General features: G+C 69.2%; 63 protein-coding genes (2 of these 63 only partly in view). 33 read left to right on the top strand and 30 right to left on the bottom strand.

The features are described from left to right. Together ACTWQO_RS16975 and ACTWQO_RS16970 are read right to left on the bottom strand one after the other, a co-directional pair. Nucleotides 1–106, bottom strand: partial view of an ABC transporter permease/substrate binding protein gene (locus ACTWQO_RS16975; protein WP_443238154.1) — the start only. Its footprint begins 2507 nt before the window's first position; only the first 106 of its 2613 coding nucleotides appear in the window; the start codon lies at nt 104–106; the stop codon falls past the left edge of the window. Next, nucleotides 99–1187 carry a quaternary amine ABC transporter ATP-binding protein gene (locus ACTWQO_RS16970; RefSeq protein ID WP_443238153.1) on the bottom strand — a complete coding sequence of 363 codons (1089 nt, stop codon included), beginning with the start codon at nt 1185–1187 and terminating at the stop codon, nt 99–101. Before ACTWQO_RS16970 ends, ACTWQO_RS16975 begins: the two co-directional genes overlap by 8 nt. Before the next feature lie 226 nt (nt 1188–1413). Between ACTWQO_RS16970 and ACTWQO_RS16965 the strand changes: the two genes are divergently transcribed. After that, nucleotides 1414–2331 (top strand): 5'-3' exonuclease, encoded by a 918-nt coding sequence (locus ACTWQO_RS16965; RefSeq protein WP_443238208.1) that lies wholly within the window; start codon nt 1414–1416, stop codon nt 2329–2331. Nucleotides 2332–2457: 126 nt separating this feature from the next. After that, complete coding sequence (locus ACTWQO_RS16960; protein ID WP_443238152.1) at nt 2458–3303, top strand: siderophore-interacting protein; 846 nt, start codon at nt 2458–2460, stop codon at nt 3301–3303. A gap of 52 nt (nt 3304–3355) precedes the next feature. Here the strand turns inward: ACTWQO_RS16960 and ACTWQO_RS16955 are convergent, their stop codons facing one another. The 3 genes from ACTWQO_RS16955 to ACTWQO_RS16945 form a co-directional block, all read right to left on the bottom strand. Continuing rightward, nucleotides 3356–4132: an ABC transporter permease gene (locus tag ACTWQO_RS16955; protein WP_443238151.1), complete on the bottom strand. Its 777-nt coding sequence runs from the start codon at nt 4130–4132 to the stop codon at nt 3356–3358. Next, nucleotides 4129–5142 (bottom strand): ATP-binding cassette domain-containing protein, encoded by a 1014-nt coding sequence (locus tag ACTWQO_RS16950; protein WP_443238150.1) that lies wholly within the window; start codon nt 5140–5142, stop codon nt 4129–4131. Before ACTWQO_RS16950 ends, ACTWQO_RS16955 begins: the two co-directional genes overlap by 4 nt. 217 nt (nt 5143–5359) lie before the next feature. Further along, nucleotides 5360–5980: a PadR family transcriptional regulator gene (locus tag ACTWQO_RS16945; RefSeq protein WP_443238149.1), complete on the bottom strand. Its 621-nt coding sequence runs from the start codon at nt 5978–5980 to the stop codon at nt 5360–5362. A 217-nt stretch (nt 5981–6197) separates the two neighbouring features. Here ACTWQO_RS16945 and ACTWQO_RS16940 point away from each other — a divergent pair, with 217 nt between their 5' ends. Next, on the top strand, nt 6198–7769 hold the full coding sequence (locus ACTWQO_RS16940; RefSeq protein WP_443238148.1) for an amino acid permease: 1572 nt from the start codon (nt 6198–6200) through the stop codon (nt 7767–7769). On the opposite strand, the gene ACTWQO_RS16935 is transcribed toward ACTWQO_RS16940, so the two are convergent. Both ACTWQO_RS16935 and ACTWQO_RS16930 read right to left on the bottom strand, forming a co-directional pair. Further along, nucleotides 7684–9030, bottom strand: coding sequence for a tyrosine-type recombinase/integrase (locus ACTWQO_RS16935; protein ID WP_443238147.1), 1347 nt, complete (start codon nt 9028–9030; stop codon nt 7684–7686). The genes ACTWQO_RS16940 and ACTWQO_RS16935 overlap by 86 nt on opposite strands. 4 nt (nt 9031–9034) lie before the next feature. Beyond that, nucleotides 9035–9460: a helix-turn-helix domain-containing protein gene (locus tag ACTWQO_RS16930; protein WP_443238146.1), complete on the bottom strand. Its 426-nt coding sequence runs from the start codon at nt 9458–9460 to the stop codon at nt 9035–9037. A gap of 118 nt (nt 9461–9578) precedes the next feature. Here ACTWQO_RS16930 and ACTWQO_RS16925 point away from each other — a divergent pair, with 118 nt between their 5' ends. The 12 genes from ACTWQO_RS16925 (at nt 9579) to ACTWQO_RS16870 (ending at nt 17238) form a co-directional block, all read left to right on the top strand. Continuing rightward, nucleotides 9579–9779: a helix-turn-helix domain-containing protein gene (locus tag ACTWQO_RS16925; protein ID WP_443238145.1), complete on the top strand. Its 201-nt coding sequence runs from the start codon at nt 9579–9581 to the stop codon at nt 9777–9779. A gap of 131 nt (nt 9780–9910) precedes the next feature. Further along, nucleotides 9911–10333: a hypothetical protein gene (locus tag ACTWQO_RS16920; RefSeq protein WP_443238144.1), complete on the top strand. Its 423-nt coding sequence runs from the start codon at nt 9911–9913 to the stop codon at nt 10331–10333. 469 nt (nt 10334–10802) lie between these two features. After that, a complete protein-coding gene (locus tag ACTWQO_RS16915; RefSeq protein ID WP_443238143.1) occupies nt 10803–12356 on the top strand; it encodes a hypothetical protein in 1554 nt (517 codons plus the stop codon). Continuing rightward, complete coding sequence (locus ACTWQO_RS16910; RefSeq protein WP_443238142.1) at nt 12353–12625, top strand: hypothetical protein; 273 nt, start codon at nt 12353–12355, stop codon at nt 12623–12625. Before ACTWQO_RS16915 ends, ACTWQO_RS16910 begins: the two co-directional genes overlap by 4 nt. After that, nucleotides 12603–13229: a hypothetical protein gene (locus ACTWQO_RS16905; RefSeq protein ID WP_443238141.1), complete on the top strand. Its 627-nt coding sequence runs from the start codon at nt 12603–12605 to the stop codon at nt 13227–13229. The genes ACTWQO_RS16910 and ACTWQO_RS16905 overlap by 23 nt, the downstream gene beginning before the upstream one ends. Continuing rightward, nucleotides 13226–13411 (top strand): hypothetical protein, encoded by a 186-nt coding sequence (locus ACTWQO_RS16900; RefSeq protein ID WP_443238140.1) that lies wholly within the window; start codon nt 13226–13228, stop codon nt 13409–13411. The genes ACTWQO_RS16905 and ACTWQO_RS16900 overlap by 4 nt, the downstream gene beginning before the upstream one ends. A 15-nt stretch (nt 13412–13426) precedes the next feature. Then, complete coding sequence (locus ACTWQO_RS16895) at nt 13427–13942, top strand: hypothetical protein (protein WP_443238139.1); 516 nt, start codon at nt 13427–13429, stop codon at nt 13940–13942. A gap of 53 nt (nt 13943–13995) precedes the next feature. Further along, the gene (locus ACTWQO_RS16890) at nt 13996–14514 is read left to right on the top strand and encodes a hypothetical protein (RefSeq protein ID WP_443238138.1); all 519 of its coding nucleotides are present in this window, start codon (nt 13996–13998) and stop codon (nt 14512–14514) included. A 55-nt stretch (nt 14515–14569) separates the two neighbouring features. Then, complete coding sequence (locus tag ACTWQO_RS16885; RefSeq protein WP_443238137.1) at nt 14570–15040, top strand: sigma factor-like helix-turn-helix DNA-binding protein; 471 nt, start codon at nt 14570–14572, stop codon at nt 15038–15040. Further along, nucleotides 15037–15312 (top strand): hypothetical protein, encoded by a 276-nt coding sequence (locus ACTWQO_RS16880; protein ID WP_443238136.1) that lies wholly within the window; start codon nt 15037–15039, stop codon nt 15310–15312. The genes ACTWQO_RS16885 and ACTWQO_RS16880 overlap by 4 nt, the downstream gene beginning before the upstream one ends. Beyond that, nucleotides 15305–15490, top strand: coding sequence for a hypothetical protein (locus ACTWQO_RS16875; RefSeq protein ID WP_443238135.1), 186 nt, complete (start codon nt 15305–15307; stop codon nt 15488–15490). The genes ACTWQO_RS16880 and ACTWQO_RS16875 overlap by 8 nt, the downstream gene beginning before the upstream one ends. A 428-nt stretch (nt 15491–15918) precedes the next feature. Continuing rightward, complete coding sequence (locus ACTWQO_RS16870; protein WP_443238134.1) at nt 15919–17238, top strand: AlbA family DNA-binding domain-containing protein; 1320 nt, start codon at nt 15919–15921, stop codon at nt 17236–17238. Nucleotides 17239–17330: 92 nt separating this feature from the next. Here the strand turns inward: ACTWQO_RS16870 and ACTWQO_RS16865 are convergent, their stop codons facing one another. Beyond that, the gene (locus ACTWQO_RS16865) at nt 17331–17681 is read right to left on the bottom strand and encodes a hypothetical protein (RefSeq protein ID WP_443238133.1); all 351 of its coding nucleotides are present in this window, start codon (nt 17679–17681) and stop codon (nt 17331–17333) included. Nucleotides 17682–17816: 135 nt separating this feature from the next. On the opposite strand from ACTWQO_RS16865, the gene ACTWQO_RS16860 reads away from it, so the two are divergent. Further along, a complete protein-coding gene (locus ACTWQO_RS16860) occupies nt 17817–18905 on the top strand; it encodes a tyrosine-type recombinase/integrase (RefSeq protein ID WP_443238132.1) in 1089 nt (362 codons plus the stop codon). A 28-nt stretch (nt 18906–18933) separates the two neighbouring features. On the opposite strand, the gene ACTWQO_RS16855 is transcribed toward ACTWQO_RS16860, so the two are convergent. Then, nucleotides 18934–19212 (bottom strand): helix-turn-helix domain-containing protein, encoded by a 279-nt coding sequence (locus ACTWQO_RS16855; RefSeq protein WP_443238131.1) that lies wholly within the window; start codon nt 19210–19212, stop codon nt 18934–18936. Between the two features lie 286 nt (nt 19213–19498). Between ACTWQO_RS16855 and ACTWQO_RS16850 the strand changes: the two genes are divergently transcribed. From ACTWQO_RS16850 to ACTWQO_RS16840, 3 genes are all read left to right on the top strand, one after another. Further along, a complete protein-coding gene (locus tag ACTWQO_RS16850; protein ID WP_443238130.1) occupies nt 19499–19720 on the top strand; it encodes a helix-turn-helix transcriptional regulator in 222 nt (73 codons plus the stop codon). Between the two features lie 239 nt (nt 19721–19959). Further along, complete coding sequence (locus ACTWQO_RS16845; protein ID WP_443238129.1) at nt 19960–24024, top strand: hypothetical protein; 4065 nt, start codon at nt 19960–19962, stop codon at nt 24022–24024. After that, complete coding sequence (locus ACTWQO_RS16840; protein ID WP_443238128.1) at nt 24024–24533, top strand: hypothetical protein; 510 nt, start codon at nt 24024–24026, stop codon at nt 24531–24533. Before ACTWQO_RS16845 ends, ACTWQO_RS16840 begins: the two co-directional genes overlap by 1 nt. A 3-nt stretch (nt 24534–24536) precedes the next feature. Here the strand turns inward: ACTWQO_RS16840 and ACTWQO_RS16835 are convergent, their stop codons facing one another. The 4 genes from ACTWQO_RS16835 to ACTWQO_RS16820 form a co-directional block, all read right to left on the bottom strand. After that, a complete protein-coding gene (locus ACTWQO_RS16835) occupies nt 24537–25001 on the bottom strand; it encodes a DUF4352 domain-containing protein (RefSeq protein ID WP_443238127.1) in 465 nt (154 codons plus the stop codon). Between the two features lie 189 nt (nt 25002–25190). Continuing rightward, a complete protein-coding gene (locus ACTWQO_RS16830; RefSeq protein WP_443238126.1) occupies nt 25191–25559 on the bottom strand; it encodes an NUDIX hydrolase in 369 nt (122 codons plus the stop codon). 44 nt (nt 25560–25603) lie between these two features. After that, nucleotides 25604–25957 carry a hypothetical protein gene (locus ACTWQO_RS16825; protein WP_443238125.1) on the bottom strand — a complete coding sequence of 118 codons (354 nt, stop codon included), beginning with the start codon at nt 25955–25957 and terminating at the stop codon, nt 25604–25606. Next, nucleotides 25954–26442 (bottom strand): hypothetical protein, encoded by a 489-nt coding sequence (locus ACTWQO_RS16820; RefSeq protein WP_443238124.1) that lies wholly within the window; start codon nt 26440–26442, stop codon nt 25954–25956. The genes ACTWQO_RS16825 and ACTWQO_RS16820 overlap by 4 nt, the downstream gene beginning before the upstream one ends. 202 nt (nt 26443–26644) lie before the next feature. Here ACTWQO_RS16820 and ACTWQO_RS16815 point away from each other — a divergent pair, with 202 nt between their 5' ends. The 4 genes from ACTWQO_RS16815 to ACTWQO_RS16800 all read left to right on the top strand — a co-directional run bounded on the left by ACTWQO_RS16815 (nt 26645) and on the right by ACTWQO_RS16800 (nt 28831). Continuing rightward, nucleotides 26645–26908, top strand: a complete 264-nt coding sequence (locus tag ACTWQO_RS16815; RefSeq protein WP_443238123.1) for a hypothetical protein — start codon at nt 26645–26647, stop codon at nt 26906–26908. A gap of 2 nt (nt 26909–26910) precedes the next feature. After that, nucleotides 26911–27180, top strand: coding sequence for a helix-turn-helix domain-containing protein (locus tag ACTWQO_RS16810; RefSeq protein WP_443238122.1), 270 nt, complete (start codon nt 26911–26913; stop codon nt 27178–27180). Nucleotides 27181–27278: 98 nt separating this feature from the next. Then, on the top strand, nt 27279–27425 hold the full coding sequence (locus ACTWQO_RS16805; protein WP_443238121.1) for a hypothetical protein: 147 nt from the start codon (nt 27279–27281) through the stop codon (nt 27423–27425). Between the two features lie 1157 nt (nt 27426–28582). Continuing rightward, nucleotides 28583–28831: a hypothetical protein gene (locus ACTWQO_RS16800; protein WP_443238120.1), complete on the top strand. Its 249-nt coding sequence runs from the start codon at nt 28583–28585 to the stop codon at nt 28829–28831. Between the two features lie 1046 nt (nt 28832–29877). Here ACTWQO_RS16800 and ACTWQO_RS16795 read toward each other — a convergent pair. Genes ACTWQO_RS16795 through ACTWQO_RS16750 form a run of 10 tightly spaced genes read right to left on the bottom strand, consistent with a single transcriptional unit; the run spans nt 29878 to nt 33888 of the window. Beyond that, nucleotides 29878–30276 carry a hypothetical protein gene (locus ACTWQO_RS16795; RefSeq protein ID WP_443238119.1) on the bottom strand — a complete coding sequence of 133 codons (399 nt, stop codon included), beginning with the start codon at nt 30274–30276 and terminating at the stop codon, nt 29878–29880. Continuing rightward, nucleotides 30273–30653: a DUF6907 domain-containing protein gene (locus tag ACTWQO_RS16790; RefSeq protein WP_443238118.1), complete on the bottom strand. Its 381-nt coding sequence runs from the start codon at nt 30651–30653 to the stop codon at nt 30273–30275. Before ACTWQO_RS16790 ends, ACTWQO_RS16795 begins: the two co-directional genes overlap by 4 nt. Continuing rightward, a complete protein-coding gene (locus tag ACTWQO_RS16785) occupies nt 30650–30841 on the bottom strand; it encodes a hypothetical protein (RefSeq protein WP_443238117.1) in 192 nt (63 codons plus the stop codon). Before ACTWQO_RS16785 ends, ACTWQO_RS16790 begins: the two co-directional genes overlap by 4 nt. After that, nucleotides 30838–31134 carry an HNH endonuclease gene (locus tag ACTWQO_RS16780; protein ID WP_443238116.1) on the bottom strand — a complete coding sequence of 99 codons (297 nt, stop codon included), beginning with the start codon at nt 31132–31134 and terminating at the stop codon, nt 30838–30840. Before ACTWQO_RS16780 ends, ACTWQO_RS16785 begins: the two co-directional genes overlap by 4 nt. Continuing rightward, nucleotides 31131–31943 carry an RNA polymerase sigma factor gene (locus ACTWQO_RS16775; RefSeq protein WP_443238115.1) on the bottom strand — a complete coding sequence of 271 codons (813 nt, stop codon included), beginning with the start codon at nt 31941–31943 and terminating at the stop codon, nt 31131–31133. Before ACTWQO_RS16775 ends, ACTWQO_RS16780 begins: the two co-directional genes overlap by 4 nt. Beyond that, entirely contained in the window at nt 31940–32347 is a 408-nt protein-coding gene (locus ACTWQO_RS16770) for a hypothetical protein (protein ID WP_443238114.1), read from the bottom strand. Before ACTWQO_RS16770 ends, ACTWQO_RS16775 begins: the two co-directional genes overlap by 4 nt. Beyond that, nucleotides 32344–33078, bottom strand: coding sequence for a DUF6907 domain-containing protein (locus ACTWQO_RS16765; protein ID WP_443238113.1), 735 nt, complete (start codon nt 33076–33078; stop codon nt 32344–32346). The genes ACTWQO_RS16770 and ACTWQO_RS16765 overlap by 4 nt, the downstream gene beginning before the upstream one ends. After that, on the bottom strand, nt 33075–33245 hold the full coding sequence (locus tag ACTWQO_RS16760) for a hypothetical protein (RefSeq protein ID WP_443238112.1): 171 nt from the start codon (nt 33243–33245) through the stop codon (nt 33075–33077). Before ACTWQO_RS16760 ends, ACTWQO_RS16765 begins: the two co-directional genes overlap by 4 nt. After that, entirely contained in the window at nt 33242–33379 is a 138-nt protein-coding gene (locus ACTWQO_RS16755; protein ID WP_443238111.1) for a hypothetical protein, read from the bottom strand. Before ACTWQO_RS16755 ends, ACTWQO_RS16760 begins: the two co-directional genes overlap by 4 nt. Continuing rightward, nucleotides 33379–33888 carry a DUF6907 domain-containing protein gene (locus ACTWQO_RS16750; protein WP_443238110.1) on the bottom strand — a complete coding sequence of 170 codons (510 nt, stop codon included), beginning with the start codon at nt 33886–33888 and terminating at the stop codon, nt 33379–33381. Before ACTWQO_RS16750 ends, ACTWQO_RS16755 begins: the two co-directional genes overlap by 1 nt. 204 nt (nt 33889–34092) lie before the next feature. Here ACTWQO_RS16750 and ACTWQO_RS16745 point away from each other — a divergent pair, with 204 nt between their 5' ends. The 4 genes from ACTWQO_RS16745 to ACTWQO_RS16730 all read left to right on the top strand — a co-directional run bounded on the left by ACTWQO_RS16745 (nt 34093) and on the right by ACTWQO_RS16730 (nt 37174). Continuing rightward, nucleotides 34093–34338, top strand: coding sequence for a hypothetical protein (locus ACTWQO_RS16745; protein WP_443238109.1), 246 nt, complete (start codon nt 34093–34095; stop codon nt 34336–34338). 135 nt (nt 34339–34473) lie between these two features. Next, nucleotides 34474–35976 carry a peptide deformylase gene (locus tag ACTWQO_RS16740; RefSeq protein WP_443238108.1) on the top strand — a complete coding sequence of 501 codons (1503 nt, stop codon included), beginning with the start codon at nt 34474–34476 and terminating at the stop codon, nt 35974–35976. A 93-nt stretch (nt 35977–36069) separates the two neighbouring features. Then, the gene (locus ACTWQO_RS16735) at nt 36070–36219 is read left to right on the top strand and encodes a hypothetical protein (protein ID WP_443238107.1); all 150 of its coding nucleotides are present in this window, start codon (nt 36070–36072) and stop codon (nt 36217–36219) included. Nucleotides 36220–36223: 4 nt separating this feature from the next. After that, nucleotides 36224–37174, top strand: a complete 951-nt coding sequence (locus tag ACTWQO_RS16730; protein WP_443238106.1) for an RluA family pseudouridine synthase — start codon at nt 36224–36226, stop codon at nt 37172–37174. A gap of 104 nt (nt 37175–37278) precedes the next feature. On the opposite strand, the gene ACTWQO_RS16725 is transcribed toward ACTWQO_RS16730, so the two are convergent. The 6 genes from ACTWQO_RS16725 to ACTWQO_RS16700 all read right to left on the bottom strand — a co-directional run bounded on the left by ACTWQO_RS16725 (nt 37279) and on the right by ACTWQO_RS16700 (nt 42801). Next, the gene (locus ACTWQO_RS16725) at nt 37279–38769 is read right to left on the bottom strand and encodes a cytochrome P450 (protein WP_443238105.1); all 1491 of its coding nucleotides are present in this window, start codon (nt 38767–38769) and stop codon (nt 37279–37281) included. A gap of 53 nt (nt 38770–38822) precedes the next feature. Next, a complete protein-coding gene (locus ACTWQO_RS16720; RefSeq protein ID WP_443238104.1) occupies nt 38823–39443 on the bottom strand; it encodes a GTP-binding protein in 621 nt (206 codons plus the stop codon). Next, a complete protein-coding gene (locus ACTWQO_RS16715; protein WP_443238103.1) occupies nt 39424–39840 on the bottom strand; it encodes a DUF742 domain-containing protein in 417 nt (138 codons plus the stop codon). Before ACTWQO_RS16715 ends, ACTWQO_RS16720 begins: the two co-directional genes overlap by 20 nt. Next, nucleotides 39837–40244, bottom strand: a complete 408-nt coding sequence (locus tag ACTWQO_RS16710; RefSeq protein WP_328367779.1) for a roadblock/LC7 domain-containing protein — start codon at nt 40242–40244, stop codon at nt 39837–39839. Before ACTWQO_RS16710 ends, ACTWQO_RS16715 begins: the two co-directional genes overlap by 4 nt. Then, the gene (locus ACTWQO_RS16705; RefSeq protein WP_443238102.1) at nt 40241–41860 is read right to left on the bottom strand and encodes an ATP-binding protein; all 1620 of its coding nucleotides are present in this window, start codon (nt 41858–41860) and stop codon (nt 40241–40243) included. Before ACTWQO_RS16705 ends, ACTWQO_RS16710 begins: the two co-directional genes overlap by 4 nt. Before the next feature lie 314 nt (nt 41861–42174). Next, nucleotides 42175–42801 (bottom strand): TetR/AcrR family transcriptional regulator, encoded by a 627-nt coding sequence (locus ACTWQO_RS16700; protein WP_443238101.1) that lies wholly within the window; start codon nt 42799–42801, stop codon nt 42175–42177. A 148-nt stretch (nt 42802–42949) separates the two neighbouring features. Between ACTWQO_RS16700 and ACTWQO_RS16695 the strand changes: the two genes are divergently transcribed. The 6 genes from ACTWQO_RS16695 to ACTWQO_RS16670 all read left to right on the top strand — a co-directional run bounded on the left by ACTWQO_RS16695 (nt 42950) and on the right by ACTWQO_RS16670 (nt 52701). Continuing rightward, a complete protein-coding gene (locus ACTWQO_RS16695) occupies nt 42950–43786 on the top strand; it encodes an urea amidolyase associated protein UAAP1 (RefSeq protein WP_443238100.1) in 837 nt (278 codons plus the stop codon). Further along, nucleotides 43783–44379, top strand: coding sequence for an urea amidolyase associated protein UAAP2 (locus ACTWQO_RS16690; RefSeq protein WP_443238099.1), 597 nt, complete (start codon nt 43783–43785; stop codon nt 44377–44379). The genes ACTWQO_RS16695 and ACTWQO_RS16690 overlap by 4 nt, the downstream gene beginning before the upstream one ends. Further along, nucleotides 44376–47888, top strand: a complete 3513-nt coding sequence (locus ACTWQO_RS16685; RefSeq protein ID WP_443238098.1) for a 5-oxoprolinase/urea amidolyase family protein — start codon at nt 44376–44378, stop codon at nt 47886–47888. Before ACTWQO_RS16690 ends, ACTWQO_RS16685 begins: the two co-directional genes overlap by 4 nt. A 12-nt stretch (nt 47889–47900) precedes the next feature. Continuing rightward, entirely contained in the window at nt 47901–49541 is a 1641-nt protein-coding gene (atzF, locus tag ACTWQO_RS16680) for an allophanate hydrolase (protein WP_443238097.1), read from the top strand. A 208-nt stretch (nt 49542–49749) separates the two neighbouring features. Further along, entirely contained in the window at nt 49750–51954 is a 2205-nt protein-coding gene (locus ACTWQO_RS16675; protein ID WP_443238096.1) for an MMPL family transporter, read from the top strand. A 138-nt stretch (nt 51955–52092) separates the two neighbouring features. Continuing rightward, nucleotides 52093–52701, top strand: coding sequence for a response regulator transcription factor (locus tag ACTWQO_RS16670; RefSeq protein ID WP_443238095.1), 609 nt, complete (start codon nt 52093–52095; stop codon nt 52699–52701). A gap of 15 nt (nt 52702–52716) precedes the next feature. Here the strand turns inward: ACTWQO_RS16670 and ACTWQO_RS16665 are convergent, their stop codons facing one another. Then, nucleotides 52717–53575, bottom strand: the 3' portion of a protein-coding gene (locus ACTWQO_RS16665; protein ID WP_443238094.1) for a sensor histidine kinase. 311 nt of this gene lie beyond the right edge of the window; the window shows 859 of its 1170 coding nt (coding positions 312–1170); the start codon falls outside the window, past its right edge — the gene reads right to left on this strand; its stop codon occupies nt 52717–52719.

Here is a 53575-nt window from a genome sequence, read left to right as displayed (position 1 = left end):
AGGCGCCGCGGAAGACTTCTTCGAGGAAGTCGAAGAGCCATCCCAGGTGGGTGGTGAGCCAGTCGACCGCGTCGTTGACCCAAGAGCCGAATTCGATCCTAGGCACGGGCCGTCACCTTCTCTCCGCCCTTGTCGCGCGGGGAGTCGCACGGCGCGGGGTCCCCGGTCTCGTCACCGAGGAAGCCGACGAGCCGCTGGCGCGGTACGACGCCGACCAGCTTGCCCTTCCCGTCGAGCACGGCGACGGGGTGGGAGAGCCGGGCGCTGATGGCGCACAGTTCGGCGAACGGGGTCTCGGGCGTCGCCGTCGCGCACTGGCAGTCGGCCTCGTCGCCGCGCAGCTCCGTGTCCATGACGGAGGACGCGGTCAGGACGCGGGAGCGGTCGACGTCCTTGGTGAAGGAGGCGACGTAGTCGTCGGCGGGGCGCACCAGGATGTCCTCGGCGGTGCCGATCTGGACGATGCTGCCGTCACGCATGACGGCGATGCGGTCGCCCAGGCGCATGGCCTCGTTGAGGTCGTGGGTGATGAAGACGATGGTCTTCTTCAGGCGCTGCTGGAGCGTCAGGAGCTGGTCCTGCATGTCGCGGCGGATCAGCGGGTCGAGCGCGCTGAACGACTCGTCCATCAGCAGCAGATCGGCGTCCGTGGCCAGGGCGCGGGCCAGGCCCACGCGCTGCTGCATACCGCCGGACAGCTCGTCGGGCCAGGACTTCTCCCAGCCGGCCAGGCCGCACATCTCCAGCGCCTCGGTGGCGCGCTTCTCCCGCTCGGCGCGGGGCACTCCTTGTACGGCGAGTCCGTAGGCGGCGTTCTCCAGGACACTGCGGTGCGGGAACAGCGCGAAGTGCTGGAACACCATGCTGATCTTCTTCGCGCGGACCTCACGCAGTTCCCGGGCGCCGAGAGCGGTCAGGTCCTGTCCGTCGAACCGGACCTGTCCCGCAGTCGGCTCCAGGAGCCCGTTGAGCATGCGCAGCAACGTGGACTTGCCTGAACCCGACAGGCCCATCACCACGAATATCTGTCCGGGTTCCACGGTGAAGGACGCGTCGATCACGGCGGCGGTGGTGCCGTCGGTCCGCAGTTCGTCCCGGTCGGCACCTTGCCGGAGCCGGTCGACTGCTTGGTCCGGTCGTCTGCCGAACACCTTGTACAGATGCTCTGCCTCAAGGGTTGATGACACGCGTTTCTCTCTGCTCGGGGTCAGGAAACGGGCGGCGCCGCGCAAAAAGTTGAAATACGCAACGGCATCGCTCCGAGGCGGCGCCTGCCCGCGCCATGGCAGGTCAAACGCCTCAGTGGCCCAGTTCACAAGGCCTTTACTTATGCGTCGTTGACTCAATGAGCTGGGCATACGGGTGACGCATCCGGGTGACTGTCGGTGTCGTACGGCATGATGGCGAGCCGTGATGGGACGACTGATGCTCCTCGACACCGCCTCGCTGTATTTCCGCGCCTATTTCGGCGTTCCGGACTCCGTGAAGGCCCCGGACGGCACGCCGGTGAACGCCGTGCGCGGGCTGCTGGAGTTCATCGACCGACTGGTCAAGGACCACCGTCCGGACGCCCTGGTGGCGTGCATGGACGCCGACTGGCGGCCGCAGTGGCGGGTCGACCTGATCCCCTCGTACAAGGCGCACCGGGTGGCCGAGGAGCATGAGGTCGGCCCCGACGAGGAGGTCGTGCCCGACACGCTCTCGCCACAGGTGCCCGTCATCGAGGACGTCCTGGACGCGCTCGGTATCGCGCGCGTGGGCGTCGAGGGGTACGAGGCGGACGACGTGATCGGCACGTTCACCGCCCGCGCCACCGGCCCGGTCGACATCGTCACCGGCGACCGCGATCTGTACCAGCTGGTGGACGACGCGCGCGGGGTGCGGGTGCTGTATCCCCTCAAGGGCGTCGGCACGCTCCAGCGAACCGACGAGGCATGGCTGCGCGAGAAGTATGGCGTCGACGGGAGGGGGTACGCGGATCTGGCGACGCTGCGCGGGGACCCGAGCGACGGCCTGCCCGGCGTGCCCGGCATCGGCGAGAAGACGGCGGCCAAGCTGCTCACCGAGTTCGGGGACCTGGCCGGGATCATGGCCGCGGTCGACGACCCGAAGGCAAAGCTCACCCCGTCCCAGCGCAAACGGCTCGACGAGTCGCGGCCGTACGTCGCGGTGGCGCCGACGGTCGTGAAGGTCGCGGACGACGTCCCGCTGCCGGACGTGGACACGACCCTGCCGCGTACGCCGCGCGACCCGGCGGCGCTGGAGAAGCTCGCGGCCCGCTGGGGTCTGGGCGGATCGCTGCAGCGGCTGTTGACGACACTTGATACATGACAGGCACCGTCATGTGATGCGTGCCATATCGGCGTGAAGCACGCAGAAATTGTTCACGCGCGAGGTGTTAACTGGGGGGAAGTGCTAACTTAGGTAAACCTAAGCTAAGGGAACAGGGAGGCCGCCATGGCAGAACGTCCGGCCCGCAAGCCGCGGAAGCCCCACGCCGCAGAGGTCGTGCGTACCGAACGGCTGACCCCCCATATGCAGCGAGTCGTTCTCGGCGGCGAGGGGCTCGCCGACTTCGCGGCGGACACCTGCACCGACCACTATGTGAAACTCCTGTTCCCGACCGGCGGCGCGACCTACCCGGAACCCTTCGACCTGGAGCAGATCCGGGCCGAGTTCCCCCGCGAGCAGTGGCCGGTGACCCGGACGTACACCGTGCGGCACTGGAACGCGGAGCACCGCGAGCTGACGCTGGACTTCGTCATCCACGGCGACGAAGGGCTGGCCGGGCCCTGGGCGATGCGGGTGCAGCCCGGTGAGACCGTGCGGTTCATGGGCCCCGGCGGCGCCTACGCGCCCGACCCGAGCGCCGACTGGCATCTGCTCGCCGGTGACGAGAGCGCGCTGCCCGCCATCGCCCGCTCCCTGGAGGAACTGCCCGCCGGCGCCAGGACCTTCGCCTTCGTCGAGGTCTCCGGCCCCGAGGAGGAGCAGAAGGTCGACTCCGACGTGGAGATCGTCTGGCTGCACCGCGGGGACCGGCCCGTCGGCGAGGCGCTGGTGGAGGCCGTACGGGCGCTGGAGTTCCCCGAGGGCCGGGTGCACGCGTTCGTGCACGGCGAGGCGGCCTTCGTGAAGGAGCTGCGCGCCCTGCTGCGGGTCGAGCGGCAGATCCCGCGCGAGGACCTCTCGATCTCCGGCTACTGGCGGCTCGGCCACAACGAGGACGGCTGGCAGGCGGCCAAGCGGGAGTGGAACGCGCGCATCGAGGCGGAGCAGGAGGGTGCGGCGCCGGCCGCGTGACAACGGACCAGGGCGGCCCGCGCGTTGAATGCGCGGGCCGCTTTTCGCGGTCTCAGACCGACCGCTGATAGGACCGGAACGTCCGGATCGACAGCCACACCGCCGCGACCGCCAGGGCCAGCAGCGCGCCGCCGCGGCTGAGTACGTCGCCCCAGTCGGGGTGGTCCGACAGGGCCGAACGGCCCGCCACCATCGCCCAGTCGAGCGGGTTGAAGTCGGCGATGTGCCGCATCCAGCCCGGCATCTGGGACGGCGCCATGAAGGCGCTGGACAGGAAGGTCAGCGGCAGCAGCAGGAAGGTGTTGATGCCGATGATCGACTCCCGCTCCCGCACCAGCATGCCGAGCGCGTTGGACAGCGCCCCGAAGACCGTGCCCAGCAGCACGGAGGCGAGCACCAGGACGGCGACGCCGCCGATACCGCCCGGGTAGTCGGCACCGCCCAGCAGACCGAGCAGCACGATGATGACCGACTGCAGGGCGGTGACCAGGCCGTTGTAGACGACGTTCCCGTTCATCAGCGCGGCCCGGCTGACCGGCGTGATCAGGAAGCGGTCGAGCGTGCCGCGCTGGATCTCCTCCAATGTGCCCATGCCCGCCCACATGTTGGAGCTGAGCGCGCTCATCACGACCACGCCCGGCACCAGGTAGTCCAGGTACGAGGTGGTGCCGAAGCCGCCCAGTTCCACGACCTTCTTGAAGAGGCCGCCGAACAGGAACAGCCAGATCACCGGCTGGATGAGCGTGATGACCGCGTACGCGGGCTGGCGTGCGAGCACCATCAGCTGGCGCTGGGTCATGTACCAGGTCTGGGAGACCGCCGCGCTCATCGCACACCTCCGGCCACGAGAAGGTCACCGGTGCTGTCGGCCTCGGAGTAACGGCGGCCCGCGTACCGCAGATAGACGTCGTCGAGGGAGGGCCGCGCGACCGTCGCGGCGGCGACGCCGACCCCGGCGCGTTCGAGTGCCCCCAGCAGTGCGGGCATCGTCGCTGCCCCGTCGTCGGCGCGGACGCTGATGCGGTGCCCGTCGGCCAGCACCTCGTGCACGCCCGGCAGACCGCCGAGGGCGCCCTTCAGCAACGTACGACCGGCTTCGCCGACCTCGGCGCGCAGCTCCAAGTGGACGGCGTCGCCGCGGAGTTCGCCCTTGAGGGAGTGCGGGGTGCCCTCCACGACGATCCGGCCGCGGTCGACGATCGCGATGCGCTCGGCGAGCCGGTCGGCCTCTTCGAGGTAGTGGGTGGTGAGCAGGATGGTCAGGCCCTCGTCGCCGGCGAGGCGGGCGATCTCGTCCCACATCGCGGCGCGGGCCTCCGGGTCGAGACCGGTGGTGGGCTCGTCGAGGAAGAGCACCTCGGGCCGGTGCACCAGGCCGAGGGCGACATCGAGGCGGCGTCGCATACCGCCGGAGTAGCCCTTGACCGGGCGGCGGGCGGCGTCGGCGAGGTTGAAGCGCTCCAGCAGCTCGTCCACGCGGCGGCCCAGCTCGGCGCCCTTCAAGCCGTAGAGCCTGCCCTGGAGTTGGAGGTTCTCGCGGCCGGTGGCGACCGGGTCGGCGCCGGAGCTCTGGGCGACCACTCCGATCGCGCGGCGCACCCGGTCCGGGTGGCGCAGCACATCGTGCCCGGCGACGGTGGCCGTGCCCGAGTCGGGGCGGGCCAGGGTGGTGAGGATCTTGACGGTGGTGGACTTGCCGGCACCGTTGGGCCCGAGCAGGCCGAAGACGGTGCCGGGCTCGACGGTGAGGTCCATGCCACGCAGGGCGGTGACGTCACCGGGGTAGGTCTTGATCAGCTCGCGCGCCTCCACTGCGGGCGCGCGGGTAGGGCTACTCATCACGACAGCTCTCCTGAATGAGCGGATGTACGGGAATCCGCGAACGCGGACTGACGACTGATCCGTGTGAAGAGCGCCGGGCTATCCTGGGTGTGCCGCACCTCGATGGCCTGGCTGCGCCCCACGGCGGAGTCGGTTCGGGGTTCGTGACCCTGGCGGGGCTGCTGCAACAGCCCGGCCGGGGTCCTTTTCATTACGTCCTTACGTGAACACGTCCTTACGTCGACTCCGGTGGCCACTCCCCCGTTTCGTGGTAGTGCCGCCACTCTTCGACTCCGGGCAGCGAGCCCTTCCTGATCTCGTCGAGGAAGCCGCGGACCCACTCGGCCTGCGCCTCGACCATGTGCAGTTGGTACTCGACCTCGACGAGGAAGAGCCTCGGCAGCGTCTCGTAGAGCTTCTCGAGCGCGCCCCGGCCACTCGCCACCTGCACCTCCAGCGAGCTCAGTCGCATCTCCAGCAGCCGCACCACCTCGTCGGGAGGCAGCGCCGCCATCAGCGAGAGCGCCGTCTCGAAGATCGGGTACTCCTTCGCCGGGATGGCGAGCAGGTCGGACAGCCACTCGGCCATCTCCTCGCGCCCGGCCTCGGTGAGCCCGTACACCGTGCGCTCGGGGCGGTTGCCCTGGCGTTCCACACCGGTCACTTCGACGAAGCCGTGCTTCTCGAGGTTCTGCACGACCGTGTAGAGCGAGCCGTAATTGGTCTTCGTACTGGCGTCCTTGCCCTGGCTGCGCAGGGTCTGGGCGATCTCGTACGGATGCATCGGCTTCTGCCAGAGGGTCGTCATCACGGCGAGCGCCAACGGGTTGCTGAGCTTGCGGCGCTTCCTCGCCATGGTGACCACCTCGCTTCCGAATATCCGTGGACGAACATATCGCGATCCAGCGAGGCTCGTCAACACACGATGTATCGCGATTTTGTGCGCAAGGCAAGGGCGTGAGTAAGTGGGCTCGTCGTGGACATGCCGACGTGACGCACCCGAAACAGGCTCTCCCTAATTTCTGTCACCCGACAGGAACTCCGCCCCTTCCCCGCCGAAGGCAGGTGCCGCCGTGGCCTCCCCCTCAGGAACTCCCTCCGACGTACGTCCCGATCCCCCGGAGCCCTCCGACGACCGCGGCCTCGCCGCGTTCGGCTACCGCCAGGAGCTGCACCGCAGCCTCGGTGAATACGCCTCGTTCGCGGCCGGGTTCTCCTTCATCTCCGTACTGACGACCGTCTTCCAGTTCTTCGCGTTCGGGTACGCGTTCGGCGGCCCCGTCTTCTTCTGGGCCTGGCCGGCGGTGCTGATCGGGCAGTTGCTGGTGGCCGCCTGCTTCGCGGAGCTGGCGGCGCGCTATCCGATCTCGGGCGCGATCTATCAGTGGTCGTCGCGCCTGTCGAACCTCACCTTCGGCTGGTTCGCGGGCTGGATCATGGTGATCGGGCAGATCGTGGTGGTCGCCGCGGCGGCGCTCGCGCTGCAGGTGGTCCTGCCCGCCATCTGGTCCGGCTTCCAGCTGATCGGCGACGATCCGGCACCCACCTCGGCGAGCGGCGCGGCCAACGCGGCGCTCTTCGGTGTGCTCCTGCTGGCCCTGACGACCTTCGTGAACGTCCTCGACAACCGAGTGCTGTCACTGGTCAACCGCGTCGGCGTCACCGCCGAGATCATCGGCGCCGTCCTCATCATCGTCCTGCTGTTCACCCACTCCGAGCGCTCCCCCGGCATCACCTTCGAGACCGGAACCGCGGCCGAGTCGGGTCTGGTGGGGGCGCTGCTGGTGGGCTCGTTCACGGCGGCGTACGTGATGATCGGGTTCGACAGCGCGGGCGAGATGAGCGAGGAGACCCGCCAGCCGCGGCGTACCGCGCCCCGTACGATCCTCACCGCGCTCGGCGCGGCCGGCCTGCTCGGCGGGCTGATCATCCTCGGCGGTCTGCTGGCCGCGCCCAGCCTCACCGACGGCCGGCTCGGGGTCGAGGGCATGAGCTACGTCCTCACCAGCAGCCTCGGCGACGGCGTCGGGCGGGCCCTGCTCGTCGACGTGGTGGTGGCGATCACCGTGGCGACCCTGGCCATCCAGACGTCGGCCTGCCGGATGCTGTTCTCCATGGCCCGCGACGGCCAGCTGCCCTTCGCCGGTCACCTCGCGAAGGTCAACCCGCGCACCGGCATGCCCGTAGCGCCCGCCCTGGTGGTCGGCGTCCTCGCGGCCGCCCTGCTGCTGCTCAACTTCGGCTCCCCGGAGGCGTTCCTGGCCATCGGCACCACCTGCATCGTGATGCTCTACCTCGCCTACGCCATGGTCACCGGCCCCATGCTGCTGCGCCGCCTGCGCGGCGACCACCCGGCCGGCGGCACCGACGAGCAGGGCCGCCCCCTGTTCTCCCTCGGCCGCTGGGGCATCCCGGTCAACGCCCTCGCCCTGCTGTACGGCCTGTTCATGACCGTCAACCTGGCCTGGCCACGGGCCGCGGTGTACGACCCGGCCGGCGGGCACTGGTACTTCCAGTGGTTCACCGTGCTGTTCTTGCTGGTCACCGTAGGTGTGGGGTTCATGTGGCGACTCCTGAGGGCACAATCAGGGCACTCGGCTCAGAAACCGGCCCCTGAGGAATCTCTCCCAGAACCGACTCGATAGCGTCCGCCGTGGTGTCCTCGCCCGTCGGCCAGAGGCCCGTGTACTTGTCGAGCGTGATACTCGGCTTCGAGTGGCCGAGGCGTACCTGAACGGTCTTGACGTTCTCGTTCTTCTTGATCAAGCACGAGGCGTAGAAGTCCCGGAGGCTGTGCAGCGTGCACTTCTCCGGGACTTGTACGCGCTCAGGCTCGGCACCCTGGGGCTTGCCGACGCGCTGCCACCTCGCGTGCGCCTCGGCGTGCCGCTCGCTGAGCGCCTTGTTCGCGGTGTCCCTGATGACCTTCCAGACGCGCGACCAGGTCGATCGCCGGATAGGTCGGCCGTTGTCGTCGGCGAAAACCAGCCGTGCCACACGAGTCTTGACGTTGAGCGGGTCCGTCCGATCCTCGATCTCCACTGGCACGGGCGGGAACTCGGCCATGTGCAGGGACACAGCACTGACCGCGGACAGCGCGAGCGGCACCTCGCGGTAGGACTCCGGCGTCTTCAGCGGACCGAGGTGCTGCGCACCCTTGTCAGGCGTAACGAGCTGCTGGCTCACCTCAACCTTCCGTCGAAGGAAGTCCAGACCCTCCTCCAGTCCGAACAGCTCGCCCTGGCGCAGGCCACTGGAGGCCGCGAGGCGCACGAGCGCGCGGTAGCGGGCGGGCGCGGCCTCGATGAGGGCCTGGACGGCGAGCGGGTGCGAGATGACGAGGTTGGAGCGCTTCTCGGGGAGCTTCACGCCCTCGCACGGGTTCACCCGGATCACACCGTCGATGACCGCCATGCGCATCACGGTGCCGAGCACCTCGAAATGGGACGCCACAGTCGACGGCTCGTAACGGGATGCCTGCGATTTCACCCAGGTCTGAACCTCGCTGCGCTTGACGCTGGCTATGCCGCGGCTGCCGAACGTCGGGTACAGGTGCAGGCGCAGCGTCCGCTCAATCCGGCCCTCGGTGCGCGGACGGTGGATGGCTGAGGTGCGCCAGTCCTCGGCGCGGGCACGGAACGTCTCGCGACCGGCAGCGCGGTCGATGTGCTGCCCCCGGTTCAGATCGGTCTCGACCTCCGCGGACCGGGCATCGGCGGCAGCCTTCTTCTCGAAGTTCTCTTTGCGCTGCTCGCCGTCGGCGTCGCGGTAGCGCACCTGCCAGCGCTTGCCCTGCCCATGCTCCGCGCTGGGTACGAGCGTGCGCGTCTTGCTGGAGTGCTCGGCACAGGGCTCGGCTCCCTTGCGCGGCCGGCTCAGATGCCACCTGTCGTACACCTCGGCCATGGGGCTACCCCTCCCCCGCCTTGGGGCGCACGGTCCGCTGTAGGTGCTCAAGTGCCGCCCCAGAGGCGGCCAGCGACTCGTTGACGAGCGAAACGGCCTGGAGAAGTTCGTTGCTTGCCGGCGCCGCCTCCCGCTGGATCAGCGAGCGGTAGTCGTCGACGCTGATCGATCCGTTCTGCAGCTCCACGGTCTCGGTGTCGCCGGGCCACGGAGTGAACAGCGTGACCAAGTCCGTGCCGAGAGCAAGCGCCAACGCAGCGAGCTCAGCGGCCGACAGAGCCCTCCTCCCTCGCTCCGCCATGTTCACCGCCTGCCGACTCCAAGGCTTCTCGAGACGGGGCGCCAGCTCGTCCGCCAACTGCGCCTGCGACATTCCAGCGCTCTTGCGCAAGCGGCTGACCTGCAGCCCAATGACTTCCTCAATCTTCACACGCACATCCTCTCTTGCCATTCCCCATGATGCCAACGCATCGCACATTTGACGATCGCTGGCAAACTTTGGCATCATGGGTGATGTCAACGCATCCTGCATTCGACAGGGGGGACCCGTGTCCCAAAGCAGTCTGCCGCGTCGACCATTGGCTACGCCGAAGGAGATCGCCGAGTACCTCGGCGTTCCGATCGGCACCGTTTACCAGTGGTCCTCGCGAGGCGGTGGCCCGCGAATGAGCCGGGTCGGCCGTCACCTCCGCGCCAGGTGGGAAGACCTCGACGCCTACCTCGAGGACAACCGGGTCGACGTCGCATGAAAGCGGCCCCCGTCAGGACCGGTGTTCCAGCACCGAACCGACAGGGGCCCATCCATCCCGCACACGCCGAAGCCCCGGCTCATCGCTCGCCAGCGACCGGGGCTCCAACGAAAAGAACGGACGTCCCCACTATGGACCACGCCGAAGGATTCGACGACATCGTCTCCGCTATCTCCACGACCAGCACCCTGCACGGCGCTACTCAGGAAGCCCGCGCCAGGCTGCACCGCGAACACCCCGGCGGCTTCGACATCGCCCGCATCGCGCACGAGGTCTGGCCGCAGCTGACCGACGTACAGAAGGTGCGCGCCCTCGAGGAGCTGTTCACCGCCTACGTGATCCGCCTTCACGACGAAGAGCGGGCCGCTCGCCTCGACCGCGACGCCACGTCCGGCGTGACGCACCTCGAGGAGTTCGACGTCGACGTCCTGCACGACGCCGTCGCCGGTGCGGCACCCATCGGAGGGGACACCGAGATCGACGGCGTCTGCGCAAGCGCCCTGCACAACGTGCTCGCCGAACTCGAACTCCTGCAGCACCGAGGCAGCGCATAGGAACCCCGGCCGCGCTCAAGGGCGTGGCACAACTCCACATCCCTCGCGAGGACGACCTCCGCACAGGCACCCGCACCGCCTCGCACCACTCGCGAAGGACACAGACGTGCAGGAACGAGAAAGGGCCCGCGCCACCGGGCCCCTCGCGACGACTTCAACGCCGACTTCCTCAGCGCCGATTGTATCGGCGACCAGTCGGCGCCGGAACGTGAATACGTCCGGCGCACCGCTGGTGGCTCGGCCCGTCGTAGTCGTCACCCGAGGCCGTATCGAAACCGCCGTGCGCTGCCCCAGCTGCAGCGACTGGCACAGGCATATCGGCCTCGGTAAGCGTCGCGCGCCGTGTGGCGTCGTCTACGAGATCCAGCCCCGCCGAGCCATCACCAGGAGCACCACGTGATCAGCGAGCGCCGCATGCCGCCTCGCCCCGTCCTCGCCACACCGGGCTGGCCACAGCAGGGGGAGTGCGATGGGAAGTAATCTGCGCCGCCAGCTGCGCGAGGCCCTGCCGCCCAGCATCAAGGGCCTCCAGCGCGCCGTTGCCCTGGAGATCGCCGACGACGCCCGGTACGACGACGACTGGAACTACAGCCCGGAGAAGGGCCGCCGCAGCAGGGTCCGGCTCGCCGAGCTCGTGCGCTGGACGGCCGCCAAGGATGAACTCAGCGTGCGGGAGATGCTGCGCCGCCTGTCGTTGGCCGGCTGGGAGTTCCGTCTACCCATCGGCAAGGACAAGAACGGCAACCTGCTGTACGCCGTGCCGGGCAAGGCGATGACCTTCCGCGTACCCGACTTCGAAGGCCCAACCACCGTTGGCCCTGAAGTCGAGATAGAAGCAGAAGGCCCAACGGTGGTTGGGCCTAAGACCCATGAAGGCCCAACTGCGGGTGGGCAAGGGCCAACCGTGGTTGCACAAGGCCCAACCACTGTTGGTGCAGGGCCAACGGTGGTTGGTGCAGGGCCAACCACCGTTGGGCCCCCATCTCCTGTCTCTTCGTTCTCTACTAAAGAATCTCCCTCCTCCTCCCCCGTGGCTGAGGACTCCCCGGAAGGTTCCGTCCATCTCACGGACGGAACAGACGGAGGCGGAGGCGGGAATCTTTCTTTGGAAGAGATCACAAAACAAGCAGAGCGGGCTCAGGCGTTCGTCGACAGCCTCGACTACCGGAACAGGCAGCCGGGAAAGAAGCAGCGGCAGCAACTGGGCACCCTCGTCGTTGCCGCCTTCAAATCCGGGTGGACCGAGAACGGGCTCCGCCGCTACCTCGACATCAGCGACGACCCCAACGTCCGCTCTGCCGCAGCTGTGTACGTACACCGGCTTTCCGACGACGAACTGCCCCAAGCCGTCGACGCTACGTTGCTGCCGCCCGTCTGTGACCGACACCTCGACCCCGCGGCGGCCACAGACCCGGCACTGCGCGTCCACCCGATCACGGGCGACCCGTGCTCGTACTGCCACCCGGCTGCCCTGCTGCTACCTCCGGCCTGCGAGACGTGCCTGCAGTACAACCCGGGTGCCGCAACCGACGCGAGACTGCGCATCGACGTCATGAGCTTCCAGGGCGGCCCCTGCCCCAACTGCCACCCGGCCTCTGTGGGGAAGGGGCCCGCCGAGCTCCCGCCCGTCTGCCCGGCTTGCCTCGAAGCGAACCCCGCAGCCGAGTTCAACCCCAAGTTCCGCTACCGGCAAGGCGACCACGGCATGGCGGCCTGCGACGACTGCCACCCCAAACGCCTGGTCATCCTGGCGTCCCACAAAAGCCGCCAGCAGCAGGAGACCGACGGCTGGACCGACCGTGCCATGGCGCGCGCCCGGCAACGCATGCAGACGGGCGACTGGAAGGGCGCAGGCACCGACGAGCGGTCCGCCGGCTGGATGGTGCTCGCCCAAGATCTGTCCGCGGAGGAGCGCATCAACCGCGGCCCCAAACCGATGATCGCGCCGCCCCGGCGCCAGCCCTACCGCGACCCCGAAGACCAATCCGTGTACGACGAGCCCTTCTGGCCGGAGGAGAAATGACGAGACGTGCCGAGCGTGACGCCGGAGCCATCACCCTGTACACGATCACCGGCGACATAGAGGCATCCCTCGACCTCATCCTGCCGATGAGCACGGACGAGCACATCGCCGTCATCTCGGCGCTCGCCTGCGATCTCGCCATAGCCCTCGGGAAACTCCACGGCGGCCAGCACATCGCCGCCGAGCACCTCCGCAAACACCTGCACTATCTCGCCAGCCGGCCAGTGATCCCCACAGGAGACCTCTATGACGATCCGAACCCTGCCTAGCCGAACCGAGTGGGCCGCCGCTGCCGAGGAGTGGGTACGCAGCTTCTGCCTGCCCTCGGAGCGCGTCTCCAGCCGCCCCCAGGACTGGCTCACCCCCGACGAGCTCGGCGAGCTGCACGACCTCGCTCACGACGCCGTAGACGCGGCACGGCGCACCATCAACGGCACGATCCGCGGCATACTCCCCGCCTTCCGTGACGAGCCCAAGCGCACCGCCGCACGACTGCAATGGGCCGACACGCTCGACGACCGCCGCCGCCCCCTGTACGAGCGGCTACGACTACTGCGCAGCGACCGCTTGCACCTCAACGGCGGGCTACGCCGCGGCACCAGCGACTACGCCACTGTCGACGACATCAACCACAGCATCGGCCGCGTCATCGACTACGCACTCCGCTACGACGCCCCCGCCTCCACCGTGGACCGCCTCGCCGCCTTGGTCGCCCGACTCCTTCAGCATCGCGACGGAGCGGCACAGACGGCGCTCGATGCGGCGATCCGCGAAGAGGTGGCGAAGCGGAACTCCGACGAGGGATGGGCCAAGGAACTGGAGCGCCGCGCCCGCATCGGCCGCGATCCCATCCTCTTCGTGAGCCCGGCGTGAACGTCGACGACGTCATCCGCGAGCGCATCGAAGCCGCCCGCCGTAAGGCCGAAAACGACAAGCGGCGGCGCGAGGAACTCGCCGCCGCCCGAACGAAGGGCCTCGCCCGTCGGCACGCCGCGAAGCTTCGGCGCCTCGCCGAATCCCTCGACAACCAATCCCTCGCCGCCAGCGGCGCCTGACCCCAGGAGATCCCCATGACCGACGTCACCCACCGGCTCAGCTTCGCCGGCCGCACCACCTACCGCCTCAACCTCCGCCGCGCCCACCTGCCCGCGGCCATGCAGAAGCTCCTGGCCAAGCTCGAAGACGCCACCGCCAAGCGGGAAGCCGCAGAGCACGCCACCGCCAACTCCGGGCACGGCACCGGCCCGGAGCTCGCCAAGTTCCAGACGGCGGAGCGCAAGGCGGAGGCCGTCCAGCTCGAGGCCTACGACGACTTCGCCGGGGCCGCCGCCCGCAACCGCACCGCGCTGCTCACATCCACCGCCGACGCCTACAGCGCCGCTCTCGACCGGGCGGCCCGCGCCGAACGGGAACTGCTGGACGCCCTCGACGAGGCTGCCGAAGCCGCCGCCCTCCACGCCTGCGCGGCGACGGGCGGGCCGCTCGACGTCGACGACCGCGGCGCCCGCAACCATCCGGCACGGTCCGCTGTGGTCAACGCCGCCGCAACCATCCGCGCCATCAATCTCCCCGGCCTCGACGCCTGAACACCCCTCGGCCGCGGACCGCGATGGACCGCGGCCCATCGAAAGGAACCCTCATGGCAGCTCTCACCGTGACGACGCTCCCGCGTCACCGCTCCACCCTGGCCCGTGTCGCCCTCGTCGCCGACCACCTGCCGGCCGACGTCAGCGCCGCCCTTCAAGCGCTGCAGCAGAGCCGGAGCAACCTCGACCGCGCCGAGCAGGCCTTCGCCGCGGCGACGCCCGCCAACTGGCACCAGCTCGACGACGAAGTCCAGGCTGCCCGCGAAGCCGACGCCAAGGTCGTTGACGACTTCGTGAAGCTCAGCGCCGCCTCGAGCGGCGCCATCCGGGACTCTGCGGCCGCAGCGTTCGCCGACTGCATCGAGCGTGCCAACGCGAGCATTCACGCCGCGCTCGAAGCGCTCACGGAAGCCGGGCAGGCCTGCACGCTGTACCACTCGGTCAAGCCCGGCCGGGCAATCGTCAACATCGAGGGCGTGCAGGGCGAGCCGCCCAGGACGAACCAGAGGATCTCGATCGTCCGCGGCGAACTCCGCGACTCCCTCGCGGGCATCCCCGACTCCGTCGACTGACCAGCCCGGCCGGGCCCACTACGGGCCCGGCTGTTCGAACACAAGGAGGGTGAACATGGGACGGTCTACGCAGCTCAGGCCCAACCTGGCCAAGATCGGCAAGGAGCAGGCGGAATGCCTCGAACTCCGCCTTGAAGGGCTGTCGTTCCGTGCGATCGCCGACCAGACCGGCATCCCGCTCGCCACCGTGCACGAGCGGGTCACGGCCGCCATCACAGCGGAAGTCTCCCCGCTCGCCGAGCAGCTGCGCGCCATCGAGTGCGAGCGCCTCGACCTGTACCTGACCCGGCTCAAGGTCCGTATCGACAAGGGCGACACGCACGCCATCCAGACCGCGCTGCGGATCAGCGAGCGCCGTTCGAAGCTGCTCGGCCTCGACATGCCGCAGCGCATCGAGGCCAACTTGGAGACGCACGAGCTGACCAAGGAGGACGTCGCGCTGCAAGAACTCATCCGAGAGGCGAAGGCGAAGAACGCGGAGACCGAGGCGGCGCTCCGGGCGGGCCGCGACGAGGACCTGCCGTGACCCCGGACGAACTGGCGGCCCGCCGCGCGGACATGGCCGCCGAACTGGATGAGCAGGAGGCGCGCGTCCTCGGCCTGGCCGTGGCGGGTGCGCAGGGCGCGTTCGATCTGCTCAACCGGATCCGTCGGTCGCGTGAGCGGCTGCTCGGTACGGGGCCGGCGCTGCAGGTGGAGGTGCTCGTGCCGCAGGGTGCGACGCCGGAGGAGAAGCGGCAAGCCGTGATCGCCGCCGTGGCGGAACGGCTCAAGGCAGAGGAGGAACGAGATGACTGAAGTGAAGAGCTGGGCCGAGCGGCTGGCTGCTCGGGCGATGGGTGGTGAGGTGACGGGAGGGGAGCAGGAGGAGGCGCGTGAGGCTGTCCAGCCTCCGGCGCCGACGTGGGCGCGGAAGGCGGCCGAGCGGATGCTGACGCCCCGCGAGGATGTTGAGGAGCCGCCGCCCGCAGCCTGATATTCACCGCCCGCAGAATTCGCCCGGCCGCACCGCACGGTGGCCGGGCGCAGTCGTAGCGATATCGACACGACCGCCCTCGGCAACTGTGGCCCAGAAGGCCACGCAGCTTCCCGGCAACCGCCTCCCCCTCGGAGGTAGTTGCCTCCCGGTGGGCGGCAACTGTGACCGAGACGGTCATGAACCGTTGCCCGCTGAGCAACGGTTCGCCGCGGCGGGAGTTGTGGGCGGGAGGCCCGCAACTGTGGGCCTCCCGCCCATGGTTGTTGCCCAGAAGGCAACAACTCAACAGGGGTCTAACCGCATAGGTGATGCGGTTGGCCAACTGTGACCTCCGCGCTTGTGTGGGTGCTGGCACTCGTGTGGCACGGGTGGGCGTGCTGGCAAATGCCGAGGCAGACAGCGGTACGTGCTCCTATGCTGACTCGATGGCCAGCTCATGGACCCGCATTCACCAAGAACTCGGCGCTCCGCCCGGCACTGTCACCTTCGAAATGATCGAACAGGCTACGGCCGGGATCGACGGTGAACGGGATGACCTTGACTGGAAGCGCGACCTTCCGAAGAAGGCCGAAGCCGGCGAGTGGAACGAGTTCGCAAAGGACGTTGCCGCGATGGCCAACGCCCGCGGCGGCCTGCTCATCTACGGGGTTCGCAACGACCGCACAATCACCGGCATCGACCCGGACGCTGTCAACACCGAGCACCTGTACAAGTGGCTGCGCGCCAACACGCAGCCCTTCGTGGCCGGCATGGACATGTACACGCGCCAGTCGGCCGACGGAAGCGTGACGTTGCTCATCGTCGATGTCCCTGCGAGCCCGATGGCTCCGCACTTCGTCCTCGGCACTTCGGCACGCGAGAAACAACTGCACGCCTTCGCTGTGCCCTTCCGGTACGCGGACCACACAGGCTGGCTTGCTGAGCACGAGATCGACCGTGCATATCGAGAGCGCTATGCCCGACAGGAAGCCTCCGACCGGGCCTTGGAGCGCCACCTCGAGCACACCCGCGAAGTCGTACTAACCGAGGGTGATCCGATGGTCGCCTGGTTGATCGTCGTGTCGAGGCCGTCGCGACCCATCCCGCCGCTGGTGCCACCGCCCGCCCGGCACGAAGTCAGATACGTCATGGATGCGGCTCTCGGTACGGCAGGGAAAATGCTGGGGGAGTTCAGAGGGCCTGGGCTGATGCGCAATGCCCTTGTTGGCTCGCCACAGGTTGGCCTGCGGCGCTGGGTGGACGGCAACTTCCTGCAACCATTCAGAGGGCCACACACGAACAACAGGCTCCTCCTCGTCGAGTTTCACCACGACGGGACGGTTGTGTACGCCGTCGACGTGTCTCGCTTCGTCATACGCAAGGACGCTGTTCCCACCACCTCGAACCTCACCCCCTACGTGCCCGTGGAATGCCAGACGGTGCAGATCGGCGTGTCTGAGGCGGTAGCCCTCACGCACGAGTTCAGGTTGACCCGCCGGATCGACAGCAGCAGCGACTTGACCGCCGTGCTCGTCTGTAAGCCGGAAGCCCATGAGCAGGGCGGCAAATTCTTTCCCGGGCTCGCCCCGGTCAGTGATCTCCACGGCTTCACAGAAACGCCGGACAATGCCCGCGCCCCGATGCGGATCCTCCCGGTCGGCTCCGAGTTGCCCCCGGGCGCCGATTCCTCGGTCCTTGTGGAGTGCGCCCAGGCCCTCTCTGCCGGGCTGTTGAATCAGTTCGGCGTCGACTCGAGGATCGCCTGACAGAGCGCACCTATGCCCCGCAGTTGGTGCTGTCCATCGGCGGGGCATCGGTGCATCCGGCGCGCGCAAACAGCACGGGCTGGTAGACGCGTCTACTGCCCTGTCGGTTTCTCGAAGTGTAGTGAGATGGACCGGAGGACATCGGCCGTCGACGCGTCGGTTCGGCCCTCGTCGTGAACCTCGGCGAGTTGCACGAACGCGAACGCGAACGCCGAGGTGATCCGCTCTATGGCCGGCCCGAGTTCGTGGCTTATCGCGACGGCAACCTCGTGGGCGGTCGCGTCGCCGGGGAGCTCGATGCGGGGCAGCATCTCGTCGAGCATCGCGGTCACTGCACCGCTCGTCTCGATGTCGGACTCGGGGTTCTCGCGCGCTTGCCGCCGCATGTCGAGCGCCTCGGTGAGGATGCCAACGACCCGCTGCATGATCTCTCGCTGCTCCATGGCCGCAGCCTAGATGCACCCCGGTGGGGGCAGTTCTCGATGACCGCCTAGGTAGTCAATTCACTACCACATAATTACTGTTATGTGGTACTCATGAGGATGGGTCACCGAGGCCCGAGCGAGGGGGAGTTGTCCATGACTGAGATCGTCGTCCGTCCGTCCGCCGGCCAACTCGACACCGCGGTACGGAGCGCGGTCGACGACTGGCCCGAGGAGGCCGTCGACTTCGCCAACGAACTTGCCGCGCACTACCAGCCCGGTGACCCGTTGCCCGCCCTCGCCGGCGCATGGATCGCCCGCCAGAAGACGAAGAACACCCGCGGCACCTACGTGCGCCAGTTCCGTGTGTGGGAGCAGTACGCCCGCTCAACCGGCACGCACCCGCTCGAGGCAAACTTCCCCCTCGCCGAAGCGTTCTCCCGCTACCTCGAGACCGCGCCCACGATGCGCTCCGTCAAGGGCGGCAAGCGGGGCGAGAAAGCCCCCGTCGGGCCGCCGCGCTCCGACAGCGCCCGCGCGAACCTCATGTCGGCCTGCTCGTCCTTCCATCACTACGCCGTGCGCGCCCGCGGTGAAGGCTCCGACCCGTTCGAACTCGTGGTGCGCCCCGACCTCGAGCAGGCGGACTCCAGCACCCGCGGCTCAACCGAGGAGGAGTCGGCTCTCCTGCTGGCCGCCGCACGCTCCGACTCGCCTCGGGCCTACGCCCTGCTGCTCACCATGTACTCGATGGCGCTGCGCCTCGACTCGGCCCTGAGCGCCCGCGCGGAAGACCTCGGATACGACCAGGGACACCGAACCCTGAACGTCCGCCTCAAGGGCGGCAGGCGCAAGCGCAAAGCCGTTCCGCCCCCCGCCGGCCACGCCCTCGACCTGTACCTCGACGGCCGCACCGAAGGCCCGCTGTTCCAGACCAGCGCAGGCAAGCCGCTCGACCCCAAGTACGTGTGGACCCTCGTGCGCAGGCTCGCCGACAAGGCCGGCATCAAGAACGCCGCCACCTTCCACCCGCACGTCCTCAAGCACGACGCCGTCACCCACGCCCTCGCCGCGCCCGGAGCCAAGCTGCACGACGTGCAGGACTTCGCCGACCACAAAGACCCGCGCACAACCCGGCTCTATGACCAGAAGAAGGGGCGCCTCGACAGCAGCCCCGGCTACGGCATCGCCGCCCGCTTGGCGGAGCGCCTGGCCGAGCACGACGACAGCGAGGGCGCGCGCTGAGCGCACCCCCTTTTCGTTACGCATTTCGTTACGCCGCGGACCGGGCGGGGTTGCTGCGGCCCGCATCGCTGACGGCCGCCGCTCGCAACTGTCCGCTCTCCTCTGGTGTGAGGGCGAGCGCCTCGACGAGATCCTCGGCGACAGACGCCGACGGGACACGCTGCCCCGCCTCGAGCATCCACAGATGCCCCTGGCTCACACCTGCCCGCCGCGCCGCCTCCCGCTGCCCAAGGCCAGCCCGCTCCCGCGCCGCGCGCAGCATGGGCCCGAGCTCCTCGGGCGGGGTACGCCGCTCGCGTATCTCCATGCCCACCTCCACGCAACCAGGCTGCGAATGATTGGCCAGAACGACTAAATTACCTTCGATTCTATGGCCAGAGTGGCAGTGTTGGCGTAAAGTGCCAAGTGAGGAAGCTAGCCGTACAGCCGAGGTCCCGGCGGACCGTGATGGTCCGCTCAGGCAGGAAGCCGATCAGGGACACAGGCGAGCGGCGTCGGTAGGCCGATGAGCACCGTGATGGTGCGGGCCAGAGCGGATGCGAAGCCGGGCGAACACCTCGGCCCTCCTTGCTGCCCACGCCTCGGGATGCCCCATGCCCCGCTCCTTCAGCGGACCCGCCCTGCGCACCGCCCGCCGTTCCGCCGGCCTGACCGTCCCCGAAGTTGCCGCGGCCGTCGGCAAGTCGGTGTGGACGGTCTACCGCGCTGAGCAGGGCCGCGCCCCCGTCCCGGTCGACCTGGCGGACGCGCTCGCCGAAGCGGTCGGTGTGCCGCTCGACCGCTTGCTCTGGAGTGACGAGCTGGCGGTCGCCTGATGTCCTTCCTGATCGCCTCCGGGCACGTCGAGGTAACCGCGAAGACGCGGGAGGCCAGGGACGACGTCGAGCGGCTCATCACCTCGATGCGGCGGGCCGGAACCGAGGGCGCCCGCGCTTTCGACCGGGTCGACCGGAAGGCCGAGGAATTCGCGCGGACCCTCGGCAGCATCAAGGCTCTCGGCAACATCCGGATACGGGCGGACCTCGACGACCGTGCACGCGCCGGCATCACGGCCATGGGCGCCGCCGTCCGAGACCTTCAGCGGCAGAGCCCCGTCCAGCTGCGCGCCCGGTTCAGCGGCGACACCGCCCAGCTGGTCGCCATGGCGCAGGCGATGCGTGACCTGCGCGACGACACAAGCCGCACCGGCACCCCGCTCACCGCCCTCACCGCGCGCAGCGCCGCCGCAGCCGCAGCCCTGCAGCTCCTCGACAACGCCGCCCAGGACGCCTCCCGCTCCCTGCGCACCCTCCGGGGGCGTGCGGCTGCCACAGCCGCCGCGATGGGCGATCTGCGGGACACCACGGCCCGCGCGGCGACCGCGCTGAACACCTTCGGCACCCGCGCGCAGACCGCCGACGGACGCCTGACCACTCTGTCGGGTAACACGCGCACTCTGCGCGGCGACCTGGACGACCTGGACGGCAGCTTGCGCCGCGTGGGCGGCAGCATGGGCGCGCTCCGCCCGGCGCTCGGCGGCATCGGTGGGGGCTCCGGCGGCGGCGCGAGCAGCATGATGAGCCTCACTCAGGCCGCAATCCTCCTCGGCCCGGCCCTCATCCCCATCGCCGCTGAGCTCACCGCGATCGCAGCGAAGACGGCAGCCGCCGGGGCAGGCGTCGCAGCGTTCGCCATCGCTGCGGCCGGCCAGGTCAAGGCCATGTCAGAGGCGTCGCAGGCCACCACCAAGTACAGCGATGCCGTCGAGCAGTACGGGCGGGGTTCGTCCCAGGCCGCCGCGGCGCAGCTTGAGCAGCAGCGCATCCTCGGCAAGATGCCGCCCGCCACCCGCGAGGCAGCGGCAGCGTTCAGCGTCCTCAAGGGCGAATACCGCGACTGGTCGGACGCTCTGGCCGCGGACACGATGCCCGTGGTCACCAAGTCCATGGGCCTCTTCCAGGCGATGCTGCCGCACCTGACGCCACTGGTGCGGTCCACGTCGGCGGAGCTCGACAACCTGATGAACGTGGCCGCCGGCGGCATGGCCACTCCGGGCTTCGACCGCTTCATGGACAAGCTGGCCGGCTGGTCGGCGGGTGCGATCTCCGACGCCACCACCGGCATGGTCAAGTTCTCTCAGGCCATGGACAGCGGCAAGGTCAACAAGGATCTCGAAGAGTTCATGGACTACGTCCGCGCGAACGGCCCCCTCGTCGGTGAATCCCTGGGCAACCTCGCGAAGGCTCTGATGCACCTGGTTGTCGCCGCATCCGACATGGGTGTCTCGGTCCTGACGGCCGTCAATGCTCTCGCCAAGCTCGTCAACGCGATCCCGACGAGCGTCTTGTCGACGGTCCTGCAGCTGTACGCGGGCATGAAGCTGCTCAGTGTCAGCATGGGGCTAATGTCGGCGGCGGCATCAGCCGGGGCGATCTCCCGGCTGGCCGCGTACTTCGCGGTGATGCGCGCCGCAGGTGTGAGCACCACCCTGCGGGCCACGGCAGGCAGCATGACGGGCGTACAGAAAGCCGCCGCTGGTCTGGGCGTCCTGGGTGTTGCCGCGCTTGCCCTGGATCACTTCGCCGACAAGGCGCGTGGTGCGCCGCCGGATGTGGACCGGTTGACGACCAGCCTTCGGCAGCTTGGCGAGACGGGCCAGTTCACCGGCGAGCTGAAGGACTCGTTCGGCAGCCTGGACGGCCTGGTCGCCCGGTTCAAGAAGCTGCAGGAGGAGTCGAAGAAGACCCAGGAGGCGCAGGAAGGCGTCTTCGGGTTCCGTATCCCGGTTGCCGATGACATTGCTGACTGGGTTGCCGACCGAGCCAGCACCATAGCCAAGGGCAAGGATTCGCTGCGCGCATTGAGCGACGAGTTCGACTCGGTCGATAAGGCCCTGGCGAAGATGGCTTCCGGCGGTAACGCGAAGGGAGCGGCGGCCGGATTCGACATCGTCAAGGAAGCGTTGCGCGGCACCGGTGCCAGCTCGGCGGAGATCGACAAGGCGTTCAACGACTACCAGAACTCGCTCGCCGATCTGAAGATCGAGCAGGAGATCGCCGCGCGTGGCATGGGCCTCTTCGGGCAACAGGCCATGACGACCAAGGCGCAACTCGACGCGCAGAAGGGCGCGGCCGACGGATTGCGGGCGAGCATCCTCGCCCTGAACGACGTGAACCGGTCGGCGTATGACGCACAGATCCAGTTCGAGGCGGGCGTCGACGCCTTGACCGCGTCGTTCAAAGAGCACGGGGCGACGCTCAACTTGGACACCGCGGCTGGCCAGGCAAACGGCCAGGCTATGTCTCAGGCGGCTAAGGGCCACGACGAGATGATCGCCGCCGGGCTCGCGGCAGGCGAATCCCTCGAGTCGATGGTCGGCAAGTCCGAGAAGCTGCGCTCGACGATGATGCGGCTGGCGACCCAGGCGTTCGGCGGCAACACGAAGGCGGCAACGGAGTACGTCAACAAACTGCTCGGCATTCCGTCCGAGGTCAAGACGCTGATCAAGGCTGAGCGGGCGGAGGCCATCACCGGGCTGCAAGCAGTACAGGCAGCGATCAAGGCGACGCCGGGCGCGAAGAGCATCAAGGTCGACACGCTGAATGCGGCGGCTATCAGGGCGCTTGAGGCGGTGGGCTTCAAGACCAAAGCCCTGCCTGACGGCCGCACCGAGGTGTTCACCACGAACGGGCAGTCGCTCGGTTCGATTGCCGACGTGCGGCGTGCCTTGGATGCCCTGGACGGCAAGACCGCAAACACCTACACCAGGAACTACGTTCTCACCGTCCGTGAGACCAGGGCCGTCTACAACACGGTCGGGCGCCCCACCAAGGGCGAGGGCGGCGTTTCGAAGTACGCCTCGGGTGGCCCCATCGTGGGCGGCTCTGGTGTGCGGGACGATGTGCCCATTCTCGCCATGGGCGGCGAGTTCATGATCAACAAGGAGCAGACCGCCAAGTACCGCAGCCTGCTTGAAGCGATCAACGCCGATCGGCTGCCGCGTTTCGCGAAGGGCGGCAAGCTCACCGCGCAGCAGAGGGCGGAGCAGGAGGCCAAGAAGGGCCTCGCCTCCAGTTTCGGCATCTCCCACTTCGGCAACATGGCCGGGTACCAGACCGATTCGTTCGAGAAGTCCCTCGGCATGCCCGCCGGTGTCAGCGATCTGGTGTCGAACCTCAACAAGGTGTACGGCCAGATCAAGGCGTCGTCGCACGGGAAGACCGAGTCGAACCTGCTGAAGAAGCTGGACTCCTCGGGCAAGGCCCTGATCGCGAACCAGCGGAAGCTGGAGGGCGTCAACAAGGCGTTGGACAGTGCGAAGGGCAAGCTGGACGACCTCAAGGGCAAGTTCGATCAGCTGAAGACTTCGGTGTCGTCGTCGCTGGTCAGCTTCGGCAACATCACGAAGATCGGCAAGTACGGCACCAGCCCCGAGACGTTGATCAACCAGCTGAAGTCGGACACCGGCCGCACAACCGAGTTCACGCAGATGCTCGAGCAGTTGAAGGGGCGCGGCCTCAACGCCCAGTCCATCTCCGAGATAGCCCAGGCGGGCATCACCGGCGGCGGCATGGCCACCGCCCAGTCACTCCTCAACGCCACCCCGGAGCAGATCAAGGAAATCAACGCCCTCGAAGCCCAGCTCAAAGCCTCCGCCGATAAGGCCGGCACGGTCACTGCGGACGCGATGTATGGGGCCGGAATCAGGGCCGCCGAGGGGCTGGTGAAGGGGCTCAGCACCCAGCAGGCCGCCATCGAAGCGACGATGATGAACATCGCCAAAGCGATGGAAGCCGCGATCAAGAAGGCGCTCGGCATCAAGTCCCCGTCCAAGTTGATGGAGCCGATCGGCGAGTTCTCCGCGATGGGCGTCGAAGTCGGCTGGACGAAGCGGCTCTCCAAGGGTGCCACCCTGCTGTCCGGGAACACCGCGGGATTGCGGAAGCGCCCGGCACTCATGTCCGGGGCTTCGGGAGGCGCGGCTACGGCGCCCATCGCGCCGGTCGTGAACCTGACGGTGAACGTCTCCAGCACCGACCTGCTGTCCAACGCTGGCGAGCGGAAGCGCTTCGCGATGACCCTGGCGCGGGAGACGAACGACGCACTCCTCGACTACCAGAAGCAGCGGAGGCGGTACTGATGCCCGATCCGAAGACCGTCGTCCGCTGGCCGCTGCCTGGCGGCGGATTCCGATGCCCCACGTGCGGGGCCACCGAGGGCATCACGGTCGCCCTCGACCTCGAGGACGTCGGCCCGGACCCGTCATACATGCGCTGCGCCGCCGCGCACCTGTGGCCCGAAGAGCGCTTTCCGAGGGCGGTCGGCGCTGGCCTGCTGCGCCAGGCCCTCGAGCACGACCCGGGTTTCCTCGACCGCATCCACCCGCTCGGCGAGGGCCTGCTGAAGCCGCGGGATACGGGCTGGCTTGCCTTGCCGGATGGTGCGAGCGGGCCGGACGAGGAGCCCATCGCCTGCCCGGAGTGCGGCGCTACGGCGGGCCTGGCGGCCGTGTACGACAGTTACGTGTTCGACCCCGAGCCGTCCCCCATGTCATGCGGGAACGGGCACAGGTGGCGTGAGGAGCGCTTCCCGCGGTGGGCGGCAGCGGACACCGCCCGACGCACCCGCGAAGCGCTCGGCGAGGGCTGACCGCTACGCCTTGGGCACCGCCCATTCGGTGGGGTCGGAGCCTTCCGGCTCGTACACGACCCGCTCGGGTCGCTTCTTGCTGTCTACCGGGAACGAGATCAAGCCGGCCGCGCAACGCCCCGGCAAGACCCTCTTGTCCATCGGGAACTCCGGCTTCGGCATGTCGCCGCCCGTGGAACCAGTGGCGTCGATGCTGGTGCCGTCCTCGTAAGCCAGCGACCACGGGAGCTGACTGACCTCGATGTCGCCCTCGATGTTGCAGACCTTGACGTTGATGGTGGCCCAGATGTCGCCGCCCTGGAAGTCGAACGGCTTCTGTGGCTGGGGCCCCTTGTGCGGCTGCTGGTACTCCACGGCCTGCACAGTGAGGTGTACGTCGTTCTCGGCGTCGGTGATGTCCTTCTTGGCGCCCATGTTCAGGACGCCGTCCGTCTTCGGTGCTGCTTCGGCGCCGGGTGTAGCGGTCACGGTCTGTGTGACGGTGGCGCGGATCGTCTTGGGTTCTCCGTCGCTGCTGCATGCGGTTGCGGTTGCGGCGACGAGTAGAGCGGTACAGACGGCTGTGCGAGTGCGCATGGATCCCCCCAAGTGGTGCTGATGCAGGCAGCATCATGCGTGGTCGTGGAGGCGCGTGGAGGGTGAGTGATGGTCCTGTAATCAGAGGCAGCTGTCGAGGTAGGCCTGTACGGGCGGGTACAGGCCGCGCGGCACGTAGCTGCCGAGGTCGCCGGGTGGCACCCAGGCGACGGCTGAGACCTCCCGCGGGGAGGCGGCGTGTGCGACTCCCGCGATGGGGCGGCAGGCGATGTAGGCGATGTGCCGGCCCGTGTCGGGGTGGATGCGCTCGCCCAGCAGTTGGAGCGCCTCGACCTCGAGGCCTGTCTCTTCCCGCATTTCCCGCACCGCTGCCTGCTCGGGACTCTCGCTGGCCTCGACGGTGCCTCCGGGCAGCGCCCAGACGAGGTCGCCCTCAGGTGCGCTACGGCGGATCAGCAGGAGGCGGCCATCCGTGACGACGACCGCCATAGCGACGGGCCGCAGATTCGAAGTGGGCGGGGCGTCTCGCTGCGCTACTCGGTTTCCTTGGGGTGCCCGACGGAGGCTTTCACCAGCCATACGATCCGCTTCTGCTCGTTGACGAGGAACCAGAGCCGGCCCCCGCCCGTGACTTCGATCTGCCACTGCGGGAGCCGGTCGCCTTTGAAGTCGCGGTAGGCGAGGTCGAACTTGAGCTGGTGATGGCGCTCTGTCTGGTTCTTGGGGCAGGGGTCGGTGCGCATCTGTGCCCATGCCTTGCTGGCGTTGCCAGGCGCCTTGTTGCCGATCTCCCGCCATCCTTCGACGGCCGCCGTCTCCCCGTAGCGGACCTCGTATTCGTCTTTGCCCGGCGGTGGCGCTACCGGGTCACCCTTCTTCGGGCTCACTCGCTGGGAACCTCCGGCGGTTCGACCGGGCCGAGATCCTCGCTGGCCGGGGTGGTGAGCTCACGGTGCAGGTCGCGGTCGGCGTGAATGAGCGCGGTGGACTTCCATGCGGCGATGACCGGGGCAAGAAGACTCACATTGTCCAGGTCGACAGCTGCGCGCGCGGTCTCGACGAACTCGACGAGGAACTCACGGACGGCCTCGTCGGGCAGGAAGCGAACCCAGGGGAACGCGTCCGGGAAGACGTGAGTGAGGATCTTTACGGCCTGCGGGTCGCTCTTCATCATGGCGACGAAGAGCCGGGTCGTTGAGTCAACGACCTGTACAGCCTCGTCTGCCTGCGCTGCGGTGGTCAGGTAGAGGTCTTCGTCGTCCCGGCGGTGCAGGCGGATCGCCCTGCGGGTGCTGCCCTGCATGCGGGCGACGGTGTCTTTGGGCTTCTGGATCAACTCCGAGAAGTTGGCTTCAGCGGGCATGGTGGTCATGACTTCAAAGCTACTTCAGAAGTCCAATGCTGTCCACATCATGTCCACGCCGACGGGCTGCCCCTGCACCTACTTACTGGGGACGGCTTTGCCCTGCGCCTGCACTCAGCGACCCTGACGAAAAGGTTCGACCGCTGCGCGCGCGCTCTAACCCCACCAATGAGTGATCTTGATCGGGCGGCCAGTTGGACAGCCATCACCTATGGCGAGACAGCCCAAGATCCGCGAAAACCTTCCCGCCCCGACGTCCGCCGAGGGCCAGCTCTTCCACTACACCGCCTACGAGGCCGCGCCGTGGACCCCCTTCTCCGGCCGCAAGATCGCGGAACTGATCGCCCGCCGCGAGATCGAGTACGTCTTCAACGGCCGCGACAACTACCTCACCGGCGTCCAGATCGCCGCGCTCGTCGAGCGCTACACGGTCAAGCCGTTCACCGCGCCGCCGCTGGCTATCGGCAGGAGGTAGGGGTGACCAAGTTCGCTCCCCCGAAGGGCTGCCTCTGGATCGAGCAGGCCGCCGCCCACCTCGGGTTCGCGCCCAACACGCTCCGCAAGTGGCGCCTAACCGGCAAGGACAAGGCCGTCGGAATGCACAGCTTCAAGGTCGGCGGATACGTCGCATACAAGATCGCCGACCTCGACGCCTACCTCGAAGGCCAGTACCAGGCAGCGGTGAACCCGCCACCGCTGCCGGAGATGCGACTGCCAGAGCCGCGGCTTTCACGGCGTCGGCGATGAGGGCGCGCAGCAATACCCCCGCCCGGCCAGCTGACCTCAATTCCCCGTTCTTCAGCCTGCGCGAGGTCGCGTGGCTCCTGCACTGCAGTGTCTGGACCGTGCGTCGAAGGCTGACGGCTGGCCGGCTCGGCTACAGCCAGGAGAGGAAGGGCGGCGTGATCGTGGTCAGCCGGGAGGATCTCGCCCGCTACTACCAGTCCACTCGCGCACGGCCGGGCCGCATTCCGCGCCGCCCGGAGGGCTGACACTCGCGCTGATCTGCGCTGACACCAGCAGCGCCCGGCATGCCCGTTTTGCCGCTGGTGTCAGCGGGGTGTCAGCAGCCCCCGCGCACACGCATTACCTAAGGCGGGGAGGGGTGTCAAAGATCAACTGACACCTTCTGACACCTCACCTGCTGCCAATCGGGCATTTTTGGCGTCAGTGCAGGTCAGATAGGTGTCAGCGATTGAGCAGCCGCTTGCTGCTCAGGCGCTGCTCAGAATGTGAAGGTGCAGGTCGTAGCTGCTCAGTTTGCTGCTCAGCGCCTGCTCAACGGCTGCTCTGAGCAGGGCCTGATCAGGCGTCTGAGCAGACGCGACCTGCGTTTTGCGGGCCTGATCAGGACTGATCAGGGGTGGATAGCGCCCTGTTTGCCCCGTCTTGCGGGGTGGATAGTTGACCTTCGAGGGTGGATAAAAGCCGGATGGAATCCACCCATCAGTCGGGGGACGAGACGGGGCAAAGTGGGTGGACAGCCACCTGGACAGCCGCCCGGAAGATCCTGGTTCGCCCCGGACAGCACCCCGGACAAACGATCTTCGAGGTAGGACGCTGTCCGGGCAGCGTCCACCCCCTGCCCTACCCTCTGTCCGGGGTCAAACCGGGACATGCCCTACCGGCCGTCCACCTAGTTTGTGCCAGTATGGGGTCTGTCGGAGGTCTACCAAGGTCCGCCAAACGATCACACTCCTGGCGCCGAATGGCAGACCTCCGGAGACCTACCGGTAGACCTCGACCTGCGGTTTGGTAGACCTCCGGCAGACCTAGGAATCGGGGCATTTCAACCGGACAGAGACCGGACAAACGATCATCCGGAGGCGCTCAACTGTCCAGTCACGTCCGGTGTTCCGTCCAGTGCCGACCTGCGGTTGTCCAGTTGGTGTCCGATGCCTGTCCAGTAGCCACGGCCCTGCCTTGACCTGCGTGACTACCGGGGTCACGCAGGTCAGCGGCTCGGAGGCGAGGCGGAGGTGTGACACCCCAGGTCAGGCCCGTGACCCCGGTGTGACACCCGGCGGGCGCCGGGGTGCCCCGCCTAACCCACCCATAGGGTGATCTTGGGATGTGGTGCGCAGGGAAGCATGAAGGTGTGCCGCGCTCTTCGAAGACGTACCGAATCACCCGCCCTCGATGGCATTGGATGATCACCATCAAGTGGACCGATCAGGGCGGCACCGACCGTATGGCCACCGCGACCGGGACGCTCGCACCGTTGCCGGACCACACGCGCGAGAGCACGTTCGAGTACCTCTACGAGCGCACCGTGCATGACGTTGGGGCGACTGACGCGTTCGTCCTGTTCTTCGCCCTGGAGCCGGACACCCTCTGGAAACCGTCGAACGACACCGATCGTTCACTCGTTCACCCGCGGCCGGCAGGTGAACGATGACGGCTCTACGCGCGCACGTGCGCGCGTGCGCGAGCGGGCGCATAGAAGTCAAGGGCTCACGAGTGAACGGCTTGAGCCGAGCCGTTGAGCCATCCGTTGAGCCATCTTCGCGGCGCCGCGAAAAAGCCCCCGCACCGGGCACGGTGGAGTGCGGGCGCGGGCCGGGGGGCTCGACGTGTGGCCCGTGCACGGTGAGAGGCGAGCACGGGCCGCGGGCGCCGTGTCCGGTAGGAGTCGGACACGGTTCCCGCCCTTACGGGAAGCGGGTTGAGGCGCTCACTCCTGTCGCCAACTGGCGCTCACAGTGAGCGCCAGAACGGCCGACAGTTGGCGCTCCCAGAGCGCCCCGAGTTGGCGCCAACTGAGCGCGTTCCTGGCGCTCACATCTGGCGCCAAGATGAGCGCCCCGAGAGCGCCAACCTGAGCGCCAGACCCTTGGGGGTAAAGGACTCCAGCCGGTACCGCCCGGAACCAGAAGCGGTACCGCGGGCGGAACCAGTACCGGTACTGGAGACGGAACCAGAAGCGGTACCGGAGACCGGGGATAGATCGGTAACGACCTGCCGGAACGGAGGCCGTCCTGTGCTCACCGGACGCGCCCGCAGGGCCGGTTCCGAGCGCCGTCATGGCGCCCGCCCGGAAAGCTTCTGGCGCCCGGCAACGTTTGTGGAAGACGCCGCGCGGATGGCGCGCGCAGCGGGCGGGGTAGCTGTGGAAGACCCTGCGAGAACCTGCGCCGCGGAGGCCCGTTGACTTGGATCGCACGCTGCACGGACACGCCTCGAAACGGCCGGGGTCATTTGGGATTCCACGTGCGCCGAGACCCCTCGCGAACCCCTCGCGCAGAGCGGGGTGTTTGGATCGCGACCTGCGGTCGATGCACCCTCGCGGAGAGGTGGGGGCATTTGGTGTGCACGCTGCGCGAACACGGTCCCGCAGAGGGGCGAGCACTTGCGATGTGGCCTGCAGGGTTGTTGGGATTCCACCTGCGGTTCGAGCCCCTCAGGTGCCCCTCCGGAGAGGGGCACCTTTTGGGATTCGACGTGCTACTTCAGGCCCGCGCCGCCGAGCCTCGGGTACGCCCGGTCGACGGCCCGGTACATGGCCATCACGAGCTCGTGCGTGGCCCGGTCGTAGAAGTCCGGCTCAGCCATCTGAGCCATCGCCTCCGCGCCCCGTTGAAGGTCGAGCATGTTCTCCGAAAGCAGGTAGCACTCGGCGAAGTAGCGGACCTCCGCGACCGTCAGGTCGTCCGGGTGCCGCTCGCCGGGGCTGTAGTACTTGTGCACGCCCATGTCGACGGCCGCCGCGAGGTGGTCGCGGGAGACGACGACCCGGAGGCCGACCACGGTGTGCGGCTCGTCGTAGGGGTCGACGATGGTGTGCTGCTCGGTCGTGCCGCGCACCGCCGGCACGTCGGTTAGGTGCTCGAGGGGCACGGTCATGACTGCTGCTCCTTCACTGCCTCGGCGAGCTGGTCGCGCATCTGCTCGACGCGGGCCAGGAACACCTTGTGCTGGCGGATGAACTCGTCGACCTGGGTCACGTCCAGCTCGACGGACGGCCCGGCGACGCCGGCCTGCGTGTCGATGACGAGCAGGCCCGGGTCGTCGCCCTGCTCGATCTCGGGGACGACGATGTGCGCGTGCAGCTCCCACGGGCCCTCCCAGCCGGACCGGTCCGCGTTCGGGGCCAGTACGGCGAAGGCGGACCGGTGGAACACGTCCACCGGGATGTCGCTGCTGTGGTCGATGACGCACCACGACGGGCACTGCCCGACCCAGGGGGCATTTGAGATGCGACCTGCGGTGATGCTGCTCATTTCCCCACCTCCAAGTGGGTTGCGCGGACGGCCCGGCAGGCGAGGAGCAGCAGCCCCTCGCGGTCGTTGAGCCGGTTCGCTGTCGTCATGTCGGCGAGGACCGACGGAAGAGAGAAACTGCGGGGCCGCCGGCAGGCCGCACCGACCGCGGCATCCTCCGTCGGACGCCGCACACGGGTGACGCTCATGCGGTCAGCTCCCATTCGGACTGCCGGAAGACGGCGAGCAGCAGCCACACGAACGGCCACGGCAGGCTGTCAGCCTTGGCGAGGTTGCAGCGCTCGCAGGCGAGCACCAGGTTGTCGATGTCCCAGCCGGGCCAAATCCGGTGCGGGACGAAGTGGTCGAGGGTCTTGCGGCGCAACGGCCGGCCCCGGAAGTTGCGGCGGCAATAGAAGCAGCGCGACCCGTCACGGTTCTTGATGGCGCAGTGCAGGAACGTCTTCTGCTCCGCGGTGAGCAGTTCGCGACGGGCGCTCACGATGCTGCCCCCGCCTTCTGCCGCTGCCCGAGGTTCCGGCAGTCCCGGCACACCCTGGTGCCGTCCGCAAGGAAGCTCACGCGGTCCAAGTCGTCCAGGGGATGACCCTTGGAACAGCTCTTCGACGTCGGGTCGGAGGCGACCCCTTCGACGCGGACACCACCCGAGTAGCGGGCTGGTGGCCAGCCACTGCACGACCGCCAGCTGCCGCCCCCGACGCGCTCCAGCTCACCGCGGATCTGGCCTACCACCCGGCAGGCTTCCTGCAGTTCCACCAAGGCCTCATCACGCTGCAACTTGGCCTCGGTCTTGCGGGCCTCGTTGCGGGCCGCCCGTACTGGGTCGGAGGTGGCGGCCCCGCGCGGCTTCATCGACGCGACCTTGGTGTGCAGGCGCCGCCAGCGCTCGGACGCCTCCTCCATGCGCTCAAGGGCTGTCTCCAGCTCTTCGGCAATCATCGCCAGCATGGGGTCGCCGGCCGCGTAACGGTGCTCGTTGAGGCCGTCGAGGGCGACGGACGCCGGGTCGTTCAGGTCTGTGGCGAACGAATGCTGCTGCGTGAACAGCGCCTGGTGGGTCCAGACCTTCCGCTGCGCCATCGTCATCAGCAGCCCGAACGGCTTGTCTACCGAGCGCCCCTTGCGCAGGTGCTCCCACAGGCCGATGAACGCCTCCTGCGCGAAATCCTCGTTCTGGCTGACCAGCGTCACGGGCAGGCGCCTCCTGAGCCAGGCGGCCAGCTCGTTGAAGTGCTGGCCGTGGAGGGCCTCGAACTGTGCGGTGATGCTCTGCCGGGTGACAGCATTCATCGCGCGGCCTCCGTGCGGGGAAGGTCGAACGGGTACGGGAGGTCGGGGCCGCCGACCCAGCGAAAGCTGTGCTGCAGCCACGCCTCGCGGACCGCGTCCAGGCAGCGCCGGTAGTCGTCGGCGTCCGCCCGCGAGCCGGCCAGCAATGCCTGCCGCCAGTCCGCGAGGACGACGAGCAGCTGCTCGACGAACTCCTGCGGGGCGTCCGGGTCGGACTGGCCGCTGCCAGACTCGGCGGTGCCGTACTCCAGCTCGAACAGGACGTCGGAGTCGAGGCCCTCGAAGCGGGCCGCGTAGTCGGCGGCGCGGTAGCCGTCGACGATGACCTGTAGGTTGTCGCCGAAGTCCTCGGCGTCCACGTCGATCTCATCCGGCAGGTTGGGGGCCGCGTGGTCGATGGTCATGAGCCGTACCTCCGCAACCGGTCCAGGTGATTGCTCAGGCGGTACAGGCGGCCGACGTGCATGCCGAGCTCCGCGGCCAGCTCCCGCAGCTGCGCGGGGCTCATCGGCGGGAACTCCTCGACGTCCGCCACCGGGTACGGCTCCGGCTGCAACTCCGAGAACGGCGCCCAACTGATGCGGGCCGGCAGGAACTCGACCGTGCCGCGGTCCGTCTCCAGCTCGGCGACGGTCGGCCGCCCATGGTGGGTGACGTCGGCGCGGTAGCCGATCGGCTCGTCGTCGTGACCGAGGCACCAGTCCGGCTCGTCGATGGTGATCGTGCCGTGGTCGTCGGTCTCGATCGTCACCGTGCCCTCGCCGTAGCGGGGCGCCTGCCTTGCGGGCGCGTCCGGTACCCGGCGGGCCGGGTAGGCGCGCTCGACTGCCTCGGCGAGTACCTGCATGGCGCGCTGCTGCTCGGGCGGGAAGACGCGCTGGCGGTCGCGCTCCATCTGTACGTCGAGGGCGTGGAAGGCCTGCACGGACAGGTAGGCCTCGACCTCGTGCCGCGTCTCCAGGATGGTGAGCGACTCGGGGGCACGGTCTCCGGCGATCTCCGCCCAGGCGATCCCGAGCGCCGTCGTGATCTGCTCACGGGACAGCAGGAAGTCGACCCGCACGATGACTTCGGGCGTGTGCTCCTCGTCGCCGAGTGCCTCCGTCGGCCCGTACACGGGCAGGTCCCCGCTCACTGGTCGCCCCCCGCTGTGTCGATGACGACCAGCGCGGCCCGGATGGACGCTTTGAGGGCGCCGTTCTGGCCGGCCAGGTCGCGGACCAGGACATGGGATGCGGCCTGCTGGTCCAGCGCCTCCGCGAGGAGACGCCGGATCAGGGCCAGCGCTTCGCGCTCGCTCACGCAGCCCACCCCTTGCGGCGAGCCTTGACGCGGATGCGGCGCCCGGGGATCCGGAGCGGCAGACCGTCCACACCCGCCAGGGACATCCGGTGGTGGTCGCGGGTCTGGCTCACATTGCCGTTACGGCGCGGCATCAGAGGGCACCGCCCTGGACCCGGCGCAGCGACTCGTCCATGTCCGGGTCCGACTCGGACGTCTGCTTGTTCGCGAGACGTGCCGTGCGGGCCTGGTGCCGCAGCTCCGAGGCGAAGCCGATCGCGTCGTCCGCCAGCTTCTCCGCCATGGCCGGGGTGAGGTGGCAGTAGTCGTTCCCGCCCGCGTCCTGGATGGTGACGTGAGCGGCCCGGAACTCCGGCTCCTTGGCGACGGGGTCGGCCTCGACCCAGGAGTGCATCTGCACCGGGTAGGCCCCGTAGCCGAAGGTCGGAACGTGCACGCTGGCCACGGCGCCGCGGTGCATGATGTCCGACAGGTCCCGGACGAGCTCGTCGACGTGGTCCTCGCTGCACCACGTCGGGTCCTCGATCAGGACGATCACCGACGTGTCGTTGGTGGCGCCGACCTTCACCGGAACGAAGCGGTGACCCGGCCTCGGCTCGGGCAGCGGGTAGAGGTTGGACGTGCTGATGGGAAGATGTCCCATAGCGGTTCTCCTGTAATGGCAGGGATCCGTCAGGCCCCGAACCGGTGAGACTTGGCGGTAGCACCGGGGAGGGGCCGTCTTCGTTGCTACAAAGCTAGACCCGCTTGTTGCTACAAAGCAAGCCGCTTGCCAAAGAATCTTGTAGCAACGAATTGCGGACACCGCTTCTTGTCGGTCGTGGCTACAATTCAGTACCCTCGGGGCATGACGCCCGAGACCCCCGACGACGACAAGTACGACGTCCCCCGCAGATTCCGAGCCCCTGACGACGAGTGGTTCCCCTTCGGGGACGCCGCCCGCTCCCTCCAGCCGCAAGGGCGCAGCCCTAGGGCGAAAGTGCTGCGGGAGTTCATGCGCTGGTACATGAGGCGCCCGGGCGCCAAGCTCCCCGAGCGTCCACCTGCTGGCCCGTGGTCCGAGCCGGCCGGAGCCAAGCCGAATAGCGACTGATCGGCAAGCACGCATCGCGTTCCCCTTGCGTCGGGCGTTGTGATCACCTCCGAGGGAAGCGCGGGAACACCATGTGACGGCAGCCTGAGCGGCGCTCACTCATAGATCACTCACATGCACAGGGGAGAGGCGGCAATGGCCAGCCAGCAGCCGGACGAGGCGTTCATCGCGGAGCTGAAGCGATGGAGGGACGTCCGGGGCTTCTCCCAATCCGCTCTCGCCAAGCGTGTCGGCTACACCCCCTCGTACATTTCGAAGGTCGAGGGTGGACAGCAGCGACCTTCCGCCTCTTTCGCATCTGCCGCAGACCGCGAGTTGCGGGCGGGAGGCGCGATCACGCGGGCGTACAGCGACCTTGAGGGCCGCACCCCCGCCGCGCACCCGGCGGCCCCGGAGAACGGCTCAGGGGATGCGCACGCGGCGAGCCTGATCGTCGAGCATGAGGACACGTCCCTGCACTACGACGGCCGCGCCTACCGGGCCACCCAGCGGCGCCGGCTCTACAACGACAGCCCCGACCCGGTTGCCCGCTACCTGATCCGTATCTCCGTCGACCGCTACCCGGGCAACCCCGAGCGGTCGAACCAGCACTACCGGGCGAACCCGCTCACCTGGGATGAGATCGGCCTCAGCGCCAGCGTCAACGGCGAGCCCCTCACCTGGCGCGTCCAGCACGACCGCGACGCCTTCAAAGAGCTGTGGCTCCTCTTCGAGAACGACCACGGCCGCTACCCGCTCTACCCCGGCGAGTCGGCATGGCTCGAGTACAGCTACACCGTGGCGGACACGAAGTGGGGAACCTGGTTCCAACGCGCCGTGCGCCTTCCCACCCGCCTCCTCAGCGTCCGCCTCGACTTCCCCGCCGAACTCGACCCGCAGGTGTGGGGCACCGAAACCACGATGACCGCTGCTGCGCTGCCGTTCCGCACCGCAATACGCCAGACGCAAGAGAACGGGCGGAGCGTCTATGCGTGGAGCACTGAGGATCCGCCCCTGCACGCCCGCTACCGGCTCGAATGGAAGTTCCGCGCCCGACCGGACCACGAGGAGAACCCGCACGCAATGGAGACCGCGCAGACCGCCAGCGACAGGATGCGCGCCATCGGCGTCGTACAGGAAGGCGACCCGATCCTGAACAAGACGGCCCGCCTGTTCACCCTGCCCGACGAGGCCGAGGACGCCCGCCGAGTCGTCGCCGAGCTGGTCTCCGCCTGCGAACGCGCCGCCACCGTGCACGTCTTCGGCAAGGGCATGGGCATGGCCGCCCCGCAGATCGGCATCGACCGGGCCGTCGCCATCGTCCGGTCACCCGACGGAGAGTCCATCACGCTCCTCAACCCCCGGATCGTCGAGGAATCCCCGGACACCGACGAGCAGTACGAGGGGTGCCTGAGCTTCTTCGACGTGCGCGGCAAGGTGCCCCGCCCGCTGGCCATCAGCGTGGAACACACGGACATCGACGGCCAGCAGCGCATCACCATCTTCGAGCGGGGACTCGCCCGGCTCGTCGCGCACGAGGTCGACCACCTCCACGGCGTGCTGTACCGCTCGAGGATGCAGGATGGCGTCGAGCCGATCCCGGTGTCGGAGTACCGGGGTACTGGCAGCGACTGGCGGTACGGCTCGGCAGGGCAGTGAGTGCCCTCGCAGGGCACAACCAGGGCACCAGACAGCAACTAACGATGCGAAACAGTGGCAAGTACTGACAGTGGTTTTCGCAGCTCAGGTGGGGTGCGAGAACGTCCGCCCAGGTCGCACCACATCCGAGCACACTGGTACTTCCAGTGGTTCACCGTGCTGTTCCTCGGTGTGACCCTCGTGGTCGGTGCGGCCTACCGGATCTACAAGAGCCGGACGGCGACCGAGGTCTCGTACGCTTGACCGGGTGAGACGTAAGACCCGGATCCCGTCCTCCCCGTTGCCGCAGCGCGACGGGGTGGATGCGGTGCGGGTGCGGTTGCCCCTTGAGGGGCCGTGGGGCACGGTGCGGGAGCATCTGGTGGAGCGGCTGTCGGGGGCGGGGGCCGGGGTCGTCGACGGGATGTTCGGCGACGGGCTGTTCGTGGGGGCGGACGGGCGGGCCGTGGCGCCGGACGCGCCCTATGTGCCGGGGATGTTCGTGTGGTTCCACCGGGAGCTGCCGGACGAGGTACGGGTGCCGTTCCCGCTGGAGGTCGTGTACCGGGACGAGCACATCGTCGTCGTCGACAAGCCGCACTTCCTGGCCACCACGCCGCGCGGCAGCCATGTCACCGAGACCGCGCTCGCCCGGCTGCGGCGGGAGCTGGGCATCGAGACGCTGGGCGCCGCACACCGGCTCGACCGGCTCACCGCGGGGCTCGTCCTGTTCACCGTGCGGCCCGGGGAACGCGGGGCGTATCAGACACTGTTCCGCGACAGGCGGGTGCACAAGGAGTACGAGGCCGTAGCGCCGTACGATGCCGGGCTCACCCTTCCCCGGACCGTACGCAGCCGGATCCTCAAGGAGCGCGGGGTGCCGGCCGCCCGGGAGGTCGAGGGCGAGGTGAACGCCGTCAGCCGCGTCGAGCTGCTCGACCGGCGTGCGGACGGGCTGGGGCGGTACCGGCTCACGCCCAGCACCGGGCAGACCCATCAGCTGCGGGTCCACATGAGCGCGCTCGGCGTCCCGATCCTCGGCGATCCGCTCTACCCGGAGGTGACCGCCCCCGTGCCGGCCGGTGACTTCCGGCGCCCGCTCCAACTCCTCGCACAGGCACTGGAGTTCACCGATCCGGTCACGGGGGTCGAGCATGCGTTTCGCAGCGGGCGGGCGCTGGAGGCATGGGCGTCGTACGACACGTGGCGCTCCGCTTGATGCGGGCCGGTGCAGCGCCCCGATAGGGGCGCGGGGAACTGCGCGACCAGCCCCCACCGGCCCGCAGCACCGCACGCAGCCCGAGGAACCCGAACGCCGTCCGATCAGTTGCCGCGCCACCAGCGCAAGAAGCGGCGCCAGGCGCTTGGGCGGTGGGCCGGTTCGGCGGGGAGCGGGGGCGTCGGCTGGGGTTCGGCGGCGGGGGGCGGGGTGACGGGTGCCGGTGCCGGTACGGGCGCGGGCGCAGTCGTGCCGATCTGCCACGTGTCCCGCTGCTGCGGAATGGGCGCGTGGCTCGGCTTCTGCATCACGTCCTGTTGCGGCTTCGGCGCGAAGCGGACCGGGAGTTCCACGAGGTGGCGGGAGGCGATCGACTCCGTCCACTGCAACTCGTCCTCCTCGCAGTCGAGTTGGACGTCCGGCAGCCGCATCAGCAGCGCGTCGACGCCGACGTCGGCGATGGCGCGGCCGAGGTCCTGGCCGGGGCACTCGTGCGGGCCGCCGCCGAAGGCGAGGTGGGAGCGGTTGCCCTGCATGTTGGCGGACAGGTCGGGGCGTACGCGCGGGTCGACGTTGCCCGTGGCGGGGGCGAAGAGCAGTCCGTCGCCCTTGCGGATGCGCTTGCCGCCCAACTCCGTGTCGTTCTTGGCGAAGTAGGCGAAGACGGTGCTGAACGGCGGCTCGTCCCACAGGGACTGCTCGACCGCCTCCGGCACGGTCATCTGGCCGCCGTTGAGCTGGGCGAGGAAGCGCGGGTCGGTGATGACCATGCGCAGCGCGTTGGACAGCAGGTTGACCGTGGCCTCGTAGGCGGCGAAGAGCACGAGCCGCAGGTGTTCGCGGACCTCGTCGTCGGTCAGCCGGGCCGGGTGGGTGATGAGGTGGCTGGCGAAGTCCTCCTGCGGCTGGGCACGGCGGGCGATGGTGAGCCGGCTCAGCGCGTCCATCACGTAGGCGTGGCTGGCGATCGCGGTCTCGGTGCCCTTGAGCGCGTCCCGGGCGGCCTGCACCATCGTGTCGTCGTACTCCTCGGCCATGCCGAGGACTTCGCACATCACGGCCATCGGCAGGTGCTCGGCGAACTGGCTGACCAGGTCGGCCTTGCCCTTCTCGCAGAACTCGTTGACGAGGCGCTGGGTGTAGCGGTTGATCTGCCGGCGGATGCCGCGGTGGTCGATGGTCGACATGGCGCCGGTGACCGCGCTGCGCAGCCGCTGGTGCTCGTCGCCCTCGGCGTGGGCGCAGATGGGCTGCCAGGCGATGTGCGGCATCAGCGGGTGGTCGGGCTTGACCATGCCCTCCACGAGCGGAGTCCAGATGCGGCTGTCCCGGCAGAACTGCGAGGGCGTACGCACCATGTGCAGGTTCTCGGTGTGCCCGAGGACGATCCACATCGGTACGTCGTCATGGAGCAGCACGGGTGCCACCGTGCCGTGCTCGTCGCGCAGTTGCTCGTAGAGATCACTCAGGTCCGCCGCCTCGGGACCGTAGAGCCGGTGCAGTCCCCCGGGGCCGGTGCCGTGGGCGGGGCAGCCCGGGGGCGGGCCGGTGATCGGGTCGTGCGTACCGGTCCGGGAGTGGGATTCAGGCGTCACAGGGGTCGCTCCGAAAAGGGTTCCGATGTGTTGGGGAGTGGCGCATACGGAGGTCAGGTGAGCGCGCCCGTCATCGCGAGCGAGTGCAGGAAGCGCATCAGGGTCATGAGGGTGTCCCGGCTGGAGGCCCGGCGGCGTGCGTCGCACTCCACGATGGGGATCTCCTCGGGCAGGTCGAGCGCGGCACGCAGATCCTCGATGGGGTAACGGGGCGCGTCGGGGAAGGAGTTGACGGCGACGACGAAGGGCACGCCGCGCTCCTCGAGACGCCCTATGACGTCGAAGCTGACCTCGAGCCGACGGGTGTCGATGAGCACGACGGCGCCCAGTGCGCCTTCGAACAGGCCGTTCCAGAGGAACCAGAAGCGTTCCTGGCCGGGGGTGCCGAAGAGGTACAGCACCAACTGGTCGGTGATGCTGATACGGCCGAAGTCCATGGCCACGGTGGTGGCCGTCTTGGTGTCGGAGCCGTAGTTGTCGTCGACTCCGATACCTGCCTGCGTCATGGTCTCTTCGGTGGTCAGCGGTCGGATCTCGCTGACGGAACCGACCATGGTCGTCTTGCCGACGCCGAAGCCGCCGACGATCACGATCTTCACCGCGGCCTGGGCCGTGTGCGGCAGATGGTCCTCGGTGCGTGGGCCCGGGATCGTGTCAGAGCTTTTGAAGTCCATGCATCACCGCTTCGAGGAGGTTCCGGTCGGCGATCGACTGCCGCGCGATCGGGGCGCGCGCCTGCACCAGGTCGGCCGCCAGCATCTCGGTGAGCAGCACCGTCATCACGCTGTACGGCAGGCTGAGGTAGGCCGAGAGCTCGGCCACGGACAGCGGGGCGGTACACAGCCGGAGCAGCGCCGTCTGCTCGGGCGTGGCGGAGAGCGGCGGGTCGGCGCACGCCACGATTAACGTGACCAGGTCGAGGTCGGCGCGGGCACCGTCCTCGCCGGAGATCACATACAGCCGCTCGATCTTCTTGGGCCCTTTCCCCTCGCTGTCCTTGGGGATCGGGGGCAGGGGTGGGGGTGGTGCTGCCGCTTTGGGGAATCGCCGCCGGCGTTGCGGAGGAGTCATACGGTCTGCCCGTTGCGCCTGGGCGGACTGGTGAGATGGGCGCCGATGCGGATGACCAGGTCGCTCATGCGGTTGCTCATCAGCCCGGGCTCGGCGAACGTGTCGGACAGCACCGCGAGATAGGCGTTGGGGCCGGCGGCCATCAGATAGAAGTAGCCGCCGTTGATCTCGATGAGGACCATCTTCATCTTGCCGTCGCTGTCCGGGATCTCCTGGGCGACCGCACCCGCCAGGCTCTGCAGGCCCGCGCAGGCCGCGGCGACCCGGTCGGCCGCGTCCGGGTCACCGCCGTGGCGGGCGATGCGCAGGCCGTCGGCGGAGAGCACCACGATCATCTCGATGCCCGGTACTCCGTCGGCGAGATCCTTGAGCATCCAGTCGAAGTTGGCGCGCGATTGGATCACTTGAGGTCCCCCTCGTCGTCGGCCGGGGCATGGGCCGGCTCGTTGGTCGGCTGGGTGGGTGCGGTGGGGTCCTGGTCGCGCTTGAGGCCGTTCCAGAACGCCTCCACCCACTGCCCGGGTGCGGGCTCTTCCTTCTCTTCCGGCTCTTCCGGTTCGGGCTCGGGCTCCCTGGACCAGACGGAGGGCTGTCCGGCTTCCCGGGCGGCGGCCTCGGCGCGCTCGAAGGCGGCCTGCTCGGCGAGGCGCTGGCTGAGCGGGATCTGGACCCGGCGGCGGCGCTGCGGCAGGCCCTGGGCGGTCCACTCGGTGACCACGGGGACGTCGTCCTCCATGGAGACCGACGCGGGGATCTTGGGGCTGGTGGGGCGGCGCCGCTTCTCCTTGCGCTTGGGCCCTTCGATCGCGCCGAGTTCGGGCTTGGGCGCGCCGGCCGCGCCGATGCCGTGCGCATAGGCGGTGGCGATCTCGTCGGTGATCATCTCGCGCGGTACGACCATGACGGCGCGGACCCCGCCGTAGGCCGAGGTACGCAGCGAGACCTGCATGTCGTACCGCGAGCAGAGCCGGCCGACGACGGCGAAGCCGAGGCGTGGGCTCTCGCTGAGGTCCTGGAGGTCGCTGGCGGTCTTGGCGCGTTCCAGCATGCCTTCGACCCGGGCGCGGGACTCCTCGCTGAGGCTGACGCCGGCGTCCTCGATCTCGATGGCGACGCCGGTCTGCACCTCGACGGCGTTCACGTGCACCTTGGTCTGGGGCGGCGAATAGCGGGTGGCGTTGTCGAGGAGTTCGGCCGCCGCGTGGATGACCGGCTCGATGGAGATGCCGCGGATGTTGACCTTGGCGATGGAGTCCAGCGAGATGCGCCGGTACTCCAGGATGCGGGACATGGCGCCGCGCAGCACGCTGTACAGCGGCACGGGCTCGGGCCACTGGCGGCCGGGGCGGCCACCGCCGAGGACGGAGATGGAGTCGGCGAGCCGGCCGATCAGCGCGGTGCCGTGGTCGATGCGCAGCAGGTCGTCGAAGACCTCGGGGTTGCGGCCGTGGTCCTCCTCCATCTCCCGCAGTTCCTTGTTCTGCTGGTGGACGATGGCCTGGACGCGGCGGGCGATGTCGACGAAGGAGCGCTGGGCGGAGTCGCGCAGGGATTCCTCGTAGTCGACGACTTCGAGCATCGACTTGATCAACAGCCGCTGTGATTCAGGGAGTTCGCGGTAGGAGGGGTCGATCTTGCCGAGGTCGCGCATCACTTCGAAGACGGCGTTGCCGCAACGCAGCCGATAGATGGCGGCGGGCACGATCTCCTTCGCGAGGCGGCGCACCTCGTCGTCGTGGGAGGCGAGGCGCTGTTCCAGATACGCGCAGTGACGGGCGTGCTCCGCGCGCACGTCCCGCAGGGTACGGCCGCGGCGCACTGCTTCGGCTGCCGTTCCGATCACCAGCAGGGTGGCGACGGCGCCGCACAGGCCGATGGCCAGCCGGGCCGGTCCGGTCACCAGGGCGACGGCGGCTCCGGTCGCCGCGGCCATCGCTATGGCGGGCAGCAACAGCAGGCGCGTGTACGGCAGTTCACGTCGACGAGGTGGAGAGGCGGAAGGAGTGTGAACGCTCACCATGTAGGCCCTCTGAAACGAATCGGCGGGGTGTCGGGGGAGCTTGCAGGGGGTACGTCTTGGAGTTGTCGGGATCTTCTGCATGTTTGGGAACAAGCGCACGAATATGTGCCAACTCGGTGCGCTGCGGGCGAGCTTAGTCCGACCGGATCATCGCTGTGTCATATTCAGCAAGCACCTGAAATGGGGCGTGGGACAGGAGTAACCTCGGCCCCATTTACACGCTCAGAGATCATTCGCACACGGTGCGTCACAGCGTACGGCCGTACGAAGAACACTCACCGTGACGGGTGAAGATCGGCTTCCGTGGGCGGCGCTCAGATCCCGGCGATCCGCAGCGCCGCGTCCGCCGTGGCCTCGGCGAACACCGAGACAGGACGCTCCGGTTCGGAGCGGTGGACCAGGATGACGCCTTCGATCAGACCGAACAGCAGATCCGTCCGCAATTCGAGCTCGCTCTTGGCGAGTTGGCCGCCGACGGCCGTGGCGGCGAGCAACTGCCGGTAGGCGTCCTTGAGTTCGGCTCGAACGGCGTGGAACCCCGCGAACCGCTCGGCCCGCACCTCCGGCAGCAGATACAGGCCGCCGAGATTGTGCGGGCCGCCGCAGAGCAGCTCCACGTCGGCGCGGCACAGCTCCCAGAGCCGGTCCTCGGCCGGGGTGGTGTCGTCGGCGAGCAGTTCCCGCGCGTAAGTCAGCGACGGGGTGACCGTGGACTCCAGGAGCGCGGCGAGCAGTTCTTCCTTGCCGGAGACGTAGTGGTACATGGACGCCTGCCGCATGCCCGCGCGCTCGGCGACGGCCCGGGTCGTGGTGGCCGCGTAGCCGCGCGTGGTGAACAACTCGGCGGCTGCGGCGAGGAGTTCGTCACGCGGTTCGAGCCCGCTGTCGGGCCGCCGCTCGGCCCGCGGTCTGCCGACGCGTCGTCCCCTGCTCGTGCCCATCCGTCGATCCTCGCATATTGACGCAGGTCGCGATCTCTGTGAGGAATCGGTAACTGGGCGGAAGCACCCGGGCAATGCCGGTGACGCGCCCCGTGCCTAATTTCTGTCGCGCGACAGAAATCAAAGACACCGGAGCCGGAGGTCCGCGATGACACCAGGGAAGGCAACAGCGACCACGTACGGAGCCCGTGCGCATGCGCGCGCCCAGGAGGGCACGCGCACCGAGGCCATGCCTGTCGTCCCGGCCACGGACTGGCCCGAGCCGCCCCCCGAGGCGATCCGGCTGGTGTGGGCGGAGACGGTGGCGGGCGGCAACTACACGCACCGGGTGCTGGCCCGCGGCACCGAGCTGCGGCTGACCGACCTGCGCGGCGACGCCTGCGCGCATCTGCTGCTGTATGTCGCCGACCGGCCGTGGGAGCGGCTGAACGTCGCCGACACGGTCAAGGTCCAGTGGAACGCCTACCTCGGCGAGGGCCTGCTGCTCCTCTCCGACCAGGGCCGCGTCCTCGCCTCGCTGATCGCCGACACCTCCGGACGGCACGACGCGCTCTGCGGCACATCCACCCTCGTACGCAACACCGAGCGGTACGGCGACGGCGCCCCGCAGTCCGGCTCACCGGCCGGACGTGAGCTGTTCAAGCTGGCCGCCGCGAAGCACGGCCTCGAACCGCGCGATCTGCCGCCGTCGCTGTCGTTCTTCCAGGGCGTCGAGGTGCGCGAGGACGGCGCCCTGGACTTCACCGGTTCGGTCGGCCCGGGCGGCAGTGTGACGCTGCGTGCCGAGCAGGACGTCACGGTGCTGATCGCCAACGTGCCCCACCCGGTCGACCCGCGGGACGACTACGTCAGCACCCCGCTGGAGGTCCTCGCCTGGCGCGCCGAACCGACCGAGGCCGGCGACCCGCTGTGGGACGCCTCCCCCGAGGGCCGCCGCGCCTTCCTCAACACCGCCGAATTCCTTGCCGCGAGGGGGCTCGCATGAAGACCGTCGTTCCCGCACGCGCCGCCTGGTCGTCGGTCGTCCGCTCCGGCGAGACACTCACCATCACCGACCTGCACGGCAACCAGGCCGTCGACTTCCTGGTGTACGACGCCCACGACACGTCGGTCCGCTACAGCGCACCCGACACGATCCACGCGCAGGGCAACCTCTTCCTCACCACCGGCAGTGTGCTGATGTCCAACGAGCACACACCCCTGATGACCGTGGTCGCCGATGACGTCGGCCGGCACGACACGGTCGGCGGCGCCTGCTCCAAGGAGTCGAACACCCTCCGGTACGGCCACCACACCTGGTCGCAGCACGCGTGCGTGGACAACTTCCTGGCGGAGGGCTCGAAGTACGGGCTGGGCAAGCGGGATCTGGTCTCCAACATCAACTGGTACATGAACGTACCGGTCGAGAAGGACGGCACCCTCGGCATCGTCGACGGCATCTCGGCACCCGGCCTCTCCCTCACCCTCCGCGCCGAACGCGATGTGCTGGTCCTCGTCTCCAACTGCCCGCAGATCAACAACCCTTGCAACGGCTTCGATCCGACGGCGGTGGAGATGACGATCGGGGAGCCCACGTGAGCTTCGAGACGCTGCTGGTCGCCAACCGCGGCGAGATCGCCGTACGGATCATCCGCACGGCCCGCGAACTCGGTCTGCGCACCATCGCCGTGTACTCCGACCCGGACCGCTCGGCACCGCACGTCCGGCTCGCCGACCAGGCGGTACGGCTGGGTCCTGCGCCCGCGAAGGAGTCATACCTCGATGTGGACCTGGTGCTGAAGGCCGCCAAGGACACCGGCGCGGGCGCGATCCATCCCGGGTACGGCTTCCTGTCCGAGGACGCGGCCTTCGCGCGGCGCTGCGAGGACGCCGGGATCGTGTTCGTGGGCCCGACGCCGGAGCAACTGGAGCTGTTCGGCGCGAAGCACACGGCGCGGGCGGCGGCGCGGGCCGCGGGGGTGCCGCTGGCGCCGGGCACGGGGCTGCTGGGCTCGGTCGAGGAGGCCCTGGACGCGGCCCGGGCGATCGGCTACCCGGTCATGCTCAAGGCGACCGGCGGGGGCGGCGGTATCGGCATGTCGGCCTGTCGATCCGCCGACGAACTGACCGAGGCCTGGGAACGAGTGCAGCGCGTCGCCGCCGCATCCTTCTCTTCGGCCGGTGTCTTCCTCGAACGCCTCGTCGAGAACGCCCGCCATGTCGAGGTGCAGGTCTTCGGCGACGGCGCGGGGAACGTCGTCACCTTCGGCGACCGGGACTGCTCGCTCCAGCGGCGCAACCAGAAGGTGCTGGAGGAGGCGCCGGCGCCCGGGCTGCCGGACCAGGTGCGCACCCAACTCAGCACATCCGCCAGCGACTTGTGCGCGTCCGTCGGCTACCGCTCCGCCGGAACCGTCGAGTTCGTCTACGACGCCGCGCGCGAGGAGGCCTGCTTCCTGGAGGTCAACACGCGCCTCCAGGTAGAGCACCCGGTCACCGAGGAGATCTACGGCGTCGACCTGGTCGCCTGGATGCTGCGGCTGGCCCGCGGCGAGACCGACGTCGTACGCGACCCGGGTCCGCCGCACGGTCACGCCGTCGAGGCGCGCCTGTACGCGGAGGATCCGAGCCGTGACCACCGGCCCAGCGCGGGCCTGTTGACGCGGGTCGAGTTCCCGCCGGGCGTAAGGGTGGACGGCTGGGTGGAGACGGGGACGGAGGTGACGACGGCGTACGACCCGCTGCTCGCGAAGGTCGTCGCGTACGGCCCGGACCGGGAGCATGCGCTGCGGCGGCTCGACGCGGCGCTGGCCAGCACGCGGGTCGACGGCATCGAGACCAACCTGGGGCTGGTGCGGGCGGCGCTCGCCGACCGGGAGTTCGGTGCGGCCCTGCACTCGACGGCCACCCTCACGCGGGTGAGCGATCCGACCCCGCGTATCGAGGTCGTCTCCGGCGGGCTGCTCACCACGGTGCAGGACTGGCCGGGCCGCTCCGGCTACTGGCAGGTCGGCGTGCCGCCGAGCGGCCCGATGGACGACCGGTCGTTCCGGCTGGGCAACCGGGCGCTGGGCAACCCCGAGGGCGCGCCCGGGCTCGAATGCACCCTCCAGGGACCGGCGTTGAGGTTCACGCAGCCGACGACGGTGTGCGTGACGGGTGCTCCCGCGCCGGTGACCGTCGACGGGGCGCCGGTCGCGCAGTGGGAGCCGGTGACGGTGCCCGCAGGGGCCGTACTGGAGATCGGGGCGCCCACGGAGCACGGGCTGCGGACGTATGTGCTGTTCGCGGGCGGTCTGGACGTGCCCGGGTTCCTGGGCAGCGCGAGCACCTTCACGCTGGGCCGGTTCGGCGGGCACGGCGGGCGGGAGCTGCGGACCGGCGATGTGCTGCACGGGGGGACGGTCGCGGACGGCACGCCCGTACCGGTCGACGACCGTCCCGCCTTCGGCACCGTATGGCACGTCGGCGCGGTCGAAGGCCCCCATGCCGCACCGGAGTTCTTCACCGAGCAGGACATCCGGGACTTCTACGCGGCCGACTGGAAGGTGCACTTCAACTCGGCGCGGACAGGTGTGCGGCTGGTCGGTCCGAAGCCGCGCTGGGCCCGTACGGACGGCGGTGAGGCGGGCCTGCACCCGTCCAACATCCATGACACGCCGTACTCCGTCGGCTCCGTCGACTACACGGGCGACATGCCGGTGCTGCTGGGCCCGGACGGGCCTTCGCTCGGCGGGTTCGTGTGCCCGGCCGTGGTGCTGAGCGCGGAGCGGTGGAAGCTGGGGCAGCTGCGGCCGGGCGATACGGTGCGGTTTGTGCCGGTGGATGTGGACGGGGTGGGGCGGGCGGAGATCGTGGACGGTGGGGTGCTGGCGCGCGACTGCGATGTGACATACCACAGGAGCGGCGACGACAGCCTGCTCGTCGAGTTCGGGCCGATGCAGCTGGACCTCGCCCTCCGCATGCGCGTCCACGCACTGATGGAAGCGATCGCCGAGGAGTCCCTCGACGGGATCACGGACCTCACACCGGGCATCCGCTCCCTCCAGATCCGGACGGACCCGCGACGGCTCCCTCAGCACGAACTCCTCGCCGCCGTAAGGGAGACGGTCTCCTCACTCCCGCCCTCCGACGAACTCGTCGTCCCCTCCCGCACCGTCCACCTCCCCCTCTCCTGGGACGACCCGGCGACCCGCGAGGCCATCGCCCGCTATATGGCGGGCGTGCGCGACGACGCGCCCTGGTGTCCGTGGAACATCGAGTTCATCCGCCGCGTCAACGGGCTCGACTCGGTGGCGGACGTGTACCGCACGGTGTTCGACGCGGAGTACCTCGTACTCGGCCTGGGAGACGTCTATCTGGGCGCCCCTGTGGCGACCCCGCTCGACCCACGGCATCGGCTGGTGACGACGAAATACAACCCGGCACGCACTTGGACGGCCGAGAACTCGGTCGGCATCGGCGGCGCGTATCTGTGCGTCTACGGCATGGAGGGCCCGGGCGGCTATCAGTTCGTGGGCCGAACGACCCAGGTGTGGTCGCCGTGGCAGCAGCGCGGTGCGTTCGAGCCGGGGTCGCCGTGGCTGCTGCGGTTCTTCGACCGGATCAAGTGGTATCCGGTGGGTGCCGAGGAACTGCTGGAGCTGCGGGCCGACATCAAGTCCGGGCGCTTTGTGCCGCGTATCGAGGAGGGCACGTTCTCACTCGCCGAGTACCAGGCCTTCCTCGCCGAGAACGCCGAGTCCGTCGCCGAGTTCCGGGCCCGGCAGGGTGCCGCGTTCGCGGCGGAGCGGGACGCGTGGGAGGCGGCGGGCGAGTTCACGCGGGCGGAGAGCGTGGTGGCGCCCGCGGCACCGGCGGCCGAGGTGCGGGTGCCGGCGGGCGGCCGTCTCATAGAGGCCGAATTCGCCGCCTCCGTATGGCAGTTGAACGTCGGGCAGGGAGACGAGGTGAGCGCCGGGCAGCCGCTGCTCGCGCTGGAGGCGATGAAGATGGAGTCCAGGGTGCACGCGCCGGTCGACGGTGTGGTGACCGAGATCCTGGTCGGGCCCGGGGACCAGGTGGAGGCTGGGACGGCCCTGGTCGTCCTCGCGCCCGCAGCAAACTGAGGAGCACAAGCAATGTCGACCGCCGTGTCCCGTGTCCGCGCCGCCTACGCCCGTATCGAGGCCGTGGACCGCCCCGAGATCTGGATCGACCTGCGGCCACGGGAGGAGGTCGAGGCGGAGGCCGCCGCGCTCGACGCACGCGTGGCCCGTGGTGAGCGGCTGCCTCTCGCGGGGCGGCTGGTGGCGGCCAAGGGCAACATCGACGTGGCCGGGCTGCCGACCACGGCGGGCTGTCCGTCGTACGCCTACCGGCCGGAGGCGGACGCTCCGGTGATCGCTGGGCTGCGTGCGGCCGGTGCGCTGGTCCTGGGCACCACGAACCTGGACCAGTTCGCGACGGGCCTGGTGGGCACCCGCTCCCCCTACGGCGCCGTGCGCCATGCGTACGACCCGGCGCGGATCAGCGGCGGTTCCAGCTCCGGCTCGGCGGTCGCCGTGGCGCTGGGCCTGGTCGACTTCGCCCTCGGCACGGACACCGCGGGCTCGGGCCGGGTGCCGGCCGCCTTCAACGGCATCGTCGGCCTCAAGCCCACCCGGGGCCTGGTCCCGACGGAGGGGGTTGTTCCGGCCTGTGCCTCGCTGGACTGCGTGACGGTGCTCGCGCGGACGCTCCCGGAAGCCGAGCAGGCCATGTCGTACATGATCACGGTGCCCCAGCAGCTCCCGCAACGCCCGCCGGGCCCCTGGCGGATCGCGGTCGCCTCGCCGCGGCAGCTCGGCGAGCTGGATCCGGGCTGGGCGGAGGCGTACGAGGCGGCCGTACGGCAGGTCACCGAGGCGGGTGCGGAGGTGCGGACGATCGACCTCACCCCGTTCACGGATGCCGCCGCGATGCTCTACGAGGGCGCCTTCGTGGCCGAGCGCTACACCGCCGTGGGGAGCTTTATCGACAAGTTGCTCTCCGAAGGCGGCGCCGGACTCGACCCCACCGTCACCGGCATCATCACCCGCGCCCGCGACATCCCGGCCCACCAGCTCTACGCGGACCAGGAGCGGCTCGCCGCCCTGCGCGCCCATGCCGAATCCGAACTCGCCGACGCGGACGCCCTGTTGTTGCCCACCACACCCGGCCACCCCACCCTCGCCGAGGTCGCCGCCGATCCCCTGGGCGCCAACGCCCGCCTGGGCCGTTTCACCAACTCCACCAACCTGTTCGACCTGGCGGCGGTGGCCGTCCCGGCGGGCGAGGTGAACGGCCTGCCCTTCGGTGTGATGCTGATCGGCCCGGCGTTCACCGACGAGCGGTTGGCGCGGATCGCCGGGCTGCTCCATCCGGAGATCCGGCTCGCGGTCGTCGGCGCCCATTTGTCGGGCCAGCCCCTCAACCCGCAACTCCTCGCGCTGGGCGCCCGATTGGACCGTACGACCACCACCGCCCCCGTCTACCGCCTGCACGCCCTGGCGACCACCCCGCCCAAGCCGGGCCTCGTCCACGTCGGCGAAGCCGGCGCCCCCATCGAGGCCGAGGTGTGGCGCCTCCCGGCGGAAGGCCTGGGCCGCCTGCTTGCCTCGCTCCCCCGCCCGATGGCCCTGGGCAGCATCGAACTGGCCGACGGCAGCCACGTGCCCGGCTTCCTGTGCGAGCCGGGGGCGCTCGACGGGGCGGCGGACATCACGTCGCACGGGGGCTGGCGCGCGTATCTCAACACGTAGGGCGGTTCGGCAGCGCCCCGAAGGGGCGCGGGGAACTGCGCGACCAGCCACGACGGGCCAGCAGACAAGCTACAACCCATGGCGGCCCCGCGGAGCGCTCCGCGCAGCCGACGCTTTAGCCCCGGTCACGACCATCGGAGGCCGCAGCACCCTGCCCGCTCACCAGGGAACCCCAGACCATCCCTGGGATTCATGGAGGACGCCTCCGATGATCAGCTCGCCCCCGCCCACCCCACCGGACAGCAGTCGTACGACCCGTGCGCTCACCGCCCGTCCCCGCCTCACCCTTCTGCTCGTGCTGCTGCTCACCGCGGCGGCCGTGCTGCTCGGCAAGGGGGTCGCGGACCGGCTCGGCAGCGGTGGGTCACAGATCCCGGGCTCCGAATCGACGTACGCCACCGCGCAGTTGGAGAAGCGCTTTCCCGCGTCCCAGCCGAATCTGCTGCTGCTCGTCAGCGCGGAGAACGGCGTCGACGACCCGAAGGTGACCGCCGAAGCCCGCTCCCTCGCCCGGGATCTGGCGCAGGAACCCGGCGTCGGCGGCGTCGTCTCGTACTGGGACGGCAAGAACGGCAAAGACACGGCGCTGCGTGCGAAGGACGGCGGCGAGGCGCTGATCACCGCGCATCTGAGGGGCAACGAGGATGCCGTCGACGACACCCTCAAGACGCTGAAGCCACGTTACAGCGGTGAACACGGTGTGGTGGACGTGGAGTTGGGCGGTCCGGCCGCCGTGCGGCACGCCTCACAGGAGGTGATCGCCGAGGATCTCGTCCGGGCCGAGATGATCGCGCTGCCGCTCACCCTCGTCCTGCTGGTGATCGTGTTCGGCAGCGCGGTCGCGGCGCTGCTGCCGCTGCTGGTGGGGATCGTGGCGATCCTCGGCACGAACGCGGTACTGCGGATCGTCACCGAGTTCACCGATGTCTCGGTGTACGCGCAGAACCTGACGACGGCGCTGGGGCTCGGGCTCGCCATCGACTACGCCCTGCTCATCGTGCGCCGCCATCGCGAGGAACTGGCGGCGGGGCTGGAGCCCCGGGCCGCGGTGATCGCGACACTGCGGACGGCCGGCCGGACCGTGCTGTTCTCCGCGCTGACCGTCGCCGCGTGTCTGGCCTCGATGTTCGTGTTCCAGCAGTACTTCCTCAAATCGTTCGCGTACGCCGGGATCGCCGTCGTACTGATCGCGGCGGCGGCCTCGTTGATCGCGCTGCCCGCCGTGCTGGTGCTGCTCGGCCACCGAGTGAACGCGCTGCGGGTGCCGCTCGCCCGGAAGAAGTCGGGAGAGCCCGGTGCGGTCTGGGGACGGCTCGCCCGGCTCGTGATGCGCCGTGCCCCGTACTTCCTCGTCGGTACGGTGGCCGTCCTCGTGGCCCTCGGACTGCCGTTCAAGGACGTCCACTTCGGCACGGCGGACGACCGGCAGCTGCCCGAGTCCGCCGGTCCACGGGTCGTGCAGCAGCAGCTGAGGGAGGAGTTCCCGGCGAGTCCGGGCAGCGCGCTCAGCGTGCTCATCGAGGGTTCCACGGACCGGGCGGCGGTCGCCGAGTACAGCCGCGAGGTGTCCGCGCTGCCGCACGTCGTCCAAGTGACGGGGCCCGCCGGGCAGTTCGTGAAGGGTGTGCGGGCCGGTGCGGGCGAGCAGCCTGGGTACCTCACCGTGCTGCACTCGGGTGAGGCCACCTCGCGTTCCAGCCTGGACCTGGTCGACGAGATCCGTGATGTCCCGGCGCCCTTCGACACCTCGGTGACGGGTCCCGCCGCCGTCCTCGCCGACACTCAGGACGGCACCGCAGAACGCCTCCCCTGGGCGCTGGGCACCATCGTCGCCGCCACCCTGATCCTGGTCTTCCTGTTCACCGGCAGCGTGCTGCTGCCGGTCCTCGCGATCCTGCTCAACGCCCTGAGCCTGACCGCCATGTTCGGCGCGATGGTGTGGGTCTTCCAGCAGGGCCATCTCTCGGGGCCGCTCGGATTCACGCCCACGGGTGATATCGAAACCGCACTCCCCGTGCTGATGTTCTGTGTGGCGTTCGGACTCTCCATGGACTACGGGGTGTTCCTGATCTCCCGGATCAAGGAGGAGTACGAGACCGGCGGCGACCACCGGGCCGCGATCGCGGACGGCATCCGGCGCACCGGCGGGCTGATCACGGCGGCGGCGCTGATCCTGGCCGTGGTGATGGTCGCGATCGGCACCTCACGGGTCACGAACATCAAGATGCTGGGCCTGGGGGTGGGGCTCGCGGTGCTGATGGACGCCATGGTCGTGCGCAGCCTGCTGGTGCCCGCCGTACTGCGGCTGACCGGCCGGGCCACCTGGTGGGCGCCGGGCGCACTGCGGAACCTGCACCGGCGCGCGGGAATGACCGAAAACTCCGCAGACACACGCGAGTTGGTGACTCAGTAACACCAACACGGCATCTGTGGCTGAGCGTTACCATACGTCTACCCTCCGCACAAATCCCTCACAAAACAGCCATAGGGCGGGGCTACACTCCGGGCCACATATGGCGGACCTGCTGTCCGCGTCTGCCTGGGGGGTGGATTGATTCGGATCCTGCTGGCCGAGGACGTCTACATGGTGCGTGGTGCCCTTGTGGCGCTGCTCAATCTGGAGCCCGACCTGGAGGTGGTCGCGGAGGTCGAATCGGGGGACAAGGTGCTCGACGCCGCACTCGTCTCCCGGCCCGACGTCGCGGTCATCGACCTCGACCTGCCCGGCACCGACGGCATCACGGCGGCGGCGCAGCTGCACGAGCGGCTGCCCGGCTGCCGTACCGTCATCCTCACCAGCCTCGGCAAGCCCGGCACCCTGCGGCGGGCCCTCGCGGAGCGGGTCACCGGATTCGTCCTCAAGGACTCACCCGCCTCCCATCTCGCCGAAGTGGTCCGCAAGGCCGCCGAAGGTGAGCGGGTCGTCGACCCGGAACTGGCGCTGTCCGCCTTCTCCGACGGCGAGTCGCCGCTCACCGAGCGCGAGACGGAGATCCTGCGCTGGGCGGCGCGGGGCGCCGACGCGACGGACATCGCCGAGGCGCTGCACCTGTCCACGGGCACCGTGCGGAACTACCTCACCTCCGTCGTCGCCAAGCTCAACGCGCGCAACCGGCTGGACGCGGTGCGGATCGCGCAGGAGTCGGGCTGGTTGCTGTAGCCACCCGACCTGTAGTCACCCCAGATGCGCCGGCGCCTCCGCGGTCACCCGGTACCAGCCCCGTTCGTCGGTGTCCACGGTGAGCCGGCCGCCGATCGCCGCGAGTCGCTCGGCGAGGTTGGCAAGACCTCCCGAGCCGCCGCCCTCCAGACACGGGAAGGGGCCCGAACGCACCGCCCCCGCCCCGTCGTTGGTGATGACCAGCCGCACGAACCCGCCGTCCGCGCGCCGGGTCTCGATCCGGCACTCGGTGGCCTTGCTGTGCCGGACGATGTTGGTGACGCCCTCCCGCAGCACCGTCGCCAGGACCGTCCCGACCGGCCCCTGACTCTCGCAGCGCAGGTCCACGCCGGTGCGGATGTCGGCGGCGGTGAGCAGTGAACGCGCCGACTCCGCCTCCAGGGTGAGCGACAGATCGCGGTAGCCGCGGGCGACGGTGCGGACGTCGGACAGCGCCTGGCGGGCCACCACCAGCAGTCCGTCCAGCTCCTCCCGGGACCGCTCGGGGTGCTGCCGTACCAGCCGCTGGGCGAGGTCTCCCTTGAGGGTGATCGCGGAGAGGCTGTAGCCGAGCAGGTCGTGCAGGTCGCGGGCGTAGCGGCGGCGCTCCTGCTCGACCGCGCGCCAGGCCAGCATCTCCCGCTCCTCACGGGCGGTCAGCACCAGTTGGCTCAGACGCGCCGTGCCGTACACGACGAGGGCGACCACGGCCGTGGACCAGCCCGCGTACAGCCAGCTCGCGGGTCCGGCGCCCTCGCCGAAGGCGGCGGCGCACACCCCGGCGAGGGCGAGCGCGGCGAGCACGCGGCCCGTGCGCGCCGCCACCGTCAGCAGCAGTGAGCCGGCGAAGTATCCGGCCATGCCGGGCCACACC

Origin of the sequence: Streptomyces sp. 4N124, assembly GCF_052245395.1 — a bacterium.
Taxonomy (GTDB): Bacteria; Actinomycetota; Actinomycetes; order Streptomycetales; family Streptomycetaceae; genus Streptomyces.
Note: the sequence above shows the minus strand (reverse complement) of the source record. Positions and strands in the feature narration are given on the sequence as shown.

Bases quoted from the DNA above. Each gene is read 5' to 3' on its own strand.
- ACTWQO_RS16690 (WP_443238099.1), top strand. From the start codon at position 43,783: ATGAAGACCGTCGTTCCCGCACGCGCCGCCTGGTCGTCGGTCGTCCGC.
- ACTWQO_RS16840 (WP_443238128.1), top strand. From the start codon at position 24,024: ATGCCCGATCCGAAGACCGTCGTCCGCTGGCCGCTGCCTGGCGGCGGA.
- ACTWQO_RS16750 (WP_443238110.1), bottom strand. From the start codon at position 33,888: ATGGGACATCTTCCCATCAGCACGTCCAACCTCTACCCGCTGCCCGAG.
- ACTWQO_RS16790 (WP_443238118.1), bottom strand. From the start codon at position 30,653: ATGAGCAGCATCACCGCAGGTCGCATCTCAAATGCCCCCTGGGTCGGG.
- ACTWQO_RS16795 (WP_443238119.1), bottom strand. From the start codon at position 30,276: ATGACCGTGCCCCTCGAGCACCTAACCGACGTGCCGGCGGTGCGCGGC.
- ACTWQO_RS16860 (WP_443238132.1), top strand. From the start codon at position 17,817: ATGACTGAGATCGTCGTCCGTCCGTCCGCCGGCCAACTCGACACCGCG.
- ACTWQO_RS16965 (WP_443238208.1), top strand. From the start codon at position 1,414: ATGGGACGACTGATGCTCCTCGACACCGCCTCGCTGTATTTCCGCGCC.
- ACTWQO_RS16850 (WP_443238130.1), top strand. From the start codon at position 19,499: ATGCCCCGCTCCTTCAGCGGACCCGCCCTGCGCACCGCCCGCCGTTCC.
- ACTWQO_RS16755 (WP_443238111.1), bottom strand. From the start codon at position 33,379: ATGCCGCGCCGTAACGGCAATGTGAGCCAGACCCGCGACCACCACCGG.
- ACTWQO_RS16945 (WP_443238149.1), bottom strand. From the start codon at position 5,980: ATGGCGAGGAAGCGCCGCAAGCTCAGCAACCCGTTGGCGCTCGCCGTG.
- ACTWQO_RS16745 (WP_443238109.1), top strand. From the start codon at position 34,093: ATGACGCCCGAGACCCCCGACGACGACAAGTACGACGTCCCCCGCAGA.
- ACTWQO_RS16875 (WP_443238135.1), top strand. From the start codon at position 15,305: ATGACTGAAGTGAAGAGCTGGGCCGAGCGGCTGGCTGCTCGGGCGATG.
- ACTWQO_RS16785 (WP_443238117.1), bottom strand. From the start codon at position 30,841: ATGAGCGTCACCCGTGTGCGGCGTCCGACGGAGGATGCCGCGGTCGGT.
- ACTWQO_RS16830 (WP_443238126.1), bottom strand. From the start codon at position 25,559: ATGGCGGTCGTCGTCACGGATGGCCGCCTCCTGCTGATCCGCCGTAGC.
- ACTWQO_RS16815 (WP_443238123.1), top strand. From the start codon at position 26,645: ATGGCGAGACAGCCCAAGATCCGCGAAAACCTTCCCGCCCCGACGTCC.
- ACTWQO_RS16700 (WP_443238101.1), bottom strand. From the start codon at position 42,801: ATGGGCACGAGCAGGGGACGACGCGTCGGCAGACCGCGGGCCGAGCGG.
- ACTWQO_RS16870 (WP_443238134.1), top strand. From the start codon at position 15,919: ATGGCCAGCTCATGGACCCGCATTCACCAAGAACTCGGCGCTCCGCCC.
- ACTWQO_RS16915 (WP_443238143.1), top strand. From the start codon at position 10,803: ATGGGAAGTAATCTGCGCCGCCAGCTGCGCGAGGCCCTGCCGCCCAGC.
- ACTWQO_RS16905 (WP_443238141.1), top strand. From the start codon at position 12,603: ATGACGATCCGAACCCTGCCTAGCCGAACCGAGTGGGCCGCCGCTGCC.
- ACTWQO_RS16715 (WP_443238103.1), bottom strand. From the start codon at position 39,840: ATGACTCCTCCGCAACGCCGGCGGCGATTCCCCAAAGCGGCAGCACCA.
- ACTWQO_RS16720 (WP_443238104.1), bottom strand. From the start codon at position 39,443: ATGGACTTCAAAAGCTCTGACACGATCCCGGGCCCACGCACCGAGGAC.
- atzF (WP_443238097.1), top strand. From the start codon at position 47,901: ATGTCGACCGCCGTGTCCCGTGTCCGCGCCGCCTACGCCCGTATCGAG.
- ACTWQO_RS16800 (WP_443238120.1), top strand. From the start codon at position 28,583: ATGATCACCATCAAGTGGACCGATCAGGGCGGCACCGACCGTATGGCC.
- ACTWQO_RS16675 (WP_443238096.1), top strand. From the start codon at position 49,750: ATGATCAGCTCGCCCCCGCCCACCCCACCGGACAGCAGTCGTACGACC.
- ACTWQO_RS16705 (WP_443238102.1), bottom strand. From the start codon at position 41,860: ATGGTGAGCGTTCACACTCCTTCCGCCTCTCCACCTCGTCGACGTGAA.
- ACTWQO_RS16770 (WP_443238114.1), bottom strand. From the start codon at position 32,347: ATGACCATCGACCACGCGGCCCCCAACCTGCCGGATGAGATCGACGTG.
- ACTWQO_RS16865 (WP_443238133.1), bottom strand. From the start codon at position 17,681: ATGGAGCAGCGAGAGATCATGCAGCGGGTCGTTGGCATCCTCACCGAG.
- ACTWQO_RS16895 (WP_443238139.1), top strand. From the start codon at position 13,427: ATGACCGACGTCACCCACCGGCTCAGCTTCGCCGGCCGCACCACCTAC.
- ACTWQO_RS16950 (WP_443238150.1), bottom strand. From the start codon at position 5,142: ATGAGTAGCCCTACCCGCGCGCCCGCAGTGGAGGCGCGCGAGCTGATC.
- ACTWQO_RS16845 (WP_443238129.1), top strand. From the start codon at position 19,960: ATGGGCGCCGCCGTCCGAGACCTTCAGCGGCAGAGCCCCGTCCAGCTG.
- ACTWQO_RS16775 (WP_443238115.1), bottom strand. From the start codon at position 31,943: ATGAATGCTGTCACCCGGCAGAGCATCACCGCACAGTTCGAGGCCCTC.
- ACTWQO_RS16920 (WP_443238144.1), top strand. From the start codon at position 9,911: ATGGACCACGCCGAAGGATTCGACGACATCGTCTCCGCTATCTCCACG.
- ACTWQO_RS16855 (WP_443238131.1), bottom strand. From the start codon at position 19,212: ATGGAGATACGCGAGCGGCGTACCCCGCCCGAGGAGCTCGGGCCCATG.
- ACTWQO_RS16935 (WP_443238147.1), bottom strand. From the start codon at position 9,030: ATGGCCGAGGTGTACGACAGGTGGCATCTGAGCCGGCCGCGCAAGGGA.
- ACTWQO_RS16695 (WP_443238100.1), top strand. From the start codon at position 42,950: ATGACACCAGGGAAGGCAACAGCGACCACGTACGGAGCCCGTGCGCAT.
- ACTWQO_RS16955 (WP_443238151.1), bottom strand. From the start codon at position 4,132: ATGAGCGCGGCGGTCTCCCAGACCTGGTACATGACCCAGCGCCAGCTG.
- ACTWQO_RS16820 (WP_443238124.1), bottom strand. From the start codon at position 26,442: ATGACCACCATGCCCGCTGAAGCCAACTTCTCGGAGTTGATCCAGAAG.
- ACTWQO_RS16910 (WP_443238142.1), top strand. From the start codon at position 12,353: ATGACGAGACGTGCCGAGCGTGACGCCGGAGCCATCACCCTGTACACG.
- ACTWQO_RS16885 (WP_443238137.1), top strand. From the start codon at position 14,570: ATGGGACGGTCTACGCAGCTCAGGCCCAACCTGGCCAAGATCGGCAAG.
- ACTWQO_RS16960 (WP_443238152.1), top strand. From the start codon at position 2,458: ATGGCAGAACGTCCGGCCCGCAAGCCGCGGAAGCCCCACGCCGCAGAG.
- ACTWQO_RS16890 (WP_443238138.1), top strand. From the start codon at position 13,996: ATGGCAGCTCTCACCGTGACGACGCTCCCGCGTCACCGCTCCACCCTG.
- ACTWQO_RS16740 (WP_443238108.1), top strand. From the start codon at position 34,474: ATGGCCAGCCAGCAGCCGGACGAGGCGTTCATCGCGGAGCTGAAGCGA.